This is a genomic window from Streptococcus sp. F0442 (assembly GCF_000314795.2).
Classification (GTDB): Bacteria; Bacillota; Bacilli; order Lactobacillales; family Streptococcaceae; genus Streptococcus.
On sequence record NZ_KB373314.1, the window covers coordinates 1 to 57,183 of the forward strand.

Sequence of the window (57,183 nt, forward strand, 5' to 3'; positions counted from 1 at the left end):
CATGTTGAGGCGGTAAGTTTGCTAGTCAAGGAGTAAAACGACGAAGATTAGCATTTACTTCCGCCCATGCGATAGCTGTCCGTGATTGACAAGTGCTAGCACGCAGACAGAACGGAGATAGCGAACCGCTGAGTGTGTCGCTCTGCTCGTAAAAGCTTAGAAACCTTTGAACGAAAGGGATAATGAAAGCCTTGATTGCAAGGCTTTTTGCTTTATGGTGGGTAAGTATCAGAGTGAGAAAATTTTTGGAATGAGTAGAAGTGATAGCTAGAAATTATCAGTTTCTATTTCCATTTACCCTGTGGGTACGTGTTTGTTTCCATTGACAAGGAGTTTGTGGGAATAGAAATGTACCCACCTTGTTTGAATCAAGTGAAGTGTAGTTGAAGGAAATCTGTTGAAAGCAATACTTCATTTTACCGAATAAGTAATAATTTAGGCAACTTCAAATCGATTAAAAAAAACTATTTTAAAGGTTAAGAGTAGACAAAAATTGTCCACTCTTTTTTGCAAACTCAATTTATCAATAAATGAAATGAGGGAATGTAAAATGAAATATTTTGAGGTTGAGTTAGAAAATCCTGATGAATTTTTAAAACTACAAACAGAAGATTTTGTGAAAGCTAATCGCTTGCTACTAAGGAAGATAATCCAGAGCGTTACAGTCTATGAAGAAAACTTCGTCATATCCTTTAAATCTGGCATCGAATTGGAAGTATGAGTCTCATTCCATAACTTTTATATTGAACATATCATCTTGTTGTGTTATACTGTAAATTGATATAAACAAAGATGTAGGAGGAACCGAAACTATGACAGCCTCAATGCGTTTAAGATAAGCTGGCAATAAAAAAAGCAGAATCTATACCCGATGATAGGCTTTTTTGTTGTGCTTATTTATACGATATTGAGCATTCATTAGTTACGGTGAGGATATTGGTTATTTAACTATACCTTTATTTAACTATGTCTTTAATATGAATGTTTCCAAATTGTATGTATGCAGACCAAAAGCCACATTGTGGGGTTTGGCCTGCATTTTTTATTGCCTAGAATGCTATTCAAAATAGAAATTCAAGCAAAATAATATGCAGGAGATAATATAAATGGAAAAATACAACAATTGGAAACGAAAATTTTATGCAATATGGGCAGGGCAAGCAGTATCATTAATCACTAGTGCCATCCTGCAAATGGCGATTATTTTTTACCTTACAGAAAAAACAGGATCTGCGATGGTCTTGTCTATGGCTTCATTAGTAGGTTTTTTACCCTATGCGATTTTGGGACCTGCCATTGGTGTGCTAGTGGATCGTCATGATAGGAAGAAGATAATGATTGGTGCCGATTTAATTATCGCAGCAGCTGGTGCAGTGCTTGCTATTGTTGCATTCTGTATGGAGCTACCTGTCTGGATGATTATGATAGTATTGTTTATCCGTAGCATTGGAACAGCTTTTCATACCCCAGCACTCAATGCGGTTACACCACTTTTAGTACCAGAAGAACAGCTAACGAAATGCGCAGGCTATAGTCAGTCTTTGCAGTCTATAAGCTATATTGTTAGTCCGGCAGTTGCAGCACTCTTATACTCCGTTTGGGATTTAAATGCTATTATTGCCATCGACGTATTGGGTGCTGTGATTGCATCTATTACGGTAGCAATTGTACGTATACCTAAGCTGGGTAATCAAGTGCAAAGTTTAGAACCAAATTTCATAAGGGAGATGAAAGAAGGAGTTGTGGTTCTGAGACAAAACAAAGGATTGTTTGCCTTATTACTCTTAGGAACACTATATACTTTTGTTTATATGCCAATCAATGCACTATTTCCTTTAATAAGCATGGAACACTTTAATGGAACGCCTGTGCATATTTCTATTACGGAAATTTCCTTTGCATTTGGGATGCTAGCAGGAGGCTTATTATTAGGAAGATTAGGGGGCTTCGAAAAGCATGTATTACTAATAACAAGTTCATTTTTTATAATGGGGACCAGTTTAGCCGTTTCGGGAATACTTCCTCCAAATGGATTTGTAATATTCGTAGTTTGCTGTGCAATAATGGGGCTTTCGGTGCCATTTTATAGCGGTGTGCAAACAGCTCTTTTTCAGGAGAAAATTAAGCCTGAATATTTAGGACGTGTATTTTCTTTGATCGGAAGTATCATGTCACTTGCTATGCCAATTGGGTTAATTCTTTCTGGATTCTTTGCTGATAAAATCGGTGTAAATCATTGGTTTTTACTATCAGGTATTTTAATTATTGGCATTGCTATAGTTTGCCAAATGATAACTGAGGTTAGAAAATTAGATTTAAAATAAACAATATTGGAGGAATATTTATGTATCTTATTTTCATGTAACTCTTCCTGCTAAAATCGCAGGGTTTTCCCTGCATACAAGCAAATGAAAGCATGCGATTATAGACAGGAGGAAATGTTATGGAATTAATAATAAAAGCAAAAGACATTCGTGTGGAATTCAAAGGACGCGATGTTTTAGATATAAATGAATTAGAAGTATATGATTATGACCGTATTGGTTTAGTAGGAGCAAATGGTGCTGGAAAAAGCACTTTACTCAGGGTACTTTTAGGAGAATTAACTCCCCCAGGATGTAAAATGAATCGTCTGGGTGAACTTGCCTATATTCCCCAGTTGGACGAAGTAACTCTGCAGGAGGAAAAAGATTTTGCACTTGTAGGCAAGCTAGGTGTTGAGCAATTAAATATACAGACTATGAGCGGTGGTGAAGAAACAAGGCTTAAAATAGCACAGGCCTTATCGGCACAGGTTCATGGTATTTTAGCGGATGAACCTACGAGCCATTTAGACCGTGAAGGAATTGATTTTCTAATAGGACAGCTAAAATATTTTACAGGTGCACTGTTAGTTATTAGCCATGACCGCTATTTTCTTGATGAAATAGTAGATAAAATATGGGAACTGAAAGATGGCAAAATCACTGAGTATTGGGGAAACTATTCTGATTATCTTCGTCAGAAAGAGGAAGAACGTAAGAGCCAAGCTGCAGAATACGAACAATTTATTGCGGAACGTGCCCGATTGGAAAGGGCTGCGGAGGAAAAGCGAAAACAGGCTCGTAAAATAGAACAGAAGGCAAAAGGTTCTTCAAAGAAAAAAAGTACTGAAGACGGAGGGCGTTTAGCTCATCAAAAATCAATAGGAAGTAAGGAAAAAAAGATGTATAATGCTGCTAAAACCCTAGAGCACAGGATTGCGGCCTTAGGAAAAGTAGAAGCTCCGGAAGGCATTCGCAGAATTCGTTTCAGGCAAAGTAAAGCATTGGAGCTCCATAATCCATACCCTATAGTCGGTGCAGAAATTAATAAAGTATTTGGGGATAAGGCTCTGTTTGAAAATGCATCTTTTCAAATTCCGTTAGGAGCAAAAGTGGCGTTAACTGGTGGTAATGGAATCGGAAAAACAACTTTAATCCAAATGATCTTAAACCATGAAGAAGGAATTTCTATTTCGCCTAAGGCAAAAATAGGTTACTTTGCACAGAATGGTTACAAGTACAACAGTAATCAGAATGTTATGGAGTTTATGCAGAAGGATTGTGACTACAATATATCAGAAATTCGTTCAGTGCTAGCATCTATGGGGTTCAAACAGAACGATATTGGAAAAAGTTTATCTGTTTTAAGCGGTGGAGAAATTATAAAATTGTTGCTTGCTAAAATGCTCATGGGTAGATATAACATCCTAATAATGGATGAACCCAGTAACTTCCTTGACATACCAAGTTTAGAGGCTTTGGAAATACTAATGAAGGAGTACACCGGAACTATCGTGTTTATCACCCACGATAAACGATTACTCGAAAATGTAGCAGATGTAGTTTATGAAATTAGAGATAAGAAAATAAATCTGAAACATTAAATTTAAGGTAGTCGCTGGTCAGTATAGTCTGTTCTGGTTGGCGACTCCATTGTTAAAGAGTATAAAGACTTTAGATTTTATGAATATTAAAAATAGGAACAGTCAATTGAACTGCTCCTATTTTTCTGCTAAATATATTGTAGTTTTCTTATATGTATAATGATAGATTAGCGGATTCTCATCTACGGTACTTACTTCAAATATGAAGAAGTGATCGCGGTTATCTCTGGACTTTTCCTTATTGAGGACAAAGTAATTCTTACGTGAAGTCGCCATTGTTTTTAGGATATCATCAGTTAGGAAGGTCAATGGAATATTCATGTTAGAGTAGCGGTAGAAGTCACGTTCAAAATCTTGGTAGCTCTCGCTATAATAGTCCATTTGTAGGTGATTACGCTGAAACTCAAGCTGATTCATAGAGCACCTCCTCGACAAGTTCAATACTAATAATGTCTTTTAATTTCAAATTGATGTGACCTGTTGTAGTTTTTATCAAAATGAAATCTTTGGTCAGACTTGGTATTGTTCCAGTGTAGGAAACACGCTTGTTTTTTTCAATCACTTGAATGCGTGTGCGTAGCTGCCCGGCGTATACTTGACTGAGGAGTAATAATTTCTTCTCTAGTGATAAGTCAGACATGTACGTTACTTTGTTTGTATCATCAGAGAGTGCTGATGCATGTTCAGATAGGAAAAAGCCCATCCATTTTTGCATCTTTGTATCCTGGTACTCTCTTGCTGATTGAAATGGTAAATATGAACGGTCAATCATATCAAATCCTTTCTATGCAGAGGCAAGGGTATTTTTATCAAATTGAATCGTAAAACCTTGAATTCCCCCACCTGTGTAACATTCTTTAAAGCGATTGATTACCTCAGTATAGATTATCACAGATGAGCTTGTTGGCTTAATGCTAAATGTAAATTCCAATGGTAATCGGTTTTCAGATTTAGCATGTACTAGTCGTATCGATATTTCAGTTGTTTTGAGTTTTCTCTGACGAAGTTTTGAAGTTGCTGTTTCAACGATTCCATGTAAAAATCTTTCAAGCATTTCAATATCATTACATCCTTTGCTACGGATTTCTGAAAATTGTACTGTATTTTTTTCTTGTTTCATTTTAATCCCTCCAATCCACCCGCGGAATGACCACCGATAAGTTTACTGCGTTCAATATTTCTGGAACCTTCAGTTAGGACGGTTCCTTTTTGTATGGCTAAAAAACCAAACTGTTCTCTGACAACATCAATAGCTGTCTGAAGTCTATTATCTTTTTCAATTTGTTCTACATCATCAAAGAGTGATAGTAGAGTATAGCTTTCATCTACGAAGCCACTATAAGATACACCAATTTGTCTCACTGCACCAGAGGTGTATTTTTTCGGAATAATACAAGTACATGACTCACCATTGTTTTGGGGAGATTTGCGGGTTCAATTTTATTCTGAGCATTTATAGATTTTTTCATCTCAGTCCTAGAATAGCCAATATGAATAGAAACGACAGTAGTCAATACTAGGGCTACTGTTCCGTTCCACAGTATCATTTAAAAATCATTTTCACACCCTTTCGTCTATTAGTATAGAAGAAAGCTCTCAGCACACGTTGAGGCAGTATCACTGCTTGTAAGAGCTGAGGCATCAGCGTAGTAGAAGGAGATGTTCCGCCCATGCGATAGATGTCGTAGAGTAAGGAGTTTACGACGAAACGATACGGCAACAGCGAACCGCCGAGTGTGTTGCTCTGCTCGTAAAAGCCTAGAAAGCTTGGTATGAATTAATAATGAAAAGCCTTGATTGTAAGGCTTTTTTTGTGTTTTTGTGATAGAATATAGGTAGTTATAATCGACAGCAACTAAGAAGCAGTAAAAAAATATTATTCATAGAATAATCAGGATTAGGAAGATAAAATGACAGAAATTGACAAAAAGAATTTAAAAAATTATCTTTATTGTACATTTGGAATTACTTATATAGCTTGGGGGATTCTTGCCATCTTTACGCAATCTCATATTTTGGGATTAGAAACATTTATAGGGAGAATGTTACATATAGTAGGTGCACTTGGTCCAGCTATTGCAAGTGGCTTTTATTTGAAAAGGAATAATATAAAATTTAAACAATTTTTATTTAGTAAGAAAGAAAATAGTAGTATTTATTTCATTATTCATCTGTTAGCAATTTTGATACTATTTTCTGTATCTTCCTTAGAATTAAACGGAGTATCCATTTATCTGATGCCATTATTCTTTATACAACTAATTTTTTTTGGTGGTGGACATGAAGAATTAGGATGGAGAGGAATATTACAGCCGTTACTTGATAAAAAATATACTTATTGGCAATCTAATTTGATTGTAGGATCAATCTGGGGAATTTGGCATCTGCCTTTATGGTTTATAGTTGGAGAAAGTCATCAAGGATTTCCTTTTATTTTATTTTTTATATATACATTATTTTTAAGTTTTGTTTTAGGGCTTCTTTACCGTCAAACGAAATCTGTGGGATACTGTATAATATTTCATGCGTTCGCAAATTTGTTAAATCTCTATTTTGTGTTAAAAATTAATGTTATTTTTATTATCATTTTTATTGCTTATTTAATTTATACAATATTGGCGAGTAATAGAATTAGTAAGGAAAAGAGTTTGTATCCAAAATAACTGGATATACTCTAGAAAATGAAGATGATTTTGTTCAAGGGAATAAAGTAGAAATAACGAACATTTAGATGAAAGGTTTAGAGTAAACATGAGTCTCTTATTTGAAGAATTTAAAACTATTTGTTTCCATTTAAATCGAGTCGGAATTACACCGACACTGATGGGGTCTTTGGGATTGGAGTTTAGAACGAAAGAAAATTGGGGGCCGTCTGACATTGACGTTCATGTGCCTGGTGACCCTAGAGGTTGGGAAGCACCTGATCATCTCAGAATTTATGACTGGGACAAGATAATGAAAGTGATGAAAGACTTAGGCTACGTCTTAATAGATATTCATGAGCATGAATTCAAAAAGGATCGAGTGAGTGTTGAATTTGGAAGTATCGATTCCTTACCTGATTTTGCAGGAGTTTCGGAATCGAATATAGAGCTTATTCACATTGATGGCATCACTTTTCGTCTTCCAAGTCTGGAGCAGTATCTAAGTATTTACAAAGCTTCTTCTCAAGACTCCTATCGAAATGAACACAATAACAATAAGGATTTTAAAAAGATTGAGTGGATGGAAAGACATTTGTAAATTATCATATGAAAAGTAGAAATAATAAGTAATGACTGAGGTATATTATGGCATATGAAAAGAAAAGTATTAGAGCAATAATAGATGATGTGAATAGTAGAAGAGTATATCTTCCTGCTATTCAAAGAAAATATGTTTGGGGAGATTCGCAGATCACAAAATTAATGGATTCTATCATGTTAGGATACCCTATAGGAACTTTTCTATTATGGAAAGTCAAGAAGAGTATAGTGAACCAAAAAGAATATTCAATGTATGAATTTATAAAGGAATATCATGACAGAGATATGTATAAGAATCCTACTGCCCCACAGCCCTTTCCAATTGGCAGTGTTGATGAAACAATCTGGGCAATTTTAGATGGTCAGCAGAGATTGACATCTTTGTACATAGCATTGCAAGGAAGTATGAGTAGAAAACTCCCAAACAAAAGATGGAAGAACGATGATGCTTTCCCAAAGAAGGAGTTGTACTTTGATTTGCACAGTAAAAAAACTGATGACGAGGATATATCTTATGAATTCAGATTTTTGACATCAAATGAAGCCTCAAATAATAAGAATGATAAGGTTTGGTATTTAGTAAAAGATATCCTTAAGTATTCAGCTGAGGAATTATTAACAGAAGTTATCATTCCAAACGGTTGGGCAACCGATATTGTTGCAATAAAGAACATTTCTCTATTACATACAAGACTTGTTACTGATGAAATCATTAACTATTTTGAAGTAGAAAAAGATTCAATTGATAGTGTTTTGGATATTTTCGTCAGAGTTAATTCTGGTGGAACTGTTCTTTCAAAGAGTGACTTATTATTTTCGACTATTGTTTCTCATTGGGATAAGGCAAGAGATGAAATTGACAAGCTACTTTCAGAGATAAATAAGAAAGGTGAAGGTTTTAAGTTTTCTAATGATTTTATTATGCGCACTTGTTTGTATCTTTTAGATATGTCTGTAGCATTAAAAGTTGAAACATTCAAGAAAGATAGCGTATTAAAAATTAAAGAAAACTGGGATGCGATCCAAGAAGCAATAAAGGATACAGTTGATTTGCTAAATGAATTCGGATTTAATTCAGAAAATATGATTTCTTATGTTGCTGTTTCTCCTATGGTCTACTACCGATACAAAGGTGGTAATTACGATTCGAATAGTAAAGCAGAATTGAGAAAGTATATAGTAATCGCACAGGTTAAACAGATTTTTGGTACTGCATCAAATGCTGCACTAACAAGCATTCGAGAAGCATTGAAGACTGCTTCGACTAATTCGTTTAGTATGAAAAATTTTACTGGTGTAAGATTTACTGGTGATAGATCTCTTCGATATACAGCTGAAGAGATTGATGCTTTGTTTGATACATACGAGATTGGTGCCTATACATTTATGTTGCTTTCTCTTTTGTACCCAAATTTAAAGTTTAGCCAAAAGGGATTCCATCAAGATCATATGCACCCTCATACGGGATTTGAAGAGAAGAAAATAAAAAGTTTGATATTATCGGACGGAACTGTGATTGGTGAAGATACTAAGGAAGATTGGCGTAGAAGAAGGAATACATTAGCAAACCTTCAGCTGCTGGAAGGCAGGGAGAACGAAGTCAAGAATGCAACACCACTTGTTGAATGGTTAAAGGTAGCTGAAAATAGAGAAAATGTAAAGTATCTTCCAGCTGGTATTTCTTATGAACTTTCTAATTTTGAAGAGTTTATGGAAAAACGCCAAGAGCTGATGAGCAAGGCATTAAAAGATATTCTTTTATAGTAAGTGTTGAACAGGTTGTTTATTGGAGAACTTAGTCGTTTTGAGGTGGTGTCAACACCTGTCCAATATGATATGGGAATAGCGAACTGCGGAGTGTCTTAGTTTAATATAAAAAAGTAATTAACGTTTGAAAACCAGAAGGAAGAAAAAATGTATCTATTAGGATTATGTCAAAATGATTCCTCAAAGGATTTAGTCGCATTCGAGACTTTAGAAGAAGGACGAGAATTTGTAGCGCAAATCCCGGGATATACTTTAGAAACAGAAGATGGGTTTGAAGTGGAGTATGTAAATCCTAAACACTTACCGGATTATATGGAAATTGTTTTCAATGGAAATATTGTCCCTTTATCTAGATTTTCGTTTGAACCCGAAGAAAATGTGGACATTATTTGGAAAGAAATTTCGAATTTATCCGTTAAAAACGATGAAGTCAAAGCCTATATCGAAGCAAGAGAAGTAAACTTCCGCAAGGTAAAAGCTTTCTTAGAAAGCAAAGGTTATGAAGCCGACAGAATCTATTTCGGAAGTGAAGATGGCGAAGCAATTGTCTACAGAAATAAAGACGCCAAAGATTGGCGCTTCTTATGTCACTTAGATCCAATGTTTGTTGAGATTGAGGATGTAGAAGAATACGTAAAAGAAATGCTGGAAGATACCTCGCAAGGAGATGAATAGGGTATTAAACACTTAAACCGATTTCTATGAACTGGCTATTACTAGTGATACTATTACTTGAATGAACTGATACGGCAAGTCTGAACCCCTATGTGCGTTGCAACACTCTTCCGATCTGAGATAGTCGAAGAGTAGAAGGTGATGGTATTGGTATCAATCAATGAGTAACAAGGTAACAGCATGATTCGAAACATTTGCTTGTAATTTGCGGAGGAACATCAATATGGATGGAGTAACAAAAGATTCTATAAAAACGGCTAAACTAATGAAACAATTATGGCCCCAATTGACCGATAAAGAAGCTATTGATGAAGTAAAAAGATATACGAATGGCAAAAATACTGAAATCTTTACTGAAGTTGAAGGTGACACAATTGTTGGTCTAGCACTATGTTCACTCAGATTTGATTATGTTGAAGGTTGTAAATATAGTCCTGTTGGATTCTTAGAAGGGATTATTGTCGACGAGGAATATCGTTTAAAGGATATTGCTAAAAATCTCTGTACAAAATGTGAGGAATGGGCGAAAAATAAAGGATGTAAGGAATTTGCAAGTGACTGTACTTTAACGAATACGGATTCTATAAGATTTCATCTCAATATTGGATTTCAGGAGGCAAATAGAATTATTCATTTTAAGAAGAAATTATAATTTCAGAACGTGGTCAAAATTTATGTATCTTTAGAAAGTGTGAAAGATTGGACGAACAAATTTTTTTGATGGGTGGAAATCCGCCGATAAAGAACCATACGATTGTTAATAAAATTGTTTCATCAAGGAAGATCGATAGAATTGTCATTTTTACAGTTTATCGAGAAAATTGGGAACCGTACATGAAAAAGTACACGGAAGTTTTTCAAAGTCATTTTCCTAACCTAAACACTGATTACTTACTCTTGGACACTGAGCAGATTGATTTTGATAGCTATCTAGATGCTGATCTAATTATCATTGGTGGTGGAAATACGGAAAAGTATTTAGCTACTTACGTCAATCAGCAGTTCAAAAATTATATCGATCGTATGCTGAATAAAGGGGCAAAAGTTATAGGGTTTTCTGCAGGAGCCCTATTATTAGGAGAAAAAGTCTATGTTTCACCTAATGATAATTCAGATCATCAGATAAAGATAAAAAATGGATTAGGACTCTTTAGTCAGTTTTTATTGAGTGTTCATTATGATCCATGGAATGATAAAGCTAATAAGTCCAGTGCTGAAGAACTTGTTGATGTTCCCATAATTCCACTAAATGATCATTCCTGTCTTGTCTTGGATAAATCTGGGAACATTATAGAGAAAATTGACTAGTTTTCATTGTCTAAATCTTGATCTAGGTAACTAAAGCGTAGACGTACTGCATGGGACCCAATTTTCAATTTTATGAAAATGGACTATTGAAATTTTAGTAATTAAGGGAGATAGCAAAAATGGCTTCAAGTAAAGAATATTTAGATTTCATTTTAGAACAATTGTCCGAGTTGGAAGAAATATCATATAGAGCAATGATGGGTGAATATATAATTTATTATCGAGGGAAAATCATAGGTGGAATTTATGATGATAGATTTTTAGTGAAGCCTGTCAAATCTGCAATAGCGTATATGCCGAATGTAGAATACGAATTGCCGTATGAAGGTGCAAAGGAAATGCTATTGGTAGATGATGTTGACAACAAAGAATATTTAACCGGCTTATTTAATTCAATGTATGATGAGTTACCTACACCAAAACCAAAGAAAAAGAAATAATAAAATCTCAGTTTATCTAGGTAAATACCATTTAACGATAACCTTATGCGATCGTTAAAAAGTATGTGAATATGTTCTCGATGACTGCGCATGTTGAGTGTGTAAGTTTGTTAATAAAACGCAGTTAAACCACTCGCTTTGACATTTCAAGGCGAGAGGCTTCAAAGCTCCACTGGAGCTTTGAACTCCCCAAACCTTTTGAGTTCTAAGCGAATTCCTGTTTGGATGGAGTGATACTTTGGTTTGGATCTGGGCTGTGATATAGATGCCATGACCAGAATTAATGAAATAGAGGAGTAAAATTGATGGAGCAAAATAAGCTCAAAGCAATTATGTTTGCCTTTCTGGCAGCTGTTTTTTATGCCATAAATGTACCGATATCAAAGGTTCTTTTGCAGCATGTGGGCCCGACTACAATGGCAGCATTGTTGTATCTTGGTGCTGGGATTGGTATTGGGATGATGTCACTCTTTAATAAGAAGGACAGGGAGAAAGCTGAGAGCCTGACAAAAGCGGAACTTCCCTATATTGTCGGAATGATTGTTCTCGATATTGCTGCACCGATTTTTCTGATGCTTGGAATCAGCTATGGTTCCTCTGCCAATGCTTCGCTTCTCGGCAATTTTGAAATTGTGGCGACGACGGTCATTGCACTGATTCTCTTTAAAGAAGCTGTAACCAAAAGATTATGGGTAGCTATTGGGCTAATCACCCTGTCAAGCATCTTGCTGTCGTTTGAAGGAACAGACAGCTTTCATTTCTCTTATGGTTCTTTGCTGGTGATCATGGCTACCGTTTGCTGGGGACTTGAAAATAACTGCACTAGAGAACTATCATCAAAGAGCACCTATCAAATTGTCATGCTAAAAGGCCTATGCTCAGGTCTTGGCGCTCTGGTCATTGCTCTGATAAAAAGAGAGTCCTTTCCAGGAATCGGTTATATCGCCATTGCCTTGGCTTTAGGTTTTGTAGCCTACGGACTCAGCATTTTCATGTATGTGAGAGCCCAGAATGTTCTTGGAGCAGCTAAAACCAGTGCCTATTATGCTGTCAATCCCTTGATCGGAGCTCTCCTTGCTTTTGTATTTTTAAGTGAATCCTTATCCTGGATGTATGTGATCGCCTTGATCGTTATGGTCATTGGTTCTGCTTTAGTGGTAGTCGATACGTTTATTCGCCAACATGACCATGAACACCAGCATGCATTCACGCATAGCCATGGCGGAAGTACCCACACGCATACGGTAAGGCATTCGCATGTCCACAAGCATTATCTAACAGAAGAGAAGCACAGGCATCGTCATTCTATCGAGGAACTAGAGTGTCTAGCAGAGGAAAAAGATAGGTAAAAGCAAATAGAAGATAGGCTATTACGAGAGGCTGATAAGAAATTAGAATGAGCTGCCTTTGTTCTGAAATTCGGTAGATGCGAAGAGTTTCTGAGAGCTATCGGCAAAACTTGTATGGACAGATTAAAAGTTGGAGTACCATCTTTGCCTCGTTTTTGAGAAAGGACAAAGAAAAAATGGAAGCACAAATTTTTTTGATGGGTGGAAATCCACCGATAAAGAACCATACGATTGTTAATAGAATTGTGTCATCAAGGAAGATCGAAAGAATTGTCATTTTTACAGTTTATCGAGAAAATTGGGAACCGTATATGAAAAAGTACACGGAAGTTTTCCGAAGCCATTTTTCTAACCTAAATACTGATTACTTACTCTTGGACACTGAGCAGATTGATTTTGATAGCTATCTAGATGCTGATGTCATCATCATCGGTGGTGGAAATACGGAAAAGTATCTAGCTACTTATGTCAATCAGGAGTTCAAAAATTATATCGTTCATATGCTGAATAAAGGGGCGAAAGTTATGGGATTTTCTGCAGGAGCCCTATTATTAGGAGAAAAAGTCTATGTTTCACCTAATGATAATGCAGATCATCAGATAAAGATAAAAAATGGATTAGGACTCTTTAGTCAGTTTTTAATTAGTGTCCATTATGATTCCTGGAATGATAAAGCTAATAAGGATAGAGCTGAAGAACTCGTTCATGTTCCCATAATTCCACTAAATGATCATTCATGTCTTGTATTGGATAAACTTGGAAACATTATTGAGAAAATTGACTAGTTTTCATTATCTAAATCTTGATCTAGGTAACTAAAGTGTAGACAAACTGGATGGGTTACTAGTGAAAACTGCAAGAAGTGTTGGAAAGTGAATCGGAGAGTGCGTGATGAATTTTAGTAGTAAGATAGCCATAAATAAAGGCTGGTCAGATGATAAAAAATATTGTGTGACAGATCAAAATCAGCAAAAATATTTCTTGCGTGTTTCTGATAAGGAGAAGTTAGATTCTAAAAAATTTGAATTTGATATGATGGAGAAAGTGGCTTCTCTTGGAATTCCGATGTGTAAGCCAATTAGCATAGAACTCTGCGATGACGAAGTACATTCTTTACATGAATGGATAGATGGGAAAGATGCTCGAGAAACAATTTTAACTGTTTCAAAAGAACAACAATACATTTACGGACTAGAAGCAGGAAGAATCCTTCGAAAAATTCATTCACTCCTAGTTACAGAAGTTCGTGATGATTGGGAGGTCTTTTATAATCGAAAAATTGATGACAAAATCTCCAAATACAAAGAATGTCCAGTTCAATATGAAAATGGTCAGATCTTTATTGAGTTTTTAAATGCAAATCGAGAATTGTTAAAAGATAGACCTCAGGTTTTCCAACATGGAGATTATCATATAGGAAATTTCATGATTGGTGAAGATCGTAAAATTTATGTCATTGATTTTGATCGCTTTGACGTCGGGGATCCTTGGGAGGAATTCAATCGTATTGTATGGTCTGCTCAAGTCTCTCCCTCTTTTGCGTCTGGTATGATAGATGGATATTTTGATCATAAGGTTCCGGATTTATTTTGGAAGCTTCTCGCTATCTATATTCTAAATAACATAGTTGGTGCTCTGTCATGGGCTGTACCATACGGAGTTGAAGAAATAGTAGTAATGCAACATCAAGCTAAGGAAATTTTAGAATGGTATGATGATATGAATCAAATCATTCCTAGTTGGTACTTGAACAAGAAGAAGACTGAATAATGTAAACGTTGGAATATCATTTTTGGAAAATATGACACGATTATTTGCCCAAATTTAAACACATCTGACTATCTTTAATATGGGTGATTTTAATCAATACAAGTTAAACTGGTATAGTAAGGAGTTTAAATATGAAATTCCATGAATTTGGTGATAAGAATTTGCCTTCTATCTTGCTGATACATGGTGGTGGCAGTTCTTGGTGGAATTATCTTCGTCAAGCACGGATCTTATCAAAAGAATACCGTGTTATTCTACCCACTTTGAATGGCCACGGTGAAGAATATCAACTCGATTATGTTTCTACTGAAGATTCTGCTTTGGAGATCCTAGACTATGTCAAAGCAAACTGTGGTGGGAAGGTGTTTGCGATCGGTGGCGTTTCACTGGGTGGTCAAATTGCCATGGAACTTTTGTCCTTAGACAGCGAGATAGCTGAGAAGGCCATCATAGATGGAAGCCTCTGTATTTCTCAACCAAGGTTGGCTAAAATCAGCATCTTTCTAGTAGCTCTATTTGGTAAATTGATGTTCAGTAAATTCTCTTGCAAACTTCAATTAAGCATGATGAACAAACTCTATCCTAAACTGGCTTATCCAGAGGAGATAAAAGCTTATTATTTGGAGGATTTGCCAAGGACGCCTATCAAAACATTGGTGACCATTTACAAAACCTATATGGGGCGTTACAAGCTCAAGGACACGATTTCTGCAAGCAAGACGCAGGTTCTGTATATCTACGGTGAAAAAGAATTGAACTGTGTGAAAGCATCGGCAAAATTATTTCAACAGCTCCATCCCAATACGATCTTGTATGAAGCTAAGGGCTATAACCACGGCTATTTATCAGCTTATCTACCTCAAGAGTGGATTGAGTTGGTGGTACCATTTTTAAAGAGCGACCCATTGGAAATCTGATATGCTGTAAGGAGAAATCTTATGCTAGGGGCAATAGTTGGAGACATTGTAGGTTCTGTTTACGAATGGGGCAATATTAAAACGAAAGACTTTCTATTATTTCGTGAGGATTGTTTTTTCACTGATGATACGGTTATGACCTGTGCTGTTGCTGAAGCCATCATGAACGGTGGTCAGAAGGATGACTTTATTGATGCCATGAAAAAATATGGTAGGATGTATCCCGATGCAGGTTACGGTGCAAGATTTGGGAATTGGGTTGATGGCGACGATCGAGAACCCTATAATAGCTTTGGAAATGGCTCAGCAATGCGTGTTTCTCCATGTGCCTGGACCATGGATTGTAGTTTCTGTGCACGAACGGGAGCCTGGCCGTCCAGAAGAGCAGTTGCACGACTTTCTGCAGAGGTGACTCATAACCATCCAGAGGGGGTCAAAGGAGCTATGGCGACGTCTGATGCTATCTTTATGTGTCGTTATTACTTTGGAGGTTACAGTGGCGACTATGGAAAACCGATCAACGATAATCCTACAGAGTGTAAGAGACTCATCAAGGAACACATAGAACAAGAGTATGGATATAATCTTTCTCAAACACTAGATGAAATTCGTCCTACTTATCGTTTTAATGAAACTTGCCAGAATACGGTACCTCAGGCCATCATTGCCTTTCTTGAAAGTACAGATTTTGAAGATGCTATTCGAAATGCGATTTCTCTTGGTGGGGATAGTGATACTCTTGCTGCTATCACAGGAAGTATCGCCGAAGCAGCTTATGGAATCCCTGATTGGATCAAAGACAAGGCCTATAGCTATCTCGATGAGCCTTTGAAAGATGTGCTCAGACGATGGGAAGAAACGGTTGAAATAAAATAATAGATAGGCGTTATGCAGACCGATACTGAATGACGGAGGGTTATCGATGGTTATATTGGAATTGTATCAAGGTGATTATAAAAAAGATTTAGTCGTGTTTGATTCTTTAGAAGAGGGAAGAGTCTTTGTAGCGCAAATCCCGGGATATACTTTAGAAAAAGAAGATAGTTTTGATGTGGAGTATTTTAATCCAAAAAATCTACCGGCTATCACTTTGAAATTGGATGAACTCGACTTGACTAGTCGACTTGATGTTCCACGTGTTCAAGAAACTTTCAAAAAGCATCTATGGTCAATCCCACCATCAAATACAAGTGATGTCACTCAATTATGGTATGGATTACAGTGGTCAAGTAACAGTGACTCTCTATTTTGGAATGAGTATTATAGTCTTATCCGTCTAGATGAAAATTATTTGATGACTGATTTTAAACTAGCTGCCAAAGTAGCGCGTGATGAGTAAATACGATTTTGAATAGTTGAATTTGCTTATGCCCATCTAAAGGAATTAATTTATTTAGTTCGTTTTTTTGTTTTTGATTTAAATTTAAAACGATTTCTATTTCTGGGTTGAATAAATTACACGAACTAAATATTAAATGGTTTTAAAAAAAGTTCGAAAAATACTTTACAAGTCTCTGAAAACATGATATATTGATGAAGCTTAGAAAATGAGATGATGTTTTCTAGCAAATATAAACCCGAGTAAAAAATGCCTACGGACAGGCAGGGTTGAATGCCGAAGCGTGGTTGAAAAGCCACATTATTGATAGGGTTAAAAGCCTACTTTTATAAGTTGATGTTAGGACATTAGTTCTAATTCGTATACATTTGTTAGTGTGGTGAAAGCACACGTCATCTTGTGAAACGATCAATAAAGTACGTAATATTTGCTACTAGAGAGTTAGGAAACATCAGGAACAGACATACTCAAAAGAAACAAGCATAAACACGTCAGTAGATTGTAGAGCAGGTGCCAACCTGCTCTTTTTTCATAAGTTTCCTATAACACCTGATTTTAGCTCAGGTGTAGAAAATAAAGTAAAGGAGTATGTCTTCATAATGTTAAATCAGAACCAAGCTCCCATTTATGAGGGGTTAGTTAAGTTACGAAAGAAAAGGATTGTTCCTTTCGATGTACCAGGTCATAAGCGTGGCCGTGGGAATCCAGAGTTAGTTGAACTTTTAGGGGAAAAATGCGTTGGTATTGATGTCAATTCTATGAAGCCCTTGGACAATCTTGGGCATCCTATTTCGATTATCAGAGATGCAGAAGAGCTAGCAGCAGAGGCTTTTGGAGCTGCCCATGCCTTTTTAATGATTGGCGGGACAACCTCATCCGTGCAAACCATGATTCTTTCCACCTGTAAAGCAGGTGATAAAATCATCCTACCACGAAATGTCCATAAATCAGCCATCAATGCACTCGTTTTATGTGGAGCTATTCCCATCTATATCGAGATGAGTGTGGATCCCAAAATCGGTATTGCTTTGGGGCTTGAAAATGATCGTGTGGCACAAGCTATTAAGGACCATCCGGATGCCAAGGCTATCTTAATCAACAATCCTACCTACTATGGGATTTGTTCAGACTTAAAGGGGCTAACAGAGATGGCTCACGCTGCAGGAATGAAAGTCTTAGTAGACGAGGCACACGGTGCTCATCTCCACTTTACAGATAAACTTCCTCTATCTGCTATGGACGCTGGAGCAGATATGTCAGCCGTATCTATGCATAAGTCTGGTGGCAGCTTGACTCAAAGTTCGCTTCTTTTAGTTGGCGATCAGATGAATCCTGAGTACGTGCGTCAAATCATTAACCTGACCCAATCAACATCAGCATCCTATTTGTTAATGTCTAGTTTGGATATTTCACGCCGCAATTTGGCCCTTCGTGGTAAAGAGTCATTTGAGAAGGTCATTGAGCTATCTGAGTACGCTCGTCGTGAAATCAATGCCATCGGTGGCTACTATGCCTACTCAAAAGAGCTAGTAGATGGTGTATCGGTTTGTGATTTTGATGTAACCAAGCTGTCAGTTTACACTCAGGGTATTGGTCTAACAGGGATTGAAGTTTATGATCTCTTACGGGATGAATATGACATTCAAATTGAGTTTGGTGATATTGGCAATATCTTGGCCTACATTTCGATTGGTGACCGTATCCAAGACATTGAACGCTTGGTTGGTGCTCTAGCTGATATCAAGAGACTATACTCACGAGATGGGAAGGACTTGATCGCTGGCGAATATATCCAACCAGAGTTGGTGCTATCTCCACAGGAAGCCTTCTACTCAGAGAGAAGAAGCTTAACCTTGGACGAGTCCGTTGGACAAGTCTGTGGGGAATTTGTCATGTGTTACCCTCCTGGGATTCCTATCCTAGCACCTGGTGAACGAATTACACAAGGTCTTGTCGATTATATCCAATTCGCAAAAGAACGTGGTTGTTCCCTCCAAGGAACGGAAGATCCAGAGGTTAATCATATCAACGTTATTAAGAGAAAGGAGAACTAGATGGATTTATGGTTTTCTGAAGTTCATACTCCAGATGTGAAATTATCATTGAGAACTGCCAAACAACTCTATGCTGGAAAAAGTGAATGGCAGGATATAGAAGTATTAGATACACCAGCTTTTGGGAAAATACTGATTTTAAATGGGCATGTCTTGTTTTCAGATGCAGATGACTTTGTCTACAACGAAATGACAGTTCACGTTCCTATGGCTGTCCATCCCAATCCAAAGAAAGTCTTGGTTATTGGGGGTGGTGACGGTGGTGTTGCCCAAGTATTAACACTCTATCCAGAATTGGAACAAATCGATATCGTGGAACCAGATGAGATGCTGGTTGAGGTTTGTCGAGAATATTTTCCAGATTTTGCTGCTGGGCTAGATGATCCTCGTGTTACTATTTACTACCAAAATGGACTAAGGTTTTTGAGAAACTGTGAAAATGATTACGACATTATCATTAACGATGCGACCGATCCATTTGGCCATACGGAAGGGCTCTTTACCAAGGAATTTTACGGCAATAGTTACAGAGCCTTGAAAGAGGACGGAATCATGATTTATCAGCATGGTAGTCCCTTCTTTGACGAAGATGAGTCAGCTTGTCGAAGCATGCACCGTAAGGTTAATCAAGCCTTTCCAATCAGTCGAGTTTATCAGGCCCATATCCCTACCAGTCCTGCAGGCTATTGGTTATTTGGGTTTGCATCTAAAAAATACCACCCTGTCAAAGATTTTGACAAGGAAGGCTGGAAAAAACGCCAGCTTTTCACAGAATACTACACTGCAAACCTACATATTGGTGCCTTTATGTTGCCTAAGTATGTAGAAGACATTTTAGAAGAAGAGGAAGGAAGAAAATGAGTCGTTTATTAGTTATCGGATGTGGGGGCGTTGCCCAGGTTGCTATTTCAAAGATTTGTCAAGACAGCGAAACTTTTAAAGAGATTATGATTGCAAGCCGTACCAAGTCAAAATGTGATGACTTGAAGGCTAAATTAGAAGGCAAAACAAATACTAAGATTGAGACAGCTGCTCTTGATGCTGACAAGGTAGAAGAAGTGATTGCCTTGATTGAAAGCTACAAACCAGAAGCTGTTTTGAACGTAGCTCTACCATACCAAGATTTGACTATTATGGATGCTTGTTTGGCAACAGGTGTCCACTATATCGATACTGCCAACTATGAGGCTGAGGACACAGAAGACCCTGAATGGCGTGCTATTTATGAGAAACGTTGTAAGGAACTTGGTTTTACAGCTTACTTTGACTACTCATGGCAATGGGCTTACCAAGAGAAATTCAAGGAAGCAGGTCTGACTGCCTTGCTTGGATCTGGTTTTGATCCAGGGGTAACCAGCGTCTTTTCAGCTTATGCACTCAAACATTACTTTGACGAAATCCACTATATCGATATTTTAGACTGTAATGGTGGTGACCACGGTTATCCATTTGCGACAAACTTTAACCCAGAAATCAATCTACGTGAGGTTTCTGCACCAGGTTCTTACTGGGAAGATGGAAAATGGGTAGAAGTCGAAGCCATGTCTATCAAATGTGAGTATGATTTCCCTCAAGTTGGTCAAAAAGACATGTATCTCCTCCACCATGAAGAAATCGAATCATTAGCAAAGAACATTCCAGGAGTTAAACGGATTCGTTTCTTCATGACTTTTGGTCAATCTTATCTAACGCACATGAAATGCTTGGAAAACGTTGGGCTTCTTCGTACAGATGCAATTAATTTTAACGGACAAGAAATCGTACCAATCCAATTCTTGAAAGCCTTGCTCCCAGATCCTGCCAGCCTTGGCCCACGTACTGTTGGTAAAACTAATATTGGATGTATCTTTACAGGTGTCAAAGATGGCGTTGAAAAGACCATCTACATCTACAATGTTTGCGACCATCAAGAATGTTACGCAGAAGTTGGTTCACAAGCCATTTCTTACACAACAGGTGTTCCAGCTATGATTGGGACAAAATTAGTGATGGATGGCACTTGGAAACAACCAGGAGTTTATAACCTTGAAGAGTTGGATCCAGACCCATTCATGGAAGATTTGAATAAATACGGTTTGCCATGGGTTGTGGTAGAAAATCCACAAATGGTGGACTAATGAAGTTAGAACAAGTACCAACACCTTCTTATATCATTGACTTAGGAAAATTAGAAGAGAATTGCCGCATTTTACAAGAGGTTCAAGAAAAAACTGGCTGTAAGGTTCTACTGGCTCAAAAGGCTTATTCCCTCTATAAAACCTATCCTTTGATTAGTCAGTATCTGTCAGGTACGACGGCTAGTGGACTCTATGAGGCTAAGTTAGCTAGAGAAGAGTTCCCTGGGGAAGTCCATGTTTTTGCGCCAGCTTTCAAGGAATCAGATATGGAAGAGTTGCTTAAAATATCTGATCATATTGTCTTTAACTCAGAGAGACAATTACGAAAATATGGTCAACGTTGTCGTGAAGCTGGTATCAGTGTCGGTCTACGCCTCAATCCTAAATGTTCAACGCAGGGTGACCACGCGCTTTATGATCCTTGTGCTCCTGGCTCTCGTTTTGGAGTGACTTCAGACAAGATACCTAGTGATTTGCTGGACTTGGTTGACGGGCTTCATTTTCATACTCTTTGTGAGCAGGGGGCAGATGATTTAGAGACAACCTTGAAAGCAGTAGAAGAGCAGTTTGGAGCCTATTTGCATCAAGTTAAATGGCTCAATATGGGTGGTGGTCATCATATTACGAGAGATGACTATGATGTGGACTTACTGATTTCTGAGATTAAACGCATTCGAGAAACTTATAACCTTGACATCTATATCGAGCCAGGAGAAGCTATTGCCCTTAATGCGGGCTATCTAGCGACAGAAGTCTTAGATATTGTTGAAAACGGGATTGAGACCTTGGTGTTAGATGCTTCAGCAAGCTGCCATATGCCAGATGTTCTTGAGATGCCTTATCGCCCTCCATTGAGAGATGGTTTTGAAGCGCAAGAAAAACCTTATACTTATAGACTCTCTTCAAATACTTGCCTGACAGGGGATATCATTGGGGATTACAGCTTTGAAAAACCGATTGAAATCGGTGATCGCCTCTATTTTGAAGACATGGCTATTTACTCCTTTGTCAAAAATAATACCTTTAACGGCATTGGGCTTCCAAGTTTGTATCTCATGGATAAAGAGGGTGAGTGCAGTCTAGTCAAAGCATTTGGCTACCAAGACTTTAAGGAGAGATTATCATGATGGATAGCCCAAAGAAATTAGGTTACCGGATGCCTGCAGAGTATGAACCCCATCATGGGACTCTCATGATATGGCCTACTCGACCAGGTTCTTGGCCTTTTCAAGGAAAGGCTGCTAAAGCAGCTTTCAGCAAGATTATCAAAACGATTGCTCAGGGGGAAACAGTCTACCTTTTGGTTGAGGAGGACTATCTATCTGAAGCGCAATCCTATCTAGGAGACCAGGTTGTTTATTTAGATATTCCGACAAATGATGCCTGGGCTCGTGATACTGGTCCAACTATTCTCCTCAATGATCAAAGGGAAAAGTTAGCGGTAGATTGGTCTTTCAATGCCTGGGGTGGTGCTGTTGATGGTCTCTACCAAGACTATGAAGCAGATGACCAAGTAGCTAGTCGTTTTGCTGAGGAGTTGGAAATACCTGTTTACGATGCCAAACCTTTTGTACTGGAAGGTGGAGCTATACATAGTGACGGTCAAGGAACTATACTTGTGACTGAAAGTTGTTTGCTTAGTCCTGGTCGCAATCCCCAGCTGACTAAAGAAGAGATTGAAAAGACCTTACTAGAGAGCCTTGGTGCCGAAAAAGTCATTTGGTTTCCTTATGGTATTTATCAAGACGAAACAAATGAACACGTCGACAATGTTGCAGCCTTTGTTGGTCCTGCTGAGGTTGTTTTAGCTTGGACGGACGACCAAGACGATCCTCAGTATGCCATGTCTACAGAAGATCTAGCTCTTTTAGAGAAGGAAACCGATGCAAAAGGTCGAAGTTTCACTATTCATAAACTTCCAATCCCAGCTATTCATCAAGTAGTGACGGAAGATGATTTGCCGGGCTATACTTATGAAGAAGGTGAAGAAGAACGCTATGCAGGTGAACGTTTAGCAGCTTCCTATGTGAATTTTTACATTGCTAATAAGTCTGTCTTGGTTCCACAATTTCGGGATGAAAACGACCAAGTGGCCTTGGATATTCTGAGCCAGTGTTTTCCAGACCGTGAAGTTGTCGGAATTCCTGCAAGAGATATTCTTTTAGGTGGTGGAAATATCCACTGTATTACCCAACAAATTCCAGAATAGGAGAAAAAGATGAGAAATGTAACGGTTGCAGCTATTCAGATGCAATGCGCTAAGGATGTGGAAACCAATATCCAAACAGCTGAACGCTTAGTTCGACAAGCTGCAGACAAAGGAGCCCAAATTATTCTCTTGCCTGAATTATTTGAACGTCCCTATTTCTGTCAGGAACGTCAGTATGACTACTACCAGTATGCCCAGTCGGTGACAGAAAATACGGCTATTCAGCATTTTAAAGTGATTGCCAAGGAACTAAAGGTCGTTTTACCGATCAGTTTCTATGAAAAAGATGGTAATGTATTATACAATTCCATTGCTGTCATTGATGCAGATGGAGAAGTACTAGGCGTTTATCGGAAGACACACATACCAGATGACCATTATTATCAAGAAAAATTCTTCTTTACTCCTGGAAACACAGGTTTCAAGGTCTGGGATACTCGCTATGCCAAGATTGGTATTGGCATTTGTTGGGATCAGTGGTTCCCAGAAACAGCCCGTTGCCTGGCACTAAATGGCGCAGAATTGCTCTTTTATCCAACAGCCATTGGTTCAGAGCCTATTTTGGATACAGATAGTTGTGGTCATTGGCAACGTACCATGCAAGGACACGCAGCAGCAAATATTGTACCAGTTATTGCAGCCAATCGTTATGGTTTAGAAGAAGTCACTCCTTGTGAGGAAAATAGGGGGCAAAGTTCTAGTCTTAATTTCTACGGTTCATCCTTTATGACTGATGAAACAGGAGCTATTTTAAGTCAAGCAGAACGACAAGGCGAATCTATCTTGTTAACTACTTATGACCTTGACAAGGGAGCGAATGAGCGCCTGAATTGGGGTCTCTTTAGAGACAGAAGACCAGATATGTATAAAGATATTGTCAGATGAAAAAGCCTATCGTAGGCTTTTCTTTTTGGAAGTTCGTATAATAGGGGAAATAAGGAACTTCGTAAATATAAAACACAAGGTGATAGACAGAACAATCTATCACCTTTTTCAGTTTAAAACTATTTGTCACCAGTTACGCACTCAGATTTCTTATCTCTTACAACTTTTATTTAGTGAAAGAAGAATCCATTTTTTACTTGATTCCCTTCTCCATCTTATGGTAGTATGTATATACAAATCGTATGTACAAAGGAGAGGTAGAAATGGCAAACACGAAAGCAGTGAATTTTCGGGCAGATGCGATATTTTACCAGAAAACAAAAGAGGTGCTTGCAGATCAAAAAATTTCGGTGTCAGATGTCCTAAATGCAGCACTTCGAAAAATTGCCAACGGGACTGTGGATCCAGAAGAATTTGTTTCGAGTGATTTGCAGGACAAACAGTATCAAGTAGCCTTTGAGGACTTAAAAAAGGAGATTTTAGTGGGTCACCAGGAAATTGCTCAAGGAAAAGTTACTTCTGTAGACGATGTGAGAAAGGAATTTGGTCTTGACTAAGTTGAAACGTTATCAGGTCTTTCTTGCAGATCAGGCTAAGCAGGACTTGCGTGACATTCACGACTATATTCTTGTGAATTTTTATAGCCAGCAAGCTGCAGACGGCAAAGTTGATTTGCTATTAAGTGCTCTTGAGACCCTAGAACTGTTTCCAGAAGCTTGTCCTCTGGTATCAAGCCGGGGCTATGGTGAGATGACGAATGATGGAAAACCCTATCGTTATATGCCAATAGAGAACTATCTCGCATTTTATTATATGGAGAAGCATAGGGTGTATGTTGCTCGTATCCTCAGTGCAAAGCAGGATTTGGTGAAAATTTTTTATAAGTAGGATGAGGACCCCCATGTTAAAATCCAATAAGCTGATTATTTTTTTAATTTCCCTACCCTTTCTGATGGTCCTTGTTTTCTATTCTCTTAGTGAGCATCCTGGATACAGTGATGATGGGAATTTCGTCAGAAATCATGAGACTGCTATTAAGAGTGAGATCATCGCAAACTTAGCCCGGGAAAAGCAGGACATAGAATCTGTAACGCTCTTACCAAATACTGCTAGAGGAGAGTATGATAATGGTGGTGATGTGAGTGGACATTACCATATCTATTTTACAGCCTACGTTAATCATAATCGCGAGCGAACGATAAGAGTAGAACTATTCTTCCCAGATGCCAGCATTCCCCCTTTCACCTTGTTTCCTCCCAACCCATATAAAGACAAGGTCAAAAAGATGTCCAATTGGTTGATGGGGAATATTGAAGTATCGGAAGAAACCTCTAAATAGAAATAAGAACAAGTCATGATGAATAGAATAGTAGATGATCAGATAGTGCTTATTCCTTATTATAGGAATGATGACATTTCCCTTCTTTGGTATCAAGATAGTGAGGTTTGCAAACAAGTTGATAATACTGATCAGGTTTACGATCTAACAAAACTTCATAAAATGTATGATTACCTAACTTCACACGGATCTTGCTATTATATCCAATATGAGGGAGTGTTAGTTGGGGATGTGACACTTCAAGATAACTCGGAACTTTCTATAGTGATCAGCAAAGAGTATCAGAATTTACATATCGGAAGACGATGTATTTCTGAAATGATACAGCTGGCAAAAGAGAAAGAAATGCTTAAGGTAACTGCTCAAATTTATCCTTTTAATACTCAAAGTCAAAGAATGTTTTTGGCTTTGGGATTTCAGAAAGTAGATGAAAAGTGGTATGAATATAAGTTGATTTAGAAAAGTTGTATATCTCCATATATGTTAAGACTATAATCTACTGTTTATAAAACAATGTTCATGAAAAATAGACTTAAAGGGTACCTACTGATACATGGACAAGAGGTTTTTTCAGAAATCTAAAAATGAAGAGAACACCAACAGATGATTTTTTGTTGGTGTTCTCTTCATTTGATTTTACGATCTATCTCGTTTTTTTATGTTTTCAACCAGTTAGACAGACAATTTGTAGGAGAACATTTAAACTCAAAATTTTGTACAGTTAATGAAAGCTTTTACCCATTATAATCTGTCCGCAGTTCTATTTCGTATATGCATTGCTATCGGTGTGATGAGCAGGTATAGCAAGGTCAAAATGATAAAAAATCCGATATCGGCATCCAAAAATACATAAACGATATTAAAGCCAAAATGCATGAAAATAGAATAAATCAGATTATTATATTTTTCCAAAATAATATTCATACAAATAGTAATAGATGTAATCACAACTATGTTAGCAATAATATAAGGAATGGCACGCCAGTCCGTAAATTTTGAATCTACAACCCACAGAAGTGTATGCCAGAAACACCAGACTAGACCTTGGTAAATAGATGATTTTAAAAAATGATACTTTTTATTAAATTCTTCTCTCATATAACCACGCCAACCTAATTCTTCACCAGTCGGACCTGATGTAAATGATAAGAATATACTTAGTGGCAATGATACGGTTCCTAGATTGATGTAGGAGAACATTGTTTTTTGGGTCATAAGTGAGTAGATGAAGAGTGATAATACACTGAGCCCAAATGTCAGACCAAATGAAGATAGGAGTGGGAGTAAAGACACTTTAGCGGAAAAACACCGCTTAAGGAAAGTTGTTCTTTTCTCATCAGTCCTGAAATATTTCCATCCAAATAAAAGTAGGTATGATGGAGACCACGCGACGATATTTCGTACAATCCACATGATAACGGGTGGAACCTTAAATAATAAACTTGCAGGAGCTGCTACAAAAATAATGAGTGCCCAAACAAGGACATAAGAACTGATGATGTATCTTTTTAAATAATTTACGTTCATTTAGTTCTCCTCTTTCTTAGGCTGTATAGATAACCAGTTCACTCTTAATACCATTTAATTCAATTATATTATCTGAATCGGGTGAATCGAATGGTTTAGTTTTTTGTCCATTTTTTTCATAATAAATGTTTGTTCCAATCCCTTTGGTGACAGCAGTAAATAGGCTGTTTTCAGGAATACGCATTCTAGATGTTGCTGAAATCTGGTTAATGTCAACTTCACCGTTTAATGAATGACATAATACTTCCATATCAAGATTACAGTTTATTTTTACTTTACCTGAAATATCTTCTAGGGTTAAACGAGATGTCTTAACGTCAAGTTCGATATTGTCACATTCTAGGGAGTGAATTTCTACAGACTTTGCACGAACCGCACATTCAATGTGACTAATATAAGGAGTTGGGATTTGCACAAAGATACTGACAGTTTCTTTAGCCGTTGCCTCTGTTACACCATTATAACGTTTTACATCTACGTCAATTCTTTTTCTACTATCATCAATTTTTACTTTAAAATCATTTTGAAGTGTAGGAAGAAGGTTAGATACCAGACGAACTCGAATTTTTTCTCCCTTGTATCCAGACAATACAAACTTTTCTGCGCCTCCAAATTTCATATCATAGCTCTTGATCTTATCGATATCATACTCTGTGATACTCTCAAAAAGATATTCGCTCGTCTTAAGAGTAGTTCTTTCATTACAGATTAGCTCATCGATAGAGATGTTAAATAGGTTTGAGATGGATATCATATTTTCGATATCTGGAATTCCAGCACCAGTTTCCCACTTTGTTACAGCTTGTCTGGATACACCGATTTTTTCAGCTAAAAGTTCTTGTGACATCCCTACTTGTTTACGTATGGATTTTAATTTTTCAGCAAATGTCATGTTGTATGACCTCCTCTATATTTTATGATGTAATTTGTCATAAAGTAGCAATATGACTGATTTTAGTATAGAATAAACGATGATTACAGCACAAGCAAGTAGAGGTTGCATTCTCATTTTTTTTGCTACTTTGCGTGGCATTTATCGTTTTAACGTTGATTTTTAGCATTATTTTAGTTATTTTATCATACATTCAAATAATAGAATTAAAAATAATATTTTGAAATCCCTGATAGTCTACTAGTAATAAAAATAGCATAAAATAGGTTCTAAAAAATTATTTGTTCTGTAACCGTTTTTTCTGCTATAATATCACTATATAGAAATGTGGGAGTTTCAATCATGGTTACAAAACGATTTTTGAAAAATGTTATTGTTGCGATGGTCTCGGTTTTTATGTCCATGGCCGTTGTTCAAGGGGGTCAAGCCCAGCAAACTGGACTCGACTATCAAAGTCTTAACCTGCTACCTTTTACTGGTAACAAACAACTCGTTCTAGGGGAGTTTGACCATTTAGGTCGTGCGACCTCCGCTCATATTCAGCTGCAGGACAAGGATGAGCCAAAGAAAAAAAGAGAACCACGGCTCAGCTATAATCCGGTTGGATGGCACAATTATAAGATCGCTTATGGAAACAAGGGAAAGAAGGCCTGGTTGTTCCACAGAGGGCATTTGATTGGCTATCAGTTTAGCGGTCTGACCAATGAAGGGAAAAATCTGGTTCCTCTAACTGCATGGACCAATACGGGAAATTATAAAGGGACAGCGGATAGCAATGTGGAAGGCATGCTCTACTACGAGAAACGACTCGATAGCTGGCTGGCTACCCACCCAAATTACTGGTTAGACTATAAGGTGACTCCGGTCTATACTGGAGATGAATTGATTCCTCGGCAGGTGACCTTGCAATATGTAGGAATTGATCGAGATGGCAACCTTTTACCTATCCATCTAAGTAGTCCCAAAGAGTCAGTAGATGCTTATGGAATCACCACCGTTACCTTGGACAACTACTCTAAGAATGCGACTATTGATTATCTGAAGGGAACTGCCAAGCCATCTTTAGTGCCGACAGAACCAAGTAGTCAACCTCAGCCTGCTATTCCTTCTGTAGAGACGCAACCAAGTCAAGCCCCTCAACCGAGTCAAGCAGTAGAGCCAGCTCAGCCAGTCCAACCTGTCGAGCCTGCAGAGCCAACTCCTCAACTAGCTCCAGTTGTTTATGTGGCCAGAAATGGGAGTGCGGATGTTTACTGGTATTCTAAAGATAGCATGCCACGAAATACCAACTTTGCGAAAGTAGTTGAAATGTCAGAAGAGCAAGCGCTAAGTCTTGGAAAGAGGCATACAAGTAAGGAATGAGGAACAGTTATTATGATAATGAGAAAGCCCAATTGTTGGGCTTTTTGTGTAGGGTAAGTACTAAATAGGAGAACTAAAATGATTGAAAATATGCTATAATAATAGGACGGAGGTGGAATATGACCTTAGATATAGATAAAGAAAAAATGATGATTATGGGTGTGATTTTTGACAACAAAAAGGTTTTTAAGAGCGTCTGGTTTGCTCTGAGCACCAATATGATTGAAGGATGGCATCCCACGGTAGAAGACGTGGAGCGACTGAGAGAAGAGGCCATTCTGGAAAGTGCAAACTAGAATGATCTGTTTTTGAACTATACTTGTAGGTTTAATTTTCTGTTTGTATGAATAATTGTATAAGTAAATTTTAAACAATACGAATAACACTTGAATTATCTAGTAAAAACTGTACAATATAATTAATAGGACCGCCCACCTCTCTTTGATGTGACAAGGCGGACATTTTTTAAAAATATTGAAATAACTATTTAAGAATAATTCCACCAAGATCTTTAAGCCCAATTGCTGGGCTTTTTATGTTGCATTACAATCTTAAAAAGCTAGTAATCTAAAATGATCTCTCAGAATCTTGCAAACGTTTTTATAAAGTAGTATACTAGAAATAGTTTATGGAATCGTTTGCATAAAACGGTAAATGATGAAAAGAGAGTATAGTAGGAGACGAGACAGATGGAATTAACAGCGATTTATCACCGGCCTGAATCGGAGTATGCCTATCTTTATAAGGACGGCCAGCTCCACATTCGCATTCGGACTAAGAAAGAAGATATCAAACGGATTGTCTTGCATTATGGGGATCCTTTTATTTTTATAGAGGATCTTTATGAGGCGACCAAGGAAATGGACAAGGTGACAACAGACGACCTATTTGATTACTGGCAGGTGTCAGTATCTGTTGGCCATGCTCGGATCCAGTACCTCTTTGAATTAGAAGATACAAAAGGGAAGAAGGTCTTGTACGGAGATCGAGGTGTGGCTTCCTATAACAAGGAGAACCTTGACTTCGTCATGAACGGCTTTAAGCTACCTTTTATCCATGAGATTGATGGTTGTGCTGTTCCGGATTGGGTGGCGCAGACGGTTTGGTATCAGATTTTTCCTGAGCGCTTTGCCAATGGGAATCCAGCCATTTCGCCAGAAGGTGTTCGTCCTTGGGATGCCTCTATTGCTCCTCAAGTATTGGATTTCTTTGGTGGTGATTTGCAAGGGATCATCGATCATCTGGACTACTTGCAGGAGTTAGGAATTACAGGGCTCTATCTTTGCCCGATTTTTGAATCTCCGAGCAACCACAAGTACGATACCATTGACTATTTTGAAATTGATCGACATTTTGGTGATAAGGAGACCTTCCACCAGTTAGTGAAAGAGGCCCATTCGCGTGGGATGAAGATTATGCTGGATGCCGTCTTTAACCATATTGGTTATGATTCACCCCAATGGCAGGATGTGGTCAAATACGGGGAGGATTCGATTTACAAGGACTGGTTCCATATCAAAGAGTTCCCTGTCTCCTCAGGAAATCTGTGGAATAGTCGCGACTTGTCTTACCATGCTTTTGCCTTTGCGGGCTTTATGCCTAAGCTCAATACGGCTAATCCTGAGGTGAAGGCCTATCTCTTGAAGGTGGCGACTTACTGGATTGAAGAGTTTGATATTGATGCTTGGCGACTGGATGTGGCCAATGAGATCGACCATCAATTCTGGCGGGATTTCCGTAAGGCGGTCTTGGCCAAGAAGCCGGATCTCTATATCCTCGGGGAAATCTGGCATTCGTCCCAACCTTGGCTCAAGGGCGATGAGTTCCATGCGGTGATGAACTATCCCCTCTCTGAAAGTATCAAGGATTATTTCCTGCGGGGGCATAAGGAGACGCAACGCTTCATTTGGGAAATCAATAGCCAGTCCATGTACTATAGGCAACAAATCTCTGAGGTTATGTTTAACCTCTTGGACTCGCATGATACAGAGCGCATCCTGACGACGGCAAAAGGCGATCTTCAGTCTGTCAAGTCTGCTCTCGCCTTCCTTTATCTGCAACGAGGAACGCCCTGTATCTATTATGGAACGGAGCTAGCCCTTATCGGTGGCCCAGACCCAGATTGCCGCCGTGTCATGCCATGGGAGCGCGTGTCAGCTGATAATGACATGCTAAACTTTATGAAGGACTTGATCCAGCTCCGAAAAGAAGTAGCAGGCATGATTCAGCATGGCAAGGTTAGCTTGGAAGAATTAGAGCCGGATGTAGTGGTAGTAGAATGGCAATATGAGGGTCAGATTCTCAAAGCCTACTTTAACCACTCCAAGAAAGACGTTGTCCTAGAAAGAGAACAAGTAGGTCTGATCAGTCTTGGGAATATATCCGATGGTCGATTGATCATTCAACCAAATGGCTTCGTTATTTATGGGGAAAATTAGTAAGAAAGAAGACTGAAATTGAGGTATTTCAGTCTTTTTTTATAAATGGTTTCTTTATTCGTACCCTTATATTATAATAGGAGATGAGAAAGGGAGAGACGGTGATGAAGATGTTAGCAATCAATCCTATTTCGGTTAAAAAAAGAATGATAGAATTTCTATTCGATTATCTTTTCATTCTAGCTTATTTAGTTCTTCTGTTTATAGTTTCGATGCTTATTTACATCATTTTTTTTAATGGTGTCCCAGAGTTTACAGAAATTCAGTCACAGTGGCTTGTATTTTTAACATCTATTTTGCCAATCACGCTCCTGTTCACATTCTTGGATTATGCAAAAAATGGGAGTTTGGGGAAGACAAAAGCGGGACTTGAGCTGGTCTACCAGAAAAAAACAGTTCAGGCTAGCTTGATCAGAAATACCATTAAATTTTTACCTTGGCAACTCGGTCATATGGGCACGATTCATGGTTTCTATAGTAATTTTGACGGATTATCCATTAGCCTCTCTATTTCGGCGACTCTCCTCGCAGTTTTGCTACTGGTAATGACGATGTTTAGGAAAGATAAGAGGCACCTAGGTGACCTGCTAGCCCATACGCAAGTGCAACTAAAAGAAGAATAGGGTAGAGATTGTTTATCCTATCCTTAAAGAAAAAGACAAACATAGTTAGGAAGTATCTTTATGAATGAGACTGTTGAGTTTACAAATCTTTGTATGGTAAGAGACGGCGATAGAGTTCTTGTTATGGATCGTAAAAAAGAGGACTGGCCAGGTATAACCTTTCCTGGTGGTCATGTCGAAGTGGGAGAGTCATTTACGGAAGCAGTGATCCGTGAAGTGAAGGAAGAGACTGGCTTAAGGATCGCTTCTCCCCAGATGTGTGGAATGAAAGATTGGGTGGAAGACGACATTCGTTATGTAGTTCTCTTTTATAAGACAGAAAAGTTTGAAGGAGACTTAATATCCACTGAAGAGGGAGAAGTCTGGTGGGAGAACCTGAAAGAATTGCCAAATCTAGACCTCTCCGTAGATATGGAAGATATGCTTCGTATTTTTCTTGAAGAAGACCTGTCTGAATTTTTCTACTACCAAGATGGAGAAGACTGGAAGTACGATTTAAAGTAAAATTGAACGCTGATTCTGAAAAAAATAACCTGATCCAAGTGTAATAGAGCAAAGTACCAAATTAAAAGTGATGAGTGACTTAGTCAAGAAATATGATCGAAAATGGGATAATGATTGTGCCAAAGAGCACCATGCTAGCATGCTCAGTCTATTAAAAACGGAGATAGAAAAGTACAAATAGGTATTGACTTGCCCTTGCTCTGTTTTCAGTTTCTTTAGTTGTACATTCCTCTCCATAGGTGTATAATGTGTCCTTAGATAAACAAATGAGGAGTTTACTATGGAATTAAAAGATTTTACAGAAAAAGAACAAGAACAGATCAACCAAGGTTTGAGTACAGCTGAGATTTCTGATAAAGAAGCGGCGAAGAAGTTGCTCGCTTTAGTCCCGCAAGAATGGATCAAGCGTATTCCATTCTTTGTCAGAGGGCATGCGACGACCAAGACAGTTGAGCGTGTAGCCAAGAAATACCCTGAACTCTATGCTGTGGCAAAACGTCAAGGAGACCTTCCTGAAAAAGAACGGGAAGAATTGCGTGTCATTATGACGGAAGTCTTTGAAGAAAAGATGAACAAACACAAGATTAAATAATCCTTTATAATACTTTGATATTTTTTATCTCTCAATGGAACGAGTGATTGCAGTTGAAATATTGCAGTCGCTTTTTTATTTACCAGTATAAAGACTTTTACATTAGTTAATAAAAAAGAAGAATATTTCATGATATAATACTAATGAAAGTAGTTCAAGAGGAATGAAGTATTACATTAGTAAATAAAAATGAAGAATATTTCATGGTATAATACTAATGAAAGCAGTTCAAGAGGAATCAAATATTCCATTGGAGAAAAACAAGTAAAGGTAGTCATTATGAGAAAATTTTTTACATTTATTTTTGCGATGGTTGGAATGATGGTAGTATGGATAGCTTTTATGGTATATAGTTATGAAAGAAGTTATAATGAATGGAAAAATTCACGTTCAGGATCAAAAGTAACTTATCCTGTAGAAAAATACGCTTCTTCAAGTGATAAGAAAAATAAGGATGATTTAGAATCATTAATGAATATGTTTATGAAAAGACTATTTCCTCCAACTTTACTAGATCCAGAATATACAAGGGCATATGAAAAAGCTAAATCTTGGTCAAAAAAGCATTTATCGCAGCAGCAAATTAAAAATGATCTTACTAAGAATGACAGGTATTCAGAAGATGCTTCCCTGTATGCTATCAATAAGCTTAATATAGACTGGAAAGAGCAAGCACTTTTAAAAGCAAAATCATATCAAACGTTTCATTTTTCAAAAGAATATTTACTCGGGAGACTAATAAATGTTGATCTATTTACTCAAGAAGAGGCTGACTATGCCATAGAACAAGGTCATTTCGATTGGAAGGAGAACGCTGTGAAAGAAGTGGAATCTTTTGGAAGCGGTGGCAACTATTCGAAAGAAAGATTATTAGAAAAACTTGTTGATATAAGAAAATTTACTCAAGAGGAAGCTGAGTACGCAATAGAACATGCCAAAATAGATAGGCCGGATTAAACAATCGTTCTAGTGTTGATCTGAAGACCTTAAAAGAGGCAACTGAACCCAACAAAAGCTACGATAGAAAATGATGAAAAGAGGCATAGTGTTTATCAAACACATTTTCTATCTTTAATTGCTAGTTGAACAGGGATGAATACAAAACAAGTCCAATGTAACATATTGAAGAGCTGGATAGTCTGCCAGCTCTTTTTTTGCTACCTATAAAGTTTCCTCATTTCGTGAAAAATAGTTGGAGCTAAGTCCGTTTTAAACTATAATATAGGATAAGGAGATTCGATAAGAAAAAGAAAAGAATCATGTTATAAAACGCTATTCAATGTTACAAAACATCTTAGTATATAGAAAAGGAACCAGTTTATGAAACCATCTAAAAAAATCACGCTCCTTACTAGCTGTGCCTTGGCGATCTTTGCTTTAGCGGCTTGTGGGACCAACCAAAAGCAATCCAAGGAAAAACAGGAAAGCTCCACTGTCCAAAAGGCCAGTTCAGACAAGGAGCACTACAAGGGAACTTACAGCAACCTCAATAGCAAGGAAAGTGTCGAAGAAGTGCGCGCTCTCTTGTCTGCTTATTTGGATCAGGAAAGTGTAGACAAGTTTCTGGGTCTAGTAACGGACTATGATAACATCGTTGGATCTGTTGGTTTGACGGGCGACTTTAGCACCTTCAAAAAGACGGAATACGATGTGGAGAAGATTAGTGACTTGTGGACCAAGAAAAAGGGAGATTTTGTCGGAACCAACTGCCGGATCAATAGTTATACCTTGTTGAAGAACCGCATCGAGATTCCTAAGCAAAAGGCGGATAGTGAGCTCTTATTCGTGGACAATGATGCGATTGAGAAAGGGAAAGTCTTCGATGAGGCAGACAAGGAAGCCTTTAACATTCTGTATTCACGGGTTCCGACAGAGGCTACAACGGATGTTAAGGTCCATGCTAAGAAGATGGAAGAGTTTTTTGCCAATTTCAAATTCAATGAAAATGCGCGCATGCTTTCCGTTATTGTTCATGATAACCTAGACGGTAATACCCTTTTTGTCGGTCACGTGGGCGTTTTGGTACCTGCTAAGGATGGCTATCTCTTTGTCGAAAAGCTAACCTTTGAAGAGCCATACCAAGCCATTAAGTTTGCGACCAAGGAAGATGTCTACAAATACTTGGAGACCAAATACCAAGATTACACGGGTGAAGGTCTGGCTAAGCCCTTTATCATGGACAATGAAAAATGGGTTGAAACCAAATAGAATTTCCAGCTAGTTAAGTTTGATGGAATTCCAGCTAAGGAAAGGAGCTAAAGATGAATAAAAAACGGAGCTACTTTGCTCTAGCCCTTATTCTTATCGGTTTTCTATTAGTAGAATCAAGTATGTATGTCCTACCCTTTATTGAAGTATTAAAAGATTTAGAACTAGTTGCTTTCGGATTTGGAATTCTTCTCTTAGTGGGTGTCATCATCTTATTAACAAAGACTAAAAAGCATACTGATTAAGGTCGAGTCAACAATTGTACTTTGTATTTAGAATTTATGGAGGGAGAAATGGAATGGCAAGTTTGGGATCAGGACCAGTATTGTTAAGTGTTGGTTTTATTGGTTTCTTCAGCATTACGTTGTTCGTTCGTCGCTGGTTGGCTAGCCGACGTAGTGGTGGTCCCTTCTTTGCACCCTTCCATATTAACCGTGGCATTTTCTACATTCATGTGCCTTTGTGTTTCAGTCGGCGAATGCTTCCACTGAAAGAGATCAAGCAAATGACCTACTTGCTACTCCGTGGTTGCGCTGGTGGTGGGAGTCGCTATGCTTTCTATATTGAACTCAGAAATGGAAAGACCGTTCCCTTCTTTTTTGGGAAAAGCAAGCGGAATGAAGAGCTAGTTGCGAAACTCAAGCGAAATGCTGGCAGGTATGGGTTTAAAGTACATGATCCACGTTAGAATACAATCATCTGTAAAAATAGAATTTACGATCTGATTCCTTTAAAAACGAAAGCGAGTAGTCCTATGAACGATTCGATGAAAGAATATATCCATCTTAAAAAGCAGTTCCAAGAACAAGATAAGGATTCATCCAGCGTGCTGGCTTTCTATGAATTTGCGGATCGGCTGGCCTTACTGGAAACTCCAGAAGCTAAGCAGGTCTTGGTGGATGTGTATCAGGAGTTGGGCTTGTATGCCAGTGCCTTTGCTATCTTCTCAGAGCTAGTAGACAAGTCTGATCGCAAGCAAGTTAAGAAATTCTTTATCTTAGAAAAGATGAGTCTCAGTCATGGCGATCGCTTTGAGCTCCCGCGTCCCTTGACTGAAAAAGAAAAAGAGGCTCATAAGGAGAAGGTCAGAGACTTGCCAACCTTCCGCTATCATTCGGATCCACTAGCGACTGGTGCCTTTAAGGAAGGGGAGCCCAAGACCTGTCCTTCGTGTGGGGAAGAAAACACTATCTATTATGCTTTGAGACCCTATTGTGTGGAGGAGCTAAGCCATCTCTGTCCGACTTGTATCTCTACTGGTCGTGCAGCCCAAAAGTTTGAAGCAGAGTTTATCCAAGATGCTGATTGTCAAGGGGTCATGGATAAGGAAAAAGCCCAGATTCTCTTCTGCCAAACTCCTGGCTATAGTAGTTGGCAAGGAGAATATTGGCTCTCCTGTTGTCAAGACTACTGTGCCTATCTGGGGACAGTTGGCACTCATGAACTGGAAGAGATGGGCATTGCTGAGCAAGTCTTAGCAGAATACGAGTCACGTAATGAATTTCAGGATGTGGCTGAATACTTAGTCAAGGATGGTTCCATGTGTGGCTATCTCTTTCGATGTCTCCATTGTGAACAATACCATCTGTGGGTTGATGCGGATTAGGGTGTGATCTATCTGATTTATCATCCTGTTACGGAGGAAAAATGAGCAAGTTATTTTAGAAATCCTAGTATCCTCTTGGCTAGTGGCTATACGAAAATCATAGAAATAGAGTTGCACCTCTCATCTAATTTCGGTGGGAGGTTTTCTTTTTATCAGGTGACAAAAAACTGTTTGGCTATTTACACGTTCCATCATTTAGGACTTCATAGAGAAGTCTGTAAAATGATATAATTAGTTTAACGAAGAAATCAGAGTTACGATTATCTATGATTCAAGGGGGAAAGACCATGCAAAAAACTTTTCAGTTGTTGCGAAGAGGAGATCTAGAGGCCGTCCGTCAGATATTGGATAAAAAGCCAGAAGAAGTCAATGCTGTTTCGGGTGACAAACCCAAAAGAGATCAAGGGCAATCCCTTCTTCAAGTCGCTATCAAATCGGGACATCTAGATATTGCAGACTTACTCATTGATAGAGGGGCAAATCTTAACTTTATTGAAGAGCCGACAGAGCTGAATCCATTTTGTCAACCGGTCATCCAAACAGCCGGTGGACGAGCTGTATTTGACTGCAGGCGCATGATCAAACGTTGGAATGGCCAATATGAAATGTATTCGTCTAAGGAAAAGGCGGACCACTCTTTCAAGGTTTTCGAGAAAATGTTGGAACTTGGGGCAGATATCTCTCAGAAGAATAGTCATGGGGGAACCTTATTACAAACTATCTTAATAGAAACCAAAGAAGTTCTGCCATCTTATTCTTGGAAAACAAAAGAAACAAGAGATAATGTCCTCATCACGGAGGAATTACGTCATGATTTAAATCGTATTTATAATCTCCTGATTCGTTACGGTGTGACTTCGGACGAAATCTCTGCCTATTATAAGATTCCTCTCAAAGAACTTTACCAGGACAGCCCGACTATGGAATTCTTAAATCGCTTAGATCAGAGCAGATCTTGATAAGCATTTGAACTACTAGTTAAAAGAGCCTTAGGGCTCTTTTTGTTTATTCTAATGAGGATAGAAACAGATTGTTTTTTCTTTTGGGCAAATTATGGTACTCTAAAGATAGAATAATGGAAGGGTTTTCTGAAAATGCATTTAGCTGATTTAATGGAAAAAAGTGAGGGTGGGCAGTTTTTAATCCTGTCCCATCTGCAGCAACATTCCCCAAGCAGTCTGTCAGAAGTGATGGCGGAGACGGATTTTTCCAAAGCAACCTTGAACAAATATCTCGCACTGATCAATGACAAGGCCAAAGAGAATCAGCTGGCCCTTTCCATTGAACTAGAAGATGAAAATCTTCGCCTTCTTGTGGGTTCGGATACCAAGGGGCGTGACATTCGACGGGCTTTTTTGGACAATTCGATCAAGTACCAACTATTGATTTATTTGCTTTATCAGGGCCAGTTTCAAGCCCAGCAACTAGCTCAGGAACTCTTGATTAGTGAAGCCACACTAGGGCGTCATATTTCTGGCTTGAATAAATTATTAACTGAGTTCTCTATTTCAATTCAAAATGGGCGCCTCAAGGGACCTGAACATAAAATTCGTTATTTTTATTTTGGCTTGCTACGAAAGGTTTGGGCTAGTGCAGACTGGAAACAAGAACTTGCCAAGAAAGAAAGGCAAACCGAAATTGAAACCCTAGAAGAGCTCTGTGGTGCCCAGTTGTCTCAAGGACAACGCTTGGATTTTGTTCTATGGTCCCACATTAGCCAGCAACGACTTAAGATCAATGCCTGTCAGTTTCAAGAAATTGAACAGAAGATGAAGGGCTATACGGACAACATTTTTTACCAACGCTTATTTCGTCGGGTAAACCAGCTCTTTTCTGGGAAACACATCGCTCTTAGCCATGAAGATGGAGAGATGTTAGTCCTCTTTGCTTTCCTTGTCACCCATCGGATCCTCCCGCTTCATACTATGGAGTACATCTTAGGCTTTGGGGGAGAGATTGGTAATTTGACAACGCAACTCATTCAAGAGATGAAAACGCAGAAGTTATTAGGGGATTATATCGAAGGCCCTGTGACCTATGAATTAAGCCAAATTTGTGGACAGGTATATCTTTTTACAGGCTACCTTCTTCAAGACAAGTATAAGTACCAACTTGAAAGCCACAATCCTTATGTCTTTAGTAGTCATGATTATAGAGAAGTAGCAGACACTATCTTTAGCAAACTTCCGATCTTTTGCCAAGGGACAGCTCTGGATAAAAAAATCAAGTGGGAGTGGCTCCAGTTAATGGATTATATCGCGGAAAATAGTGGGAGACAAATTAAGATCGGCTTAGACTTAACAGTGGGCTATTTAGGTTATACACGGATGACAGAAGTCCTCAAGCGCTACTTAGAGTACAATCGTTTTATTACCATTGAAGCCGTTGATCCAGCTTCAGATTACGATTTGATCGTGACCAACAATCCGATTAGTCTTACCCAGCGGATTCCTGTCTATTATTTAAAATATGATTTAGATATGATCGATCTAGCCAATATTCGCCAGATGATCTACCAAGAAGAAGGTTAATAAAGCTATTCAATGCTTGATGAGACTTTTATGATATTATTGAGCTGAATTAGTAGTAATTAAAAAATTGAGGTTAGGAAGAACAGATTCTAAACGAATTGTTCTGCCTAGCTTTTTTATTAGATTTTTCTAAAAATTTCATTTTTTCTAAGTCTTAGAAATCCTTATGAAACAAGGGTTCTGAATCCATCTACTCAAATTTTTTAAAATTCTTAAAAAAATTGATGGACATGAAAGCGGTTTATTTTGTATACTAGACAATGTAAGGAGTACGTCTCCTAAAGAATATTTCTTTTTCCCAGGAGGACAGTTCATGTCACAAGAAAAATACATTATGGCCATTGACCAAGGAACAACAAGTTCAAGAGCCATCATTTTTAATAAAAAAGGAGAAAAAGTTAGCTCTAGCCAAAAAGAGTTTACTCAAATTTTCCCTCAAGCTGGTTGGGTTGAACACAATCCAAATGAAATCTGGAACTCTGTTCAGTCTGTTATCGCTGGTGCCTTTATCGAAAGTGGCATCAAACCAGGACAAATCGAAGCTATCGGAATTACCAATCAACGGGAAACAACTGTTGTTTGGGATAAGAATACTGGCCTTCCAATCTACAATGCCATTGTTTGGCAGTCTCGCCAAACAGCTTCTTTAGCTGAACAACTTAAGAGCCAAGGCTATGTCGAAAAATTCCACCAAAAAACAGGTTTGGTCATTGATGCCTACTTCTCAGCAACTAAGATTCGCTGGATCTTGGATCATGTAGAAGGAGCACAAGAACGGGCTGAAAAAGGAGAATTGCTCTTTGGAACCATCGATACTTGGTTGGTTTGGAAGTTGACAGACGGAGCTTCTCACGTAACAGACTATTCAAATGCTGCTCGTACCATGCTCTACAATATCAAAGACCTAAAATGGGATGATGAGATTTTGGAAATCCTCAATATTCCTAAGGCTATGCTTCCAGAAGTTCGTTCTAACTCTGAAATCTATGGAAAAACAGCTCCTTTCCATTTCTACGGTGGAGAAGTGCCTATCTCTGGTATGGCGGGTGACCAACAAGCGGCTCTTTTTGGACAGTTGGCCTTTGAACCTGGTATGGTTAAAAATACTTACGGTACTGGATCTTTCATCATCATGAATACTGGTGAAGAGATGCAGTTATCTGAAAATAACTTGTTGACTACCATTGGATATGGAATCAATGGTAAAGTTTACTACGCTTTGGAAGGTTCCATCTTTATCGCAGGTAGTGCCATTCAATGGCTTCGTGATGGTCTACGCATGGTGGAAAGCTCACCTGAATCTGAACAATATGCACGTGATTCTCACAACAACGATGAAGTTTATGTGGTACCGGCCTTCACAGGTCTAGGAGCACCATACTGGAATCAAAATGCTCGTGGTTCTGTCTTTGGCTTGACTCGTGGAACAACCAAAGAAGACTTTATTAAGGCGACTCTTCAATCCATTGCTTACCAAGTACGGGATATCATCGATACTATGCAGGTTGATGCTAAGACGGCTATTCAAGTCCTTAAAGTGGACGGTGGAGCAGCTATGAATAACTTCTTGATGCAGTTCCAAGCGGATATTCTTGGTATTGATATCGCTCGTGCTAAAAACTTGGAAACAACAGCTTTGGGGGCAGCCTTCCTTGCTGGCCTGTCAGTCGGCTACTGGAAAGACCTAGATGAATTGAAAGAACTCAATGCAACTGGTGAACTCTTCGAGCCTTCTATGAACGAATCTCGTAAAGAACAACTCTACAAGGGATGGAAGAAAGCTGTTAAAGCTACCCAACTCTTTGCAGAAATTGAAGACTAGTCAAGACTTCAGTAGGATAGAAAGTGAAGAATTATGGAATTTTCAAAGAAAACTCGTGAATTATCGATTAAGAAAATGCAAGAACGCACCCTGGATCTTTTGATTATCGGGGGAGGGATCACAGGTGCTGGGGTAGCCTTGCAGGCAGCAGCAAGTGGTCTTGAAACAGGTTTGATTGAAATGCAGGACTTTGCGGAAGGGACATCAAGCCGTTCAACAAAATTGGTCCACGGTGGACTTCGTTACCTCAAACAATTTGACGTAGAAGTGGTATCAGATACGGTATCAGAACGTGCAGTAGTGCAACAAATTGCTCCTCATATTCCAAAACCAGACCCAATGCTCTTACCAGTCTATGATGAAGATGGGGCAACTTTTAGCCTCTTCCGTCTTAAGGTAGCCATGGACCTCTATGACCTCTTGGCAGGTGTCAGCAATACTCCAGCTGCCAACAAGGTCTTGACCAAAGAAGAAGTGTTGGCTCGTGAGCCTGAGTTGAAACAAGAAGGTCTAGTCGGAGGTGGGGTCTACCTAGACTTCCGTAACAACGATGCTCGTTTGGTGATTGAAAATATCAAACGTGCCAACCAAGATGGGGCCCTCATCGCCAACCACGTAAAAGCAGAAGGATTCCTCTTTGATGAATCTGGCAAGATTACAGGTGTAGTGGCGCGTGATCTCTTGACTGATCAAGTTTTTGAAATCAAGGCTCGTTTGGTGATTAATACAACTGGACCTTGGAGCGATAAAGTGCGTAATCTCTCAAATAATGGAGAGCAGCATTCACAAATGCGTCCAACCAAGGGTGTTCACTTGGTAGTAGACTCAAGCAAGATCAAAGTTTCTCAACCAGTTTACTTTGACACTGGTCTTGGAGACGGTCGGATGGTCTTCGTCTTACCACGGGAAAACAAAACTTACTTTGGAACAACGGATACAGACTACACTGGTGACTTAGAGCATCCAACAGTAACCCAAGAAGATGTCGACTACTTGTTAGGCATCGTAAATAATCGCTTCCCAGAAGCTCACATCACTATCGATGATATCGAAAGTAGCTGGGCTGGTCTCCGTCCTTTGATCTCAGGAAATAGTGCTTCTGACTACAATGGGGGAAACAACGGAACTATCAGTGATGAAAGCTTCAATGCCCTGATTGCAACAGTTGAAGGCTATCTTTCTAAAGAAAAATCGCGTGAAGATGTTGAATCAGCAATCAGCCACTTGGAAGGCAGCACTTCTGAAAAACATTTGGATCCATCTGCTGTTTCTCGTGGATCAAGCTTGGATCGCGATGACAATGGTCTTTTGACCCTTGCTGGTGGGAAGATTACAGACTACCGCAAGATGGCTGAAGGAGCGATGGAGCGTGTCTTGACCATTCTCAAGGAAGAGTTCGACCGTCAGTTCAAATTGATTAACTCTAAGACCTATCCAGTATCAGGTGGAGAAATTAACCCAACGAACGTGGATTCTGAAATCGAAGCCTTTGCTCAACTTGGTGTATCTCGTGGTTTGGATAGCAAGGAAGCTCACTACCTAGCTAACCTATACGGATCCAATGCACCTAAGGTCTTCGCCCTTGCTCATAGCGTGGAACAAGCACCTGGATTGACTTTAGCTGATACCTTGTCACTTCACTATGCAATGCGCAATGAATTGGCACTCAGCCCAGTTGATTTCCTTCTTCGTCGGACAAACCACATGCTCTTCATGCGCGATAGCTTAGATGCAATTGTCGAACCTGTTTTGGATGAAATGGGACGCTTCTATGAATGGTCAGAAGAAGAAAAAGTTGGCTACCGCAAAGACTTGCAAGTCGCTTTGGAAAACAATGACTTGGCAGCATTAAAAAATTAAGAAAAACAAAAAGGGGTTGGAAAGGAGAATATCTGACCGGCCCCTCTTTATAATGGAGAATTAAATCATATGAAAGAATTATTTGGTGAATTTTTAGGGACCTTAATCCTGATTCTTTTGGGAAATGGGGTTGTAGCAGGAGTGGTTCTTCCGAAAACGAAGAGCCATAACTCAGGTTGGATCGTCATTACCCTTGGTTGGGGGATTGCAGTTGCAGTGGCAGCCTTTATCTCTGGCAAGTTAAGTCCGGCTCATTTGAACCCTGCAGTAACAATTGGGGTTGCCCTTAATGGTGGGCTAGCTTGGGCATCTGTGATTCCTTATATCCTTGCTCAATTCGCAGGAGCCATGGTAGGGCAAATCCTTGTCTGGTTACAGTTCAAACCGCATTACTTAGCAGAAGAAAATCCTGGAAATATCCTTGGAACCTTTAGTACAGGTCCAGCAATTAAGGACACTACTTCAAACCTCATCAGTGAAATCCTTGGAACCTTTGTCTTGCTACTGACTATCTTTGCACTTGGTCTTTATGACCTTCAAGCAGGACTTGGTACTTTTGCCGTTGGTACCTTGATTGTAGGGATTGGTTTGTCTCTCGGTGGAACTACAGGCTCCGCTCTCAACCCAGCTCGTGACTTAGGTCCTCGTATCATGCACAGCCTCCTTCCTATTCCTAACAAAGGAGATGGTGACTGGGGTTACGCTTGGATTCCAGTAGTTGGTCCAATCATCGGTGCAGTACTTGCAGTAGCAGTCTTTAAAATGTTTTAAAAAATGAAAGAGGCTGGGACAAAAGTCCTAGCCTCTCAATTGTCTTTGGATTATCGAGCAAGACGCAGTGGTTGAGTGGGCTCTACCACGCTGATTTCATCAGCTTTTACAGCCCTACTCAACTGTGAGGAGGTGGGACGACGAAATCGAATTCTAACGAATTACCGATTTCTGTCCCACTCTCTTTTAAAATACTGTATCAGATAAAGAGAGCTTTGTACGTTCTAACTTAAAACAAGCTATAAGAAATGTAAAACGCAATAAAGAAAATAATGATCGCAATAATGTATTGAACTGGTTTAGGTAGGTTATTCAATTTATCCATGAATTCTTTCATTGTTAGATCTCCTTATTATTTGATTGTCTTATAATTAGTGTAGCATGAAATAAGGCCCAAAACAATAGGCAATAGGAGTGTTTTTGTCAAGATATAAAACCCTTTTCAAAATTATTATAATCAGTTAATCTATTACTAAATAAAGATAAGATAGATTGTAAAATACTTTAGAAAATAACAGGCTAGAGTTTGACACTTTTTTCACAAAGGAGTATACTGTTAGCATAGTTTTGGAAGGAACTTATGATAGATTCACCCAAAACTGACTGTCAACCTTTGCTGTTCTTCTATGAACGTTTGCTGGTATCGGGGATACCAAGGAGGAATCATATGTCTAAAGTAGCTATTGTCACAGGTGCAGGTCAAGGGATCGGTTTTGCGATTGCAAAACGATTGGTACAAGATGGCTTCAAGGTCGGAGTCTTAGACTACAATGCTGAGACAGCAGAAAAAGCAGTAGCTGAGTTATCAGCAGAGAATGCTTTTGCGGTCGTTGCTGATGTCTCCAAACAAGCTGAAGTGGCTGCAGCTTTCCAAAAAGTTGTGGATCATTTCGGAGATTTAAATGTTGTCGTTAACAACGCTGGTGTTGCTCCAACTACACCACTTGATACGATTACAGAAGAACAATTTGAACGCACTTTTGCCATCAACGTTGGTGGTGTCATCTGGGGTGCTCAAGCTGCACAAGCTCAATTCAAGGCGCTTGGCCATGGCGGAAAAATCATCAATGCAACTTCACAAGCAGGTGTTGTAGGTAACCCTAACTTGACTGTCTATGGTGGTACTAAGTTTGCAGTTCGTGGTATCACTCAAACTTTGGCACGTGACTTGGCAGATTCAGGCATCACTGTCAATGCGTATGCACCTGGTATCGTTAAGACTCCAATGATGTTTGACATCGCTCATGAAGTTGGTAAGAACGCTGGTAAAGATGACGAATGGGGTATGCAAACTTTTGCTAAAGATATAACCCTCAAACGTTTGTCAGAACCTGAAGATGTAGCAGCAGCGGTTAGCTTCCTTGCAGGTCCTGATTCAAACTACATTACAGGACAAACTATCATCGTGGATGGTGGGATGCAGTTCCATTAAGATAATAAATAGAGGTTGGGATCAACATCCTAACCTCTGATTTTTTATGCTATTTCGTTAATACAATGGTATCAGAAGGATCTCGATCATCATCTTCGATGGTCAGTTGATTGCCTTCAAGTGTGTAATATTTGAGATCATCTCCCACAGTGAGAGTATGATTGTCAGCGTGAACGGTTACAGGCTTGCTTTCTCTCTCGCCATCCCTTTCAACCTCTTCCCATGTGCCCGTCGTACCAGACAGGGTCAGAGTGATCTGATCATTTTCATCAGCCCCTTTGTATGTACCGTCTAGATTTTCAGCTTGGCTAGCCGTTTGTGAACCTTTAGAGCTTGAAGTACTCGAAGAAACCTTTTGGGGACTAGCAGAGCTTGCAGGTGTTTGAGCTGTCTGGTTAGAGCAGGCTGCTAAAAGACCAAGAACTGCCATTGAGGCAAGAGAAAGTGTGAGTTTTTTGGACAATGTCATTGGCATGTCTCCTTTCTTTGTTCCTCCAAGTATAACAGAGCTTAGAGGAGAAGACAATGAAAATGTCTTTTCTGAAAGCTAGGATAGTAGGATTCGAAAAGGAGTTATATTATATTAGTAATCGTCGTTAAATAGTTTCTTATATTTCTTTCAATAAAATGAAAGAATTTTACAAACAAATGAAAAATGTAACCGTTTTCGGTTGACATTCAATCAGCTAATTAGTATAATGGGTGTGGAATAATATAAAAGGCAATGAGGCCTATGATTGCAATGGCGCAACCGTTTCAAATCATAGGTTCTTTGTTGCCTTTTTTCTAATTAAAAATTTTTTTTGGAGGTTTTCTCATGAAGAAACATCGTCTCTTTTTAGTTTGTGGTCTAGCCTTATTTATGGTTGGTTGTCAGGCTTCTCAGTCGTCTAAAACAACGGAGTCTAGTAAAGCTAGTCAGGAAACAAGCGTGAAGAAAGAAGATCAAGTCCTTGAACGTGGTCAGTGGGAGGACAAACTATATAAGAAATTAAGTAATGTCATTAAAGAAAATGGCAAATCTAGTTCAAAATATGATGAATCAGCAAAACCATATGCTGTATTTGACTGGGATAACACAACCGTCATCAATGATATCGGTGAAGCAACCTTCACTTATCAGATCGAAAACTTGGAATTTAAGATGACGCCAGAAGAGTTGGATAAGGCGATTCGTACAAATATTCCAGAAGACAACTTCACAGAAGATCACAACAACAAGGAAGGAAACCCTGTTAATATTGATAAGATCGCCAAAGATATTGTTTCTGATTACACTGTGATTTATAATGAGTACAAAGGATTCAAGGGTTCTAAGAGCCTCGAAGAAGTAAAAAAATTAGACGAATATAAAGATTTCAGTGCTAAATTACGTTATCTTTACGAAGCCATCGGTGGAACCTTCAGCTCAGACATTTCTTATCCATGGGTAACTTACTTGTTTACTGGTATGACATCTGAAGAAGTTCAAGCGGTATCTGAAAAATCAATTGAACGTGCTTTGAAAGAAGATTTGGTTTTTGAAACATGGGAAAGTCCAGAAAGCTTGAAAGGCGAAGCTGGTCAAGTGGAAATCAAATTTAAACGTGGTGTCCGTGCTGTAAAAGAGATGCAAAATCTTTATAAGACTCTTCAAGATAACGGCATTGATGTTTATGTTGTCTCTGCTTCCTTCCGTGATGTCATTGTTCCTTTTGCTACTCTGGATAAATTCGGTTATAATATTACTGAAGACCATGTGTATGGAATGGAACTTGTTAAAAATGATTCTGGTGTGATTCAATCAGAATACAATAACGACTACTTCCAAACACAAGGTGAAGGAAAAACAAAAACAATCAAGAAATTTATTGCAGATAAACATGGCAACCAAGATCCTATCTTAATCGCTGGAGATAGTAACGGGGACTACGCAATGTTGAAAGACTTTGATGGTTTACAAATTGGAATTATCTTCAATCTTTTGCGTGATCCTTCTAAAGGAATCGGCTTGTTATCACAGACTGCAGTAGATACATATGATAGTAAGGATGCTAAATACTTCCTACAAGGTCGTGATGAAAACAAGGGTGTTTTGGTCAAGAGCCGTGAAACAATTAAGTTAGGAACGGATGAGGCACAGTTAATTAAAAAATAGGGGACATATATGAAGAAAATCATGTTTGTTGGTTCTGTTGGAGTGGGTAAAACAACGCTAACCCAACGGTTAAAAGGATTAGATATTGAGTATTTTAAAACGCAGGCTGTTCAATTCCATGATAGTATTATTGATACGCCAGGGGAATTTTTACAGCATAGACGGTATTACAATGCGTTAACAGTGACTGCAGCAGAAGCTGAAATCATTGGACTCTTAATCGCAGGAAATTCGACCATGCAAACTTTTCCTCAAGGTTTTTCTTCATTATTCAACCAAGATGTGATCGGAATCATTAGCAAAATTGATTTGGTAGACTCTGAGGAGCAATTAGAATTCGCGCGCAAGCAATTGATAGATGCAGGTGTCAAACGGATTTTTGAAATTTCTTCAACAGAGAATACTGGAATCGATGCTTTAAAGGACTTTCTTGAGAGTGAGTAAACATGATATAATCTAAAAGGACTACTTTATCTTTCAAGAAGGAGATGTGTATGATTGTTGAACACGGAGGGAATGGACGTCTATTAGCTGAAAAAAATGGGAACTCTTCTGAAAAGTGGATTGATTTTAGTGCCAATATCAATCCGCTTGGAGTTTCTACAAGCCTCCGCCAAGTCTTAGTGGACAGTATTGATAGAATTACGGAATATCCGGATATCACCAACCAATATGAAAAGGATTTACTGAGGGAGCATCATGGAAATCAAGATCTAGAAATCCTTTTGTCAAATGGTGCAGTTGGGTTATTTTACGAACTAGCTCAAACCTTAAAGCCGAAGAGATTACTGATTTTAAGTCCTACCTTCATGGAATATGAAAAAGCTTTTCATCAAGAAGGGACAGAAATTCTTTACCATCATTTAACAGCTCCTCATTTTACTTGGACTGTGGAAGGTCTATTATCCGATATAGACCAATTGGAAGCTGGAGATGTTGTCCTATTGTGTAATCCTAACAATCCAACTGGCTCCCTTGCTCCAGTTGGTCACTTGCTAGAAATCGGAAAAAAATTGCTGGAACAGAATATTCATTTTATTCTAGATGAAGCTTTTATTGACTTTTTAGAAGACGAGGAAGCATATAGTTTTGTTCCGTACTTGAGTGATTTTGCAAATGCGATTGTCGTTCGCTCTCTAACGAAATTTTACGCTATACCAGGCTTACGCTTAGGCTACGCTCTGGGGATTCATCCTTGTTTAGCAAAAATTAATGAACGACGGGCTCCATGGACGATCAATGCATTGGCTCTTCAAGCCTTGCCGGTGATTTTAAAGGATCGAGATTATCAAACTCAAACTTTAAAATGGCTACAGAAGGAAAAAGACTTCCTCTATCAATCCTTGAAAACTTTTTCTGCATTAAGTGTTCTAAAACCAAGTGTCAATTATATTTTCTTTCAGTATACGGGATCTAAGGATTTACGTGAAGAATTATGGCGGCATAACATTTTTATCCGCTCCTGTGCGAACTATCGCAATTTGACGAGTGATTACTACCGCATTGCGGTTCGTAGTAGAGAGGAGAATAGCTGTTTATTAGCTGCCTTGGAAGCGATTCTTGGAGGAAAAGAAGAGTGATGGGGGCGATAAAAGCATCTTGTCCAGGCTCTTGCGGAGAATTGTTTCAATGTGTGGTAGATGGTGAAGAGTTTTTGATGTCTTATGGCATTGAAAAGAAAAGTCAAGTAGTGATTGGCCCTCAAACAGGTGTCATGGAAGAAGGGCTGCGGCCTAAAATGCTGCAAGTCATCAATGAACTAACAGATCAAATAGATTTCGATTATACTTTTCAAACAGATATTTCTGTTGGGAAGGGCTATTCTAGCAGTACAGCGGACATGCTCTCGATATTAGGAGCTTATTCTGCCTATAAATATGGAACAGTATCGGTTCCCTTATTAACGAGTCTTTGTTCAAAGATTGAACCAAGTGACTCCGTAGGATTTTCAGACTGGACTGTAATGAATCCTCTTAATGGTGAGATTCAATGGCAGACCAGGTGGAAACCAAAGCTTTATGTGTACATTCTAGAGCCAGATCAAATGGTTGATACGACGAGTTTTATAAGAATGATGGAAAGTCCCTTATATCCTGCAGAGCAATCTAAAACATTGTTGACTGATTTTAAAATAGCCTGTGACAAGCAAAATGTAGAGTTATTAGGCGCCGTTGCGACTAGAAGTGCTTTATTGAATAACAAACGACTACCCAAACCCTATTTAAACGATATTATCGACCTAGTAAATAATTTAGGTTTACTAGGAGTTAATATTGCCCATAGTGGTAGTATTGTTGGTATTCTGCTGACAGAAGAGCAACTGATGCACATGACTGAGTTAGAAGAACGACTGTCTCATCATCCTTTAGCAAGCTATTATTCTCTCAGAAATCTAAGCAAGATTATATACGACGGGCTCCAGGTAAAGAATGTGGAGGAGATCCTTGAATAGGCAAGAAGAATTAAATCAAATCCTAGATAAAATTGTACCCATTAATGCTACAGCATTAGAAGAGGGGGTAAAGGTGTGTGATCGCTTAGCAAAACCTCTTGGTGCATTAGGTAAAATGGAAAAAAATTATGCCAAGCTATATGCGATGTTTCCTAACAAAATCCAGCTATCAAAAAAAATCGTTATGATCTATGTAGCGGATAATGGAATTTGTGAAGAAGGAATCTCCTCAAATCCTATCGAAACAACCTTTATTGTAGCCAATAATATCAGAAATGGTAAAGCAGGGGTTTGTAATATTGCAGAACATGCTGGGTCTGATATTTGTGTCATTGATATTGGTTGTAAGAGTCAAATTTATTCCGATAACCCGGACCATGTGTTACATGGAACTCGCAATATGCTTAAAGAAGCTGCCATGACGCGAGAGCAAGCCATTGAAGCCATTTTAGTTGGGTATAGAAGAACAGTTGAAAAGATCAATCAGGGCTATACCTTATTTGGAACAGGAGAGATGGGGGTTGGAAATACCACAACTTCCGCAGCAGTCATTGCTGCCACTTTGGGAATTCCTGCCCAAAAGGTAACAGGATACGGAGCGGGAGTGACGGAAGATATGAAGGCTCATAAAACAGCTGTCATTCAAGAAGCGGTAACCAAACACGCTCCCTATAGTGATATTATCGATCTCGTCTCTAAAGTTGGTGGCCTAGACATGTTGGGGATGGTTGGCACCTATTTAGCTTGTGCCCAGTACCAACTTCCTTGTGTCATTGATGGGTTGATTTCTTTGACAGGACTCTTAATTGCTTCACAGTTAAAGAAAGAAGTGGTTGACTATTGCTTCCCATCCCATTGTTCTACAGAACCGGGCTATCAAATTGTTTCGGATTATTTAGGCTTATCCCCGATGCTTCAAATGGATATGCGCTTAGGGGAAGGATCTGGTTGTCCTTTAGCTTTCTTTTTAATAGAAAGTTCCGTGTACACGATAGAGCGTATGCCGACTTTTGAGGAGGGAAAACTGGACCGGGATGACTACGTCGACATTAGATAAAGGCTAATAAAGGAGGAAAACTATGCAACTATATACAAAGACTGGAGATAAAGGTCTTACAAAATTAGTAGGTGGCCAAAGCGTTGCAAAAGATTCAGATCGTGTCAATGCTTATGGTACCGTAGATGAATTAAACACTTGGGTCGGTTATACAATTAGTAAAATGGATCCAGATGATGAATTGAGAGACGAATTGTATCAGTTACAGAATTATCTGTTTGATTGTGGTTCTGATTTGTCTACTCCTCATGGTGTATACCCATATAAAGTAGATGAAAGCCTCGTTAAATGGATTGAAGAACGAATTGATACTTATGCGGATATCCCACCAGCTCTGGAAAGATTTATTTTACCTGGTGGTGATGAAATTGCTTCAATGATTCATGTGGCAAGAACCATTGCTCGGCGTGCGGAGCGCCTTGTGGTAGCAACCATGTGGACGAATGAAATCAATAACCAAGTCTTGATTTTTATCAACCGTTTATCTGATTATTTCTTTGCGCTTGCACGTGTCATTAACTATCGTAAACACTGCCAAGATATTCCTTATGAAAGAGGAGCAAAGGTGTTCCACAATATTACAAAAGCAGATGTGGAGCGTTGGGCACAGAAGAATAATAGCTAATAGAAAAAGCACTACCCAAACTAAAATTGGGGTAGTGCTTTTCTATTGATATCGAGACTAAAGTTTTGGAATAGAGCATCCTTTAGGAGAAAATAAAAAAACCTTACCTCCCCAGAGGGAAAGGCAAGGTTCACATTCGAAAGCCATATGTACATCAGTGTACAAACTTCATGTTAAGCATCGTTGGTTAACAGTAGCTCTCCAAATATTGACTCTGCTTCATCGCAGATGATGGAAAAACCATCCTTAGAAAATGATACGTACTTAAACGTAGAGTCAATAGGGGAAAGCACTATTTTGGTGTATTTCCTAACTGACATCACCACCTTACATCGAGGCGTGAAATCTACTAAAATTTAAGAATAAAGACCTGACTTAAAGCAAAGCTTATCACAGTGGCGGGACCGTGTTGGATTTTCACCAAACTTCCATACCCTTAAAAGTACCAAAATCATTTCTAGTAACTACATAATATCACGATCTGGAAGAAACCGCAAGTATTATGCTTAAAAAATATAAAAATATATGCTTTTTCTTTTGCGTTGAAAACGTTTTTATGGTATACTCTTTGTAAAGTACAAAGGAGTACAAATTTAAGCGACGAAGCTATATGAAATATGCCAAAACTTTGTGTGGTTTGGCTGTATTTCATGTGGCTTCTTTTTATGTATTCTGAAGAGTTTCATCTAGTAAAGGAGGTAAAATAATGAAACTCAAGAAAGAAAGGAGAACGGATGTATAACATATACTACAAAACACAAATTTATGTCGGCAAGGGTGCCTTGGCTCACTTGGGCGACTATCACAACCAATCGATATTGGTTGTTGCGGATCCATTTTTAAAAGAATCTGGACAGTTGGATCGCATTCTTGAATTCTTAGATACAAGTAACGATCTTGTGATCTTTACGGATATCGTTCCAGATCCGCCAATTGATGTCATCGTGGCAGGGATTAAAGCTACGGAAGGAAAATCAATCGATATTGTCTTATCAGTTGGTGGAGGATCTGCAATCGATGCTTCTAAAGCCATGTATTACTTTGCTAAGAAACAAGGTGTCTTTAAAGATGTGAAACTCATCTCTATCCCGACGACTAGTGGTACAGGCTCTGAAGTGACGAGTTTTGCAGTGATTACCGATGCTGAGAAAGAACAAAAGTATCCGATTGTCGATTGGGATATTTTACCAGAGGTCGCAATTTTGGATTCGAATTTGGTGGAAACTTTACCAGCTAATATCACAGCTGACACTGGTATGGATGTGTTGACGCATGCAATCGAGGCTTATGTTTCTAATAAAGCGACTGATTTTTCCGACGCTTTGGCTGAAAAAGCTATCAAATTAGTTTTTGAATACTTACCTCGTGCATACAAAGACGGGCATGATTTGGAAGCGCGTGAAAAAATGCATGTGGCCTCTACCTTGGCAGGAATGGCCTTCAACTCAGCTTCATTGGGGATCAATCATAGTATCGCCCATGCTGCAGGAGCAAAATTCCATATCCCACATGGACGTCTCAACAGCATCTTAATGCCGCATATTATCCAGTATAATGCTAATGTGACAACTAATGGTGCCCGCACAGGTAATTTGAATAAAGAAACTGCTGAACGCTATCAACAGATTGCTCGTTTATTAGGCTTGAGTGCTTCTACACCTGTTCTTGGTGTACGACAACTAGTCGATGCTGTTCGGAAACTTCAGAAGAAATTAGATCACCCAACTTCATTGAGCGCTTATGGAGTAGGACTTGAAGATTTTAATGAAAATAAGCGTGAGATTGCAGAAGCGGCCTTAGTGGATAAGTGTACGATTACGAATCCAAGAGTTCCTACAGTTGAAGAATTGTTGAAAGTTGTAGAACAGGCTTTTTAAAAATATTACAGTCGTTTTTATCATACATAAAGGAGTAATAAAATGGCTAATAATTGTAATGTTACTGAATTTGTTGGTTCAAATCCAACAGGAGATACCATTGGTCTCGTGATTGCCAATGTCGATCAACAGTTGTTGGATGCTATGAAGTTGAAAAAATACTATCGGTCCATTGGTATTATAGGTGCTCGTACAGGAGCTGGACCTCATATTATGGCTGCAGATGAAGCTGTAAAAGCTACAAATACAGAGATCGTTAGCATCGAATTACCTCGTGATACAAAAGGTGGAGCAGGACATGGTAACTTAATTATCTTTGGTGGAGAAGATGTATCAGATGTACGCCGTGCAGTAGAAGTAACTTTAGGTGAAGTCAATCGTACATTTGGAGATGTCTATGCCAATGAAGCAGGCCATATCGAATTGCAATACACTGCGAGAGCAAGCCATGCCATCGAAACAGCTTTTGGTGCTGAAGTTGGTCGTGCCTTTGGTCTCATTGTAGGTGCGCCTGCAGCCATCGGAGTTGTTATGGCGGATACTGCAGTTAAATCAGCTACAGTTGATGTTGTTGGTTATGCTTCACCAGGTAATGGTGGAACAAGCCATTCAAATGAGGTCATTTTGTTTATCAGTGGTGATTCTGGAGCAGTGAGACAAGCTGTCGTTTCTGCAAGAGAAATCGGGCTTCAATTGCTTGGAAGTCTCGGTGACACACCAGTGAATGGTCAGCCATCCTACATTTAGAGAATGGGGGAATGAAAGATGACAAAATCAAAACGTTTTGAAGTTCTCAGTAAACGACCAATTAATCAGGATGGATTCGTAACAGAGTGGGTTGAAGAAGGTTTAGTGGCTATGGATAGCCCTAATGATCCAAAGCCTAGTATTCGTATTGAAAATGGCGTCGTAGTTGAATTAGATGGAAAATCAAGAGAAGAATTTGATTTAATCGATCAGTTTATCGCTACTTATGGAATTGATTTGAAACATGCAGAAGAAGTTGTTCGAATGGATTCTAAAGAGATCGCTAACAAAATTTTAACTCCGAATGTACCACGTTCTGAAATTGTTCGATTGACCAAAGCAATGACTCCTGCAAAAATTTGTGAAGTTGTGAATCACATGAATGTTGTTGAAATCATGATGTGTTTGCAAAAAATGCGGACACGGAAACAAACAGCAACACAAGCGCACGTTACAAACGTGAATGATAATCCGGTACAGATTGCTGCGGATGCTGCAGAAGGGGCTCTGCGTGGATTTGCTGAACAAGAAACCACAGTAGCCGTTGTTCGTTATGCACCTTTCAATGCCTTGTCTCTTATGATTGGTTCGCAAGTTGGTCGTCCTGGAGTTCTCACTCAGTGTTCATTGGAAGAAGCAACAGAACTTGAATTTGGTATGCGTGGCTTCACGGCTTATGCTGAAACTATCTCCGTTTATGGTACAGAAGATGTATTTACAGATGGTGATGATACTCCTTGGTCAAAAGCCTTTTTGGCGTCTGCCTATGCTTCTCGTGGATTGAAGATGCGTTTTACTTCAGGGACTGGTTCAGAAGTTCAAATGGGACAAGCAGAAGGTAAGTCTATGCTTTACTTGGAAGCTCGCTGTCTATATATTACAAAAGCTGCGGGTGTTCAAGGAACACAAAATGGTTCTGTTAGTTGTATTGGTATTCCAGCAGCTGTTCCAAGTGGTATTCGTGCAGTCGTTGCTGAAAACTTAATTGCGACGATGCTGGACCTTGAATGTGCCTCTTCAAATGACCAAACATTTACTCACTCAGATTTGCGGCGTTCTGTACGTACCTTAATGCAGTTTGCACCTGGTACCGATTTTATTAACTCTGGATATTCTGCAACTCCAAACTATGACAATATGTTTGCTGGATCTAACTGGGATGCTGAAGATTTTGACGACTACAATGTTCTGCAACGTGACTTACGTGTAGATGGTGGTTTGCGCCCTGTTCGTGAAGAAGAAGTTATCAAGGTTCGGAATAAAGCGGCGCGTGTGATGCAAGCTCTATTTAAAGGTTTAGGTTTACCTGCTATCACAGATGAAGAAGTGGAAGCGGCGACTTATGCACACGGTTCAAAAGATATGCCTGACCGTGATAAGGTTGAAGATATCAAAGCGGCTCAAGGTATCCTTGAACGTGGTGTTCAAGGTGTGGATCTTATTAAGGCTTTGGCAAACAATGGCTTCCCAGAAATTGCCAATGAACTCTTGAATTTGTTTAAACAACGTGCTGCAGGTGACTTTTTACAAACGTCTGCTATTTTCGATAAAGATTGGAATGTTATATCAGCTATTAACTCTCCGAACGATTATGTTGGTGTCGGAACTGGACATCGCCTAGTGGGAGAAGAATGGGAAAAGGTTAAAGATATTCCACGTGCGATCGACCCTCGTGATATATAGGAGGACCTAACGATGACAGAAATAAATGAAACGTTGTTGCGCTCGATCATCGAGAGTGTGTTAAAAGAAGTGAAAGCAGAATCTAACGATCATGTAGAACCAACTCATCATGTAGATGCTACAACTACGGCATCCGTCAATGAGGGAACAGTTATTCGAAAAGTTGGGGTTGCTCAGCCAAGTCAATCTGTTGATGAAGTTGTTATTGCGGTTGGTCCAGCTTTTGGGGAACAACAAGTTAAAACAATGGTTGACATACCGCACACTGAAGTACTGAGACAATTAGTTGCAGGAATTGAAGAAGAAGGCTTGAAAGCTCGGATTGTGAAAGTATATCGTTCATCTGACGTGGCTTTCGTGGCTGTTGAAGGGGACCACCTTTCTGGTTCTGGAATTTCTATTGGTGTACAGTCCAAAGGAACAACTGTGATTCACCAACGTGATTTACCACCATTGAGTAATCTAGAACTCTTCCCTCAAGCACCACTCTTGACTCCTGAAACCTATCGTTTAATCGGCAAAAATGCTGCCAAATATGCAAAAGGTGAAACACCAAATCCTGTTCCTACCTTGAATGATCAAATGGCACGTCCAAAATATCAGGCTTACTCAGCTTTGCTTCACATTAAAGAAACAAAATTGGTCGTAAAAGGTAAGCCTGCAGATGAGTGTGTGTTAATTTAAAGTAGGAGGTCCACAATGGCAGAATCAGTTGAATTATTAGTAAAACAAATCTTAGAACAAATGAATCGTTCTGAGACAAGTGCTCCAAGCTTTTCAAGTAGCAATCAAGACGAAGCAACAGCTAATGATTATCCAATTGCTAAAAAGCATCCAGACTGGATTAAAATTGGAGATAACAAGAAATTTGAAGATGTTACATTGGAAAATATTCTTTCAGGTCGAATTTCATCTCAGGACTTACGGATTAAACCAGAGATTCTAATTAAACAAGGTGAAATCGCCAAAAATTCTGGTCGTGAGGCTATTCAATATAACTTTTCTCGTGCTGCTGAATTGACTCGTGTTCCAGACAAACGTGTTCTAGAAATTTACAATGCTTTACGTCCTTATCGTTCTTCTAAAGAGGAACTCTTATCCATTGCAGAAGAATTG

The 57,183-nt window shown here is 38.8% G+C and carries 60 protein-coding genes, 1 pseudogene and 1 riboswitch (1 of these 62 only partly in view); of the genes and pseudogenes, 54 read left to right on the plus strand and 7 right to left on the minus strand.

Features of this window, described 5'->3' with window-relative positions; translation table 11 throughout:
• Nucleotides 1-550: 550 nt before the first annotated feature.
• The 3 genes from HMPREF9186_RS00005 (at nucleotide 551) to msr(D) (ending at nucleotide 3,907) form a co-directional block, all read left to right on the plus strand.
• Nucleotides 551-721: a hypothetical protein gene (locus tag HMPREF9186_RS00005; RefSeq protein WP_000873143.1), complete on the plus strand. Its 171-nt coding sequence runs from the start codon at nucleotides 551-553 to the stop codon at nucleotides 719-721.
• A 385-nt stretch (nucleotides 722-1,106) separates the two neighbouring features.
• Nucleotides 1,107-2,324 (plus strand): macrolide efflux MFS transporter Mef(A), encoded by a 1,218-nt coding sequence (mef(A), locus tag HMPREF9186_RS00010; protein WP_000417519.1) that lies wholly within the window; start codon nucleotides 1,107-1,109, stop codon nucleotides 2,322-2,324.
• A gap of 119 nt (nucleotides 2,325-2,443) precedes the next feature.
• The gene (gene msr(D), locus HMPREF9186_RS00015) at nucleotides 2,444-3,907 is read left to right on the plus strand and encodes an ABC-F type ribosomal protection protein Msr(D) (RefSeq protein WP_009730792.1); all 1,464 of its coding nucleotides are present in this window, start codon (nucleotides 2,444-2,446) and stop codon (nucleotides 3,905-3,907) included.
• A 117-nt stretch (nucleotides 3,908-4,024) separates the two neighbouring features.
• On the opposite strand, the gene HMPREF9186_RS00020 is transcribed toward msr(D), so the two are convergent.
• From HMPREF9186_RS00020 to HMPREF9186_RS00035, 4 genes are read right to left on the minus strand one after another with little or no spacing between them, the layout of a single operon-like run.
• Complete coding sequence (locus HMPREF9186_RS00020; protein WP_001072467.1) at nucleotides 4,025-4,324, minus strand: DUF5960 family protein; 300 nt, start codon at nucleotides 4,322-4,324, stop codon at nucleotides 4,025-4,027.
• The gene (locus tag HMPREF9186_RS00025; protein WP_000567222.1) at nucleotides 4,311-4,679 is read right to left on the minus strand and encodes a hypothetical protein; all 369 of its coding nucleotides are present in this window, start codon (nucleotides 4,677-4,679) and stop codon (nucleotides 4,311-4,313) included. The genes HMPREF9186_RS00020 and HMPREF9186_RS00025 overlap by 14 nt, the downstream gene beginning before the upstream one ends.
• A gap of 12 nt (nucleotides 4,680-4,691) precedes the next feature.
• Complete coding sequence (locus tag HMPREF9186_RS00030) at nucleotides 4,692-5,027, minus strand: DinB/UmuC family translesion DNA polymerase (protein WP_000806926.1); 336 nt, start codon at nucleotides 5,025-5,027, stop codon at nucleotides 4,692-4,694.
• A complete protein-coding gene (locus tag HMPREF9186_RS00035) occupies nucleotides 5,024-5,269 on the minus strand; it encodes a hypothetical protein (RefSeq protein WP_001813542.1) in 246 nt (81 codons plus the stop codon). Before HMPREF9186_RS00035 ends, HMPREF9186_RS00030 begins: the two co-directional genes overlap by 4 nt.
• Before the next feature lie 548 nt (nucleotides 5,270-5,817).
• Between HMPREF9186_RS00035 and HMPREF9186_RS00045 the strand changes: the two genes are divergently transcribed.
• From HMPREF9186_RS00045 to HMPREF9186_RS00155, 23 genes and pseudogenes are all read left to right on the plus strand, one after another.
• Entirely contained in the window at nucleotides 5,818-6,570 is a 753-nt protein-coding gene (locus HMPREF9186_RS00045) for a CPBP family intramembrane glutamic endopeptidase (protein WP_009730793.1), read from the plus strand.
• Between the two features lie 88 nt (nucleotides 6,571-6,658).
• Nucleotides 6,659-7,150 (plus strand): nucleotidyltransferase, encoded by a 492-nt coding sequence (locus HMPREF9186_RS00050; RefSeq protein ID WP_009730794.1) that lies wholly within the window; start codon nucleotides 6,659-6,661, stop codon nucleotides 7,148-7,150.
• A 47-nt stretch (nucleotides 7,151-7,197) separates the two neighbouring features.
• Entirely contained in the window at nucleotides 7,198-8,916 is a 1,719-nt protein-coding gene (locus tag HMPREF9186_RS00055) for a DUF262 domain-containing protein (RefSeq protein WP_009730795.1), read from the plus strand.
• Between the two features lie 150 nt (nucleotides 8,917-9,066).
• Nucleotides 9,067-9,594 carry a hypothetical protein gene (locus HMPREF9186_RS00060; RefSeq protein WP_009730796.1) on the plus strand — a complete coding sequence of 176 codons (528 nt, stop codon included), beginning with the start codon at nucleotides 9,067-9,069 and terminating at the stop codon, nucleotides 9,592-9,594.
• Nucleotides 9,595-9,817: 223 nt separating this feature from the next.
• Complete coding sequence (gene aac(6') / locus HMPREF9186_RS00065; RefSeq protein WP_009730797.1) at nucleotides 9,818-10,246, plus strand: aminoglycoside 6'-N-acetyltransferase; 429 nt, start codon at nucleotides 9,818-9,820, stop codon at nucleotides 10,244-10,246.
• A 47-nt stretch (nucleotides 10,247-10,293) separates the two neighbouring features.
• The gene (locus HMPREF9186_RS00070) at nucleotides 10,294-10,902 is read left to right on the plus strand and encodes a Type 1 glutamine amidotransferase-like domain-containing protein (RefSeq protein ID WP_037613814.1); all 609 of its coding nucleotides are present in this window, start codon (nucleotides 10,294-10,296) and stop codon (nucleotides 10,900-10,902) included.
• Nucleotides 10,903-11,021: 119 nt separating this feature from the next.
• The gene (locus HMPREF9186_RS00075) at nucleotides 11,022-11,342 is read left to right on the plus strand and encodes a TfoX/Sxy family protein (protein ID WP_009730799.1); all 321 of its coding nucleotides are present in this window, start codon (nucleotides 11,022-11,024) and stop codon (nucleotides 11,340-11,342) included.
• 305 nt (nucleotides 11,343-11,647) lie between these two features.
• On the plus strand, nucleotides 11,648-12,691 hold the full coding sequence (locus tag HMPREF9186_RS00080; protein ID WP_009730800.1) for a DMT family transporter: 1,044 nt from the start codon (nucleotides 11,648-11,650) through the stop codon (nucleotides 12,689-12,691).
• Between the two features lie 176 nt (nucleotides 12,692-12,867).
• Entirely contained in the window at nucleotides 12,868-13,476 is a 609-nt protein-coding gene (locus HMPREF9186_RS00085) for a Type 1 glutamine amidotransferase-like domain-containing protein (RefSeq protein ID WP_009730801.1), read from the plus strand.
• 106 nt (nucleotides 13,477-13,582) lie between these two features.
• Entirely contained in the window at nucleotides 13,583-14,461 is an 879-nt protein-coding gene (locus tag HMPREF9186_RS00090; protein WP_009730802.1) for an aminoglycoside phosphotransferase family protein, read from the plus strand.
• A gap of 131 nt (nucleotides 14,462-14,592) precedes the next feature.
• Nucleotides 14,593-15,378 carry an alpha/beta fold hydrolase gene (locus tag HMPREF9186_RS00095; protein ID WP_009730803.1) on the plus strand — a complete coding sequence of 262 codons (786 nt, stop codon included), beginning with the start codon at nucleotides 14,593-14,595 and terminating at the stop codon, nucleotides 15,376-15,378.
• Nucleotides 15,379-15,399: 21 nt separating this feature from the next.
• Nucleotides 15,400-16,254: an ADP-ribosylglycohydrolase family protein gene (locus HMPREF9186_RS00100; protein WP_009730804.1), complete on the plus strand. Its 855-nt coding sequence runs from the start codon at nucleotides 15,400-15,402 to the stop codon at nucleotides 16,252-16,254.
• A 208-nt stretch (nucleotides 16,255-16,462) separates the two neighbouring features.
• Nucleotides 16,463-16,717 (plus strand): annotated as a pseudogene (locus tag HMPREF9186_RS11520) (hypothetical protein); the annotation flags it as partial.
• A gap of 599 nt (nucleotides 16,718-17,316) precedes the next feature.
• The gene (locus HMPREF9186_RS00110; RefSeq protein ID WP_009730806.1) at nucleotides 17,317-18,771 is read left to right on the plus strand and encodes an aminotransferase class I/II-fold pyridoxal phosphate-dependent enzyme; all 1,455 of its coding nucleotides are present in this window, start codon (nucleotides 17,317-17,319) and stop codon (nucleotides 18,769-18,771) included.
• Nucleotides 18,772-19,632 (plus strand): polyamine aminopropyltransferase, encoded by an 861-nt coding sequence (gene speE / locus HMPREF9186_RS00115; protein ID WP_006596119.1) that lies wholly within the window; start codon nucleotides 18,772-18,774, stop codon nucleotides 19,630-19,632.
• The gene (locus tag HMPREF9186_RS00120) at nucleotides 19,629-20,888 is read left to right on the plus strand and encodes a saccharopine dehydrogenase family protein (RefSeq protein ID WP_009730807.1); all 1,260 of its coding nucleotides are present in this window, start codon (nucleotides 19,629-19,631) and stop codon (nucleotides 20,886-20,888) included. Before speE ends, HMPREF9186_RS00120 begins: the two co-directional genes overlap by 4 nt.
• Nucleotides 20,888-22,015: a carboxynorspermidine decarboxylase gene (nspC, locus tag HMPREF9186_RS00125; RefSeq protein WP_009730808.1), complete on the plus strand. Its 1,128-nt coding sequence runs from the start codon at nucleotides 20,888-20,890 to the stop codon at nucleotides 22,013-22,015. Before HMPREF9186_RS00120 ends, nspC begins: the two co-directional genes overlap by 1 nt.
• A complete protein-coding gene (gene aguA, locus HMPREF9186_RS00130; protein ID WP_009730809.1) occupies nucleotides 22,012-23,097 on the plus strand; it encodes an agmatine deiminase in 1,086 nt (361 codons plus the stop codon). Before nspC ends, aguA begins: the two co-directional genes overlap by 4 nt.
• A gap of 9 nt (nucleotides 23,098-23,106) precedes the next feature.
• Nucleotides 23,107-23,982, plus strand: coding sequence for an N-carbamoylputrescine amidase (gene aguB / locus HMPREF9186_RS00135; RefSeq protein ID WP_009730810.1), 876 nt, complete (start codon nucleotides 23,107-23,109; stop codon nucleotides 23,980-23,982).
• Between the two features lie 263 nt (nucleotides 23,983-24,245).
• Nucleotides 24,246-24,539, plus strand: a complete 294-nt coding sequence (gene relB, locus HMPREF9186_RS00140; protein ID WP_009730811.1) for a type II toxin-antitoxin system RelB/ParD family antitoxin — start codon at nucleotides 24,246-24,248, stop codon at nucleotides 24,537-24,539.
• A complete protein-coding gene (locus HMPREF9186_RS00145; protein ID WP_009730812.1) occupies nucleotides 24,532-24,870 on the plus strand; it encodes a type II toxin-antitoxin system RelE/ParE family toxin in 339 nt (112 codons plus the stop codon). Before relB ends, HMPREF9186_RS00145 begins: the two co-directional genes overlap by 8 nt.
• Before the next feature lie 13 nt (nucleotides 24,871-24,883).
• The gene (locus tag HMPREF9186_RS00150) at nucleotides 24,884-25,321 is read left to right on the plus strand and encodes a hypothetical protein (protein ID WP_009730813.1); all 438 of its coding nucleotides are present in this window, start codon (nucleotides 24,884-24,886) and stop codon (nucleotides 25,319-25,321) included.
• Nucleotides 25,322-25,336: 15 nt separating this feature from the next.
• Nucleotides 25,337-25,780: a GNAT family N-acetyltransferase gene (locus HMPREF9186_RS00155; RefSeq protein WP_009730814.1), complete on the plus strand. Its 444-nt coding sequence runs from the start codon at nucleotides 25,337-25,339 to the stop codon at nucleotides 25,778-25,780.
• A gap of 282 nt (nucleotides 25,781-26,062) precedes the next feature.
• Here the strand turns inward: HMPREF9186_RS00155 and HMPREF9186_RS00160 are convergent, their stop codons facing one another.
• Both HMPREF9186_RS00160 and HMPREF9186_RS00165 read right to left on the minus strand, forming a co-directional pair.
• A complete protein-coding gene (locus HMPREF9186_RS00160) occupies nucleotides 26,063-26,848 on the minus strand; it encodes a CPBP family intramembrane glutamic endopeptidase (RefSeq protein WP_009730815.1) in 786 nt (261 codons plus the stop codon).
• A 16-nt stretch (nucleotides 26,849-26,864) separates the two neighbouring features.
• On the minus strand, nucleotides 26,865-27,740 hold the full coding sequence (locus tag HMPREF9186_RS00165; protein WP_009730816.1) for a helix-turn-helix domain-containing protein: 876 nt from the start codon (nucleotides 27,738-27,740) through the stop codon (nucleotides 26,865-26,867).
• 402 nt (nucleotides 27,741-28,142) lie between these two features.
• Here HMPREF9186_RS00165 and HMPREF9186_RS00170 point away from each other — a divergent pair, with 402 nt between their 5' ends.
• The 17 genes from HMPREF9186_RS00170 (at nucleotide 28,143) to HMPREF9186_RS00245 (ending at nucleotide 45,489) form a co-directional block, all read left to right on the plus strand.
• Nucleotides 28,143-29,102, plus strand: coding sequence for a DNA/RNA non-specific endonuclease (locus tag HMPREF9186_RS00170; RefSeq protein WP_442852217.1), 960 nt, complete (start codon nucleotides 28,143-28,145; stop codon nucleotides 29,100-29,102).
• A 119-nt stretch (nucleotides 29,103-29,221) separates the two neighbouring features.
• Nucleotides 29,222-29,398, plus strand: coding sequence for a hypothetical protein (locus HMPREF9186_RS11265; RefSeq protein ID WP_009730818.1), 177 nt, complete (start codon nucleotides 29,222-29,224; stop codon nucleotides 29,396-29,398).
• 393 nt (nucleotides 29,399-29,791) lie between these two features.
• Nucleotides 29,792-31,540, plus strand: coding sequence for a glycoside hydrolase family 13 protein (locus tag HMPREF9186_RS00175; RefSeq protein ID WP_009730819.1), 1,749 nt, complete (start codon nucleotides 29,792-29,794; stop codon nucleotides 31,538-31,540).
• 83 nt (nucleotides 31,541-31,623) lie between these two features.
• Nucleotides 31,624-32,163, plus strand: coding sequence for an RDD family protein (locus HMPREF9186_RS00180; RefSeq protein WP_037613816.1), 540 nt, complete (start codon nucleotides 31,624-31,626; stop codon nucleotides 32,161-32,163).
• Between the two features lie 60 nt (nucleotides 32,164-32,223).
• Entirely contained in the window at nucleotides 32,224-32,667 is a 444-nt protein-coding gene (locus HMPREF9186_RS00185; RefSeq protein WP_009730821.1) for an 8-oxo-dGTP diphosphatase, read from the plus strand.
• Nucleotides 32,668-32,947: 280 nt separating this feature from the next.
• Entirely contained in the window at nucleotides 32,948-33,259 is a 312-nt protein-coding gene (locus HMPREF9186_RS00190) for a hypothetical protein (RefSeq protein WP_009730822.1), read from the plus strand.
• 189 nt (nucleotides 33,260-33,448) lie between these two features.
• Nucleotides 33,449-34,216, plus strand: coding sequence for an Ltp family lipoprotein (locus HMPREF9186_RS00195; RefSeq protein ID WP_009730823.1), 768 nt, complete (start codon nucleotides 33,449-33,451; stop codon nucleotides 34,214-34,216).
• Nucleotides 34,217-34,579: 363 nt separating this feature from the next.
• Nucleotides 34,580-35,467, plus strand: coding sequence for a DUF4300 family protein (locus HMPREF9186_RS00200; RefSeq protein WP_009730824.1), 888 nt, complete (start codon nucleotides 34,580-34,582; stop codon nucleotides 35,465-35,467).
• 53 nt (nucleotides 35,468-35,520) lie between these two features.
• Complete coding sequence (locus HMPREF9186_RS00205; protein ID WP_009730825.1) at nucleotides 35,521-35,712, plus strand: hypothetical protein; 192 nt, start codon at nucleotides 35,521-35,523, stop codon at nucleotides 35,710-35,712.
• A 53-nt stretch (nucleotides 35,713-35,765) separates the two neighbouring features.
• Nucleotides 35,766-36,155 carry a hypothetical protein gene (locus HMPREF9186_RS00210; RefSeq protein WP_009730826.1) on the plus strand — a complete coding sequence of 130 codons (390 nt, stop codon included), beginning with the start codon at nucleotides 35,766-35,768 and terminating at the stop codon, nucleotides 36,153-36,155.
• 66 nt (nucleotides 36,156-36,221) lie between these two features.
• The gene (locus HMPREF9186_RS00215) at nucleotides 36,222-37,073 is read left to right on the plus strand and encodes a CbrC family protein (RefSeq protein ID WP_009730827.1); all 852 of its coding nucleotides are present in this window, start codon (nucleotides 36,222-36,224) and stop codon (nucleotides 37,071-37,073) included.
• Nucleotides 37,074-37,360: 287 nt separating this feature from the next.
• Nucleotides 37,361-38,032, plus strand: a complete 672-nt coding sequence (locus HMPREF9186_RS00220; protein ID WP_009730828.1) for an ankyrin repeat domain-containing protein — start codon at nucleotides 37,361-37,363, stop codon at nucleotides 38,030-38,032.
• Between the two features lie 135 nt (nucleotides 38,033-38,167).
• The gene (locus tag HMPREF9186_RS00225) at nucleotides 38,168-39,604 is read left to right on the plus strand and encodes a helix-turn-helix domain-containing protein (RefSeq protein WP_009730829.1); all 1,437 of its coding nucleotides are present in this window, start codon (nucleotides 38,168-38,170) and stop codon (nucleotides 39,602-39,604) included.
• A gap of 313 nt (nucleotides 39,605-39,917) precedes the next feature.
• Nucleotides 39,918-41,426, plus strand: a complete 1,509-nt coding sequence (gene glpK, locus HMPREF9186_RS00230; RefSeq protein ID WP_009730830.1) for a glycerol kinase GlpK — start codon at nucleotides 39,918-39,920, stop codon at nucleotides 41,424-41,426.
• A 33-nt stretch (nucleotides 41,427-41,459) separates the two neighbouring features.
• Complete coding sequence (gene glpO / locus HMPREF9186_RS00235; RefSeq protein WP_009730831.1) at nucleotides 41,460-43,286, plus strand: type 1 glycerol-3-phosphate oxidase; 1,827 nt, start codon at nucleotides 41,460-41,462, stop codon at nucleotides 43,284-43,286.
• A 69-nt stretch (nucleotides 43,287-43,355) separates the two neighbouring features.
• Nucleotides 43,356-44,057 carry an MIP/aquaporin family protein gene (locus HMPREF9186_RS00240; protein WP_009730832.1) on the plus strand — a complete coding sequence of 234 codons (702 nt, stop codon included), beginning with the start codon at nucleotides 43,356-43,358 and terminating at the stop codon, nucleotides 44,055-44,057.
• A gap of 667 nt (nucleotides 44,058-44,724) precedes the next feature.
• On the plus strand, nucleotides 44,725-45,489 hold the full coding sequence (locus HMPREF9186_RS00245; protein WP_009730834.1) for a (S)-acetoin forming diacetyl reductase: 765 nt from the start codon (nucleotides 44,725-44,727) through the stop codon (nucleotides 45,487-45,489).
• Between the two features lie 49 nt (nucleotides 45,490-45,538).
• On the opposite strand, the gene HMPREF9186_RS00250 is transcribed toward HMPREF9186_RS00245, so the two are convergent.
• Nucleotides 45,539-45,958, minus strand: coding sequence for an SP_0198 family lipoprotein (locus tag HMPREF9186_RS00250; RefSeq protein WP_009730835.1), 420 nt, complete (start codon nucleotides 45,956-45,958; stop codon nucleotides 45,539-45,541).
• A 348-nt stretch (nucleotides 45,959-46,306) separates the two neighbouring features.
• Here HMPREF9186_RS00250 and HMPREF9186_RS00255 point away from each other — a divergent pair, with 348 nt between their 5' ends.
• The 11 genes from HMPREF9186_RS00255 to HMPREF9186_RS00305 form a co-directional block, all read left to right on the plus strand.
• Nucleotides 46,307-47,626: a haloacid dehalogenase-like hydrolase gene (locus tag HMPREF9186_RS00255; RefSeq protein ID WP_009730836.1), complete on the plus strand. Its 1,320-nt coding sequence runs from the start codon at nucleotides 46,307-46,309 to the stop codon at nucleotides 47,624-47,626.
• Nucleotides 47,627-47,635: 9 nt separating this feature from the next.
• Nucleotides 47,636-48,070 (plus strand): EutP/PduV family microcompartment system protein, encoded by a 435-nt coding sequence (locus tag HMPREF9186_RS00260; RefSeq protein ID WP_009730837.1) that lies wholly within the window; start codon nucleotides 47,636-47,638, stop codon nucleotides 48,068-48,070.
• 50 nt (nucleotides 48,071-48,120) lie between these two features.
• The gene (cobD, locus tag HMPREF9186_RS00265) at nucleotides 48,121-49,206 is read left to right on the plus strand and encodes a threonine-phosphate decarboxylase CobD (RefSeq protein ID WP_009730838.1); all 1,086 of its coding nucleotides are present in this window, start codon (nucleotides 48,121-48,123) and stop codon (nucleotides 49,204-49,206) included.
• Nucleotides 49,206-50,078, plus strand: coding sequence for a hypothetical protein (locus tag HMPREF9186_RS00270; protein WP_009730839.1), 873 nt, complete (start codon nucleotides 49,206-49,208; stop codon nucleotides 50,076-50,078). Before cobD ends, HMPREF9186_RS00270 begins: the two co-directional genes overlap by 1 nt.
• Nucleotides 50,056-51,135 carry a nicotinate-nucleotide--dimethylbenzimidazole phosphoribosyltransferase gene (gene cobT / locus HMPREF9186_RS00275; RefSeq protein ID WP_009730840.1) on the plus strand — a complete coding sequence of 360 codons (1,080 nt, stop codon included), beginning with the start codon at nucleotides 50,056-50,058 and terminating at the stop codon, nucleotides 51,133-51,135. Before HMPREF9186_RS00270 ends, cobT begins: the two co-directional genes overlap by 23 nt.
• 22 nt (nucleotides 51,136-51,157) lie before the next feature.
• Complete coding sequence (locus tag HMPREF9186_RS00280) at nucleotides 51,158-51,760, plus strand: cob(I)yrinic acid a,c-diamide adenosyltransferase (RefSeq protein ID WP_009730841.1); 603 nt, start codon at nucleotides 51,158-51,160, stop codon at nucleotides 51,758-51,760.
• 311 nt (nucleotides 51,761-52,071) lie between these two features.
• Nucleotides 52,072-52,217, minus strand: a riboswitch (adenosylcobalamin (AdoCbl) riboswitch).
• A gap of 277 nt (nucleotides 52,218-52,494) precedes the next feature.
• Complete coding sequence (locus HMPREF9186_RS00285; RefSeq protein WP_009730842.1) at nucleotides 52,495-53,637, plus strand: 1-propanol dehydrogenase PduQ; 1,143 nt, start codon at nucleotides 52,495-52,497, stop codon at nucleotides 53,635-53,637.
• A gap of 42 nt (nucleotides 53,638-53,679) precedes the next feature.
• The gene (gene pduB / locus HMPREF9186_RS00290; RefSeq protein WP_009730843.1) at nucleotides 53,680-54,384 is read left to right on the plus strand and encodes a propanediol utilization microcompartment protein PduB; all 705 of its coding nucleotides are present in this window, start codon (nucleotides 53,680-53,682) and stop codon (nucleotides 54,382-54,384) included.
• Between the two features lie 18 nt (nucleotides 54,385-54,402).
• Nucleotides 54,403-56,067, plus strand: a complete 1,665-nt coding sequence (locus HMPREF9186_RS00295) for a propanediol/glycerol family dehydratase large subunit (RefSeq protein WP_009730844.1) — start codon at nucleotides 54,403-54,405, stop codon at nucleotides 56,065-56,067.
• 12 nt (nucleotides 56,068-56,079) lie between these two features.
• A complete protein-coding gene (locus tag HMPREF9186_RS00300; RefSeq protein WP_009730845.1) occupies nucleotides 56,080-56,751 on the plus strand; it encodes a propanediol/glycerol family dehydratase medium subunit in 672 nt (223 codons plus the stop codon).
• A 15-nt stretch (nucleotides 56,752-56,766) separates the two neighbouring features.
• On the plus strand, nucleotides 56,767-57,183 hold the 5' portion of the coding sequence (locus HMPREF9186_RS00305; RefSeq protein ID WP_009730846.1) for a diol dehydratase small subunit. The gene runs 93 nt beyond the window's last position; only the first 417 of its 510 coding nucleotides appear in the window; the start codon lies at nucleotides 56,767-56,769; the stop codon falls past the right edge of the window.

Coding starts and splice junctions, on each gene's coding strand:
- HMPREF9186_RS00005 (WP_000873143.1), top strand. CDS start 551: ATGAAATATTTTGAGGTTGAGTTAGAAAATCCTGATGAATTTTTAAAA.
- HMPREF9186_RS00020 (WP_001072467.1), bottom strand. CDS start 4,324: ATGAATCAGCTTGAGTTTCAGCGTAATCACCTACAAATGGACTATTAT.
- HMPREF9186_RS00025 (WP_000567222.1), bottom strand. CDS start 4,679: ATGATTGACCGTTCATATTTACCATTTCAATCAGCAAGAGAGTACCAG.
- HMPREF9186_RS00030 (WP_000806926.1), bottom strand. CDS start 5,027: ATGAAACAAGAAAAAAATACAGTACAATTTTCAGAAATCCGTAGCAAA.
- HMPREF9186_RS00045 (WP_009730793.1), top strand. CDS start 5,818: ATGACAGAAATTGACAAAAAGAATTTAAAAAATTATCTTTATTGTACA.
- HMPREF9186_RS00050 (WP_009730794.1), top strand. CDS start 6,659: ATGAGTCTCTTATTTGAAGAATTTAAAACTATTTGTTTCCATTTAAAT.
- HMPREF9186_RS00055 (WP_009730795.1), top strand. CDS start 7,198: ATGGCATATGAAAAGAAAAGTATTAGAGCAATAATAGATGATGTGAAT.
- HMPREF9186_RS00060 (WP_009730796.1), top strand. CDS start 9,067: ATGTATCTATTAGGATTATGTCAAAATGATTCCTCAAAGGATTTAGTC.
- HMPREF9186_RS00075 (WP_009730799.1), top strand. CDS start 11,022: ATGGCTTCAAGTAAAGAATATTTAGATTTCATTTTAGAACAATTGTCC.
- HMPREF9186_RS00080 (WP_009730800.1), top strand. CDS start 11,648: ATGGAGCAAAATAAGCTCAAAGCAATTATGTTTGCCTTTCTGGCAGCT.
- HMPREF9186_RS00085 (WP_009730801.1), top strand. CDS start 12,868: ATGGAAGCACAAATTTTTTTGATGGGTGGAAATCCACCGATAAAGAAC.
- HMPREF9186_RS00090 (WP_009730802.1), top strand. CDS start 13,583: ATGAATTTTAGTAGTAAGATAGCCATAAATAAAGGCTGGTCAGATGAT.
- HMPREF9186_RS00095 (WP_009730803.1), top strand. CDS start 14,593: ATGAAATTCCATGAATTTGGTGATAAGAATTTGCCTTCTATCTTGCTG.
- HMPREF9186_RS00100 (WP_009730804.1), top strand. CDS start 15,400: ATGCTAGGGGCAATAGTTGGAGACATTGTAGGTTCTGTTTACGAATGG.
- HMPREF9186_RS00110 (WP_009730806.1), top strand. CDS start 17,317: ATGTTAAATCAGAACCAAGCTCCCATTTATGAGGGGTTAGTTAAGTTA.
- speE (WP_006596119.1), top strand. CDS start 18,772: ATGGATTTATGGTTTTCTGAAGTTCATACTCCAGATGTGAAATTATCA.
- HMPREF9186_RS00120 (WP_009730807.1), top strand. CDS start 19,629: ATGAGTCGTTTATTAGTTATCGGATGTGGGGGCGTTGCCCAGGTTGCT.
- nspC (WP_009730808.1), top strand. CDS start 20,888: ATGAAGTTAGAACAAGTACCAACACCTTCTTATATCATTGACTTAGGA.
- aguA (WP_009730809.1), top strand. CDS start 22,012: ATGATGGATAGCCCAAAGAAATTAGGTTACCGGATGCCTGCAGAGTAT.
- aguB (WP_009730810.1), top strand. CDS start 23,107: ATGAGAAATGTAACGGTTGCAGCTATTCAGATGCAATGCGCTAAGGAT.
- relB (WP_009730811.1), top strand. CDS start 24,246: ATGGCAAACACGAAAGCAGTGAATTTTCGGGCAGATGCGATATTTTAC.
- HMPREF9186_RS00150 (WP_009730813.1), top strand. CDS start 24,884: ATGTTAAAATCCAATAAGCTGATTATTTTTTTAATTTCCCTACCCTTT.
- HMPREF9186_RS00155 (WP_009730814.1), top strand. CDS start 25,337: ATGATGAATAGAATAGTAGATGATCAGATAGTGCTTATTCCTTATTAT.
- HMPREF9186_RS00160 (WP_009730815.1), bottom strand. CDS start 26,848: ATGAACGTAAATTATTTAAAAAGATACATCATCAGTTCTTATGTCCTT.
- HMPREF9186_RS00165 (WP_009730816.1), bottom strand. CDS start 27,740: ATGACATTTGCTGAAAAATTAAAATCCATACGTAAACAAGTAGGGATG.
- HMPREF9186_RS00170 (WP_442852217.1), top strand. CDS start 28,143: ATGGCCGTTGTTCAAGGGGGTCAAGCCCAGCAAACTGGACTCGACTAT.
- HMPREF9186_RS11265 (WP_009730818.1), top strand. CDS start 29,222: ATGACCTTAGATATAGATAAAGAAAAAATGATGATTATGGGTGTGATT.
- HMPREF9186_RS00175 (WP_009730819.1), top strand. CDS start 29,792: ATGGAATTAACAGCGATTTATCACCGGCCTGAATCGGAGTATGCCTAT.
- HMPREF9186_RS00180 (WP_037613816.1), top strand. CDS start 31,624: ATGAGAAAGGGAGAGACGGTGATGAAGATGTTAGCAATCAATCCTATT.
- HMPREF9186_RS00185 (WP_009730821.1), top strand. CDS start 32,224: ATGAATGAGACTGTTGAGTTTACAAATCTTTGTATGGTAAGAGACGGC.
- HMPREF9186_RS00190 (WP_009730822.1), top strand. CDS start 32,948: ATGGAATTAAAAGATTTTACAGAAAAAGAACAAGAACAGATCAACCAA.
- HMPREF9186_RS00195 (WP_009730823.1), top strand. CDS start 33,449: ATGAAGAATATTTCATGGTATAATACTAATGAAAGCAGTTCAAGAGGA.
- HMPREF9186_RS00200 (WP_009730824.1), top strand. CDS start 34,580: ATGAAACCATCTAAAAAAATCACGCTCCTTACTAGCTGTGCCTTGGCG.
- HMPREF9186_RS00205 (WP_009730825.1), top strand. CDS start 35,521: ATGAATAAAAAACGGAGCTACTTTGCTCTAGCCCTTATTCTTATCGGT.
- HMPREF9186_RS00210 (WP_009730826.1), top strand. CDS start 35,766: ATGGCAAGTTTGGGATCAGGACCAGTATTGTTAAGTGTTGGTTTTATT.
- HMPREF9186_RS00215 (WP_009730827.1), top strand. CDS start 36,222: ATGAACGATTCGATGAAAGAATATATCCATCTTAAAAAGCAGTTCCAA.
- HMPREF9186_RS00220 (WP_009730828.1), top strand. CDS start 37,361: ATGCAAAAAACTTTTCAGTTGTTGCGAAGAGGAGATCTAGAGGCCGTC.
- HMPREF9186_RS00225 (WP_009730829.1), top strand. CDS start 38,168: ATGCATTTAGCTGATTTAATGGAAAAAAGTGAGGGTGGGCAGTTTTTA.
- glpK (WP_009730830.1), top strand. CDS start 39,918: ATGTCACAAGAAAAATACATTATGGCCATTGACCAAGGAACAACAAGT.
- glpO (WP_009730831.1), top strand. CDS start 41,460: ATGGAATTTTCAAAGAAAACTCGTGAATTATCGATTAAGAAAATGCAA.
- HMPREF9186_RS00240 (WP_009730832.1), top strand. CDS start 43,356: ATGAAAGAATTATTTGGTGAATTTTTAGGGACCTTAATCCTGATTCTT.
- HMPREF9186_RS00245 (WP_009730834.1), top strand. CDS start 44,725: ATGTCTAAAGTAGCTATTGTCACAGGTGCAGGTCAAGGGATCGGTTTT.
- HMPREF9186_RS00250 (WP_009730835.1), bottom strand. CDS start 45,958: ATGACATTGTCCAAAAAACTCACACTTTCTCTTGCCTCAATGGCAGTT.
- HMPREF9186_RS00255 (WP_009730836.1), top strand. CDS start 46,307: ATGAAGAAACATCGTCTCTTTTTAGTTTGTGGTCTAGCCTTATTTATG.
- HMPREF9186_RS00260 (WP_009730837.1), top strand. CDS start 47,636: ATGAAGAAAATCATGTTTGTTGGTTCTGTTGGAGTGGGTAAAACAACG.
- cobD (WP_009730838.1), top strand. CDS start 48,121: ATGATTGTTGAACACGGAGGGAATGGACGTCTATTAGCTGAAAAAAAT.
- HMPREF9186_RS00270 (WP_009730839.1), top strand. CDS start 49,206: ATGGGGGCGATAAAAGCATCTTGTCCAGGCTCTTGCGGAGAATTGTTT.
- cobT (WP_009730840.1), top strand. CDS start 50,056: ATGTGGAGGAGATCCTTGAATAGGCAAGAAGAATTAAATCAAATCCTA.
- HMPREF9186_RS00280 (WP_009730841.1), top strand. CDS start 51,158: ATGCAACTATATACAAAGACTGGAGATAAAGGTCTTACAAAATTAGTA.
- HMPREF9186_RS00285 (WP_009730842.1), top strand. CDS start 52,495: ATGTATAACATATACTACAAAACACAAATTTATGTCGGCAAGGGTGCC.
- pduB (WP_009730843.1), top strand. CDS start 53,680: ATGGCTAATAATTGTAATGTTACTGAATTTGTTGGTTCAAATCCAACA.
- HMPREF9186_RS00295 (WP_009730844.1), top strand. CDS start 54,403: ATGACAAAATCAAAACGTTTTGAAGTTCTCAGTAAACGACCAATTAAT.
- HMPREF9186_RS00300 (WP_009730845.1), top strand. CDS start 56,080: ATGACAGAAATAAATGAAACGTTGTTGCGCTCGATCATCGAGAGTGTG.